This window comes from Rhodopila sp. (assembly GCF_035548235.1).
GTDB lineage: Bacteria > Pseudomonadota > Alphaproteobacteria > Acetobacterales > Acetobacteraceae > Rhodopila.
Genome location: NZ_DASZTJ010000190.1, coordinates 1 through 51,452, shown reverse-complemented (window position 1 = coordinate 51,452; position 51,452 = coordinate 1). Strand labels below are relative to the sequence as shown.

The window sequence follows — 51,452 nt, the reverse complement described above, 5'->3', positions numbered from 1 at the left end:
CATGGCCGGGACAAGCCCGGCCATGACGGGTAGGCAACGGCTGCATCGGCCAGGGAAAAATCGTTCGAGTCACGGTGACGCGGCCTATTCCGCTACTTGCGCATGCGCCATCGGATCGCCCTTGGCGGCCATCTCGGCCTTCTTCGCCGCGATCTTCTTCCGAGCGGCCTCGCGGCGCTCATCGAACTTGGCCAGGCGGCGATGCGGGTTGGGATGGACGACGTTCTCCGCCTCGCCCGGCCGCTTCTGTGCGCCGGCCCAGCCATGCGCCGCGATGTCGTAGATGATGCCTGACAGGTCCAGGTGCTTGACCTCATACCCGTCCGGGTTGTTCGGATCGCCCATGATCCAGCGGCCGCCGGCCGCGCGGGAGATCTTGCCGGACTCGACCACGTCGTCCACCCAGAACCCGATATGGTGCAGGCCGATGAAATCCTTGCCGGTGCCCTGGGCGGCCTCGTCGCTCTTGAACTTCAGGATCGCCAGGTTGCAGACGCCGTCGGTCAGGAACACGCCCTCGGCCAGCTCGCCGTCGATTTCGGCGACCTCCTCCAGGCCGGCGATTTCCTTGTAGAACTCCGCAGTCTCCCACGGATCGGCGACGCTCAGCGCGACGTGGCGCAGATAGCCTTTGCTTTTAGCCATGGAGTTTCTCCCTGCTTATATCCCGTGGCCAGTGTGACTACGGTTGCGGCATGGGAGCAAGAGGCAGCCTGTCCCGCCGTCCGCCGGCAGACCGTTACGCAACGATCCGGCGGGACGGCGGCAAGCGGCGCGTCAGTGCATCACCTCGAAGGTGGGATCGACCGTCAGAGACCGAAGCTCCAGCGTGCCTTTGACCCTGTAGAGGAGTTCGGCGTGGTCTTTCTCGGACACGTTGTCGCTGCGCATAACAAGCTGCACCAGCGGGTCGCGCAGCAGGGTCGCCAATGTCAGCGTGCTTTCCGCGATCTCATACATCGTTCGCACATCCCCTTCGAACGCAAACATATATAGGCTCTGTCGGGATGCAGGTTGGAAATGAATTGTGTCTTAAAGTTGCCCGGCAAGGGGCAAGATTTCGAGGTTCGGTCACGAATCGTCGCATGAACGCATCGTCATGGCGGCACCACAGGCCCGTAGTATTCGCCTGCGTATGACCGGCGCGCGGCGGGTTCGTTCCCACGCGTCATGGCTTGGCTTGACCGCATGGGCGCCCACCCTGAACGGGACGGACCGTTCTCCGTCGCGATCGGACCTGGGTCGACCGTCCACGACCTGCAGTCCTGGTAAAGAGAAATCCGTGGGCGCAACGCTGGCCATGTCGAGAGCGCGACCGCCATCCCGGCCGACTCACGCCCGCCCCACGATGAGGCAGGAAGGCCCCTAGGCCTGCTTCCGCTCGATCAGGCTGCGGCGGATCTTGCGGCCCCGCTCGACCTTGTCCTCGATGTAAGCTGCGTCGCCCCAGCGCACCGCGCGCGCCATCGCCTGCGCGTCCTCCATGAAGCGCTGCAGCATCTCCAGCAGCGCTTCCCGGTTGTTCAGGAAAATGTCCCGCCACATCACCGGGTCGGACGCGGCGATGCGGGTGAAGTCCCGGAAGCCGGAGGCGGCGAAGTTCACCACCTCCTGCCGCGTCTCGTCGGCCAGGTCGTCCGCCGTGCCGCAGATCGTGAAGGCGATCAGGTGCGGCAGGTGAGAAACGATCGCCAGCACCCGGTCATGATGCGCCGGCTCCATCCGCTCGACCAGGGAGCCGCAGCGGCGCCAGAGTTCGGCGATCTTCTCGACCGCGGCTTCGTCGGTACCCGGCAGGGGCGTGATCAGCGTCCAGCGGCCTTGAAACAGCTCCGGGAAACCTGAATCGGGACCGGAATGTTCCGTTCCAGCAATAGGATGCGCCGGCACGAAATGCACGGTCTCCGGCACCAGGGGCCCGATGTCGCGCACCACCGACTGCTTGGTCGACCCGACATCGGTCAGGATCGTGCCCGGCGCCAGATGCGGGGCGATCTGTGCCGCCAGTTCGGCGAACGCCCCCACCGGTGCGCACAGCATCACGCAGTCCGCCCCCTCCACCGCCTTGCCGGGATCGATCTCCACCCGGTCGGCGAAGCCAAGTTCCACGACGCGGTCCAGGGTTTTCTGCGTGCGGGCATTCACGACGACCTCCGCCGCGATGTCCCCGCGCTGGCGGGCGATCCGCGCGACCGAGGACCCGATCAGGCCGATGCCCAGCAGGGTCAGCCGCTTGAACAGCGGTTCAGCCACGCCCGGCGCTCCCTTGGGCCGACCCTTTGGCGAAGCCGGTGAACGCCTCGATCACCGCTTCGTTCTCCTCGGCCGTCCCGATGGTCACGCGCAGGCATTGCGGCAGGCCATAGCCGCCGATCTTGCGCACGATGATGCCTTTCGACCGCAGATACGCATCCGCCGCGTTCGCCCGTTCGGTCGTTTCCAGGTCGACCATCACGAAGTTGCCGACGCTGGGCCAGACCTTCAGCCCCGCCGCCTCGATCCCCGCCGTCACCTTCGGCAGCCATTCGGCATTGTGCGCGCGGCCCTTCTCCACCCAGCCCGGTTCCGCCAGGGCGGCGATGGCGGCGGCCTGCGCGGCGACCGAGACGTTGAACGGCCCGCGCACCCGGTCCAGCACGTCGACCACGGCGGCCGGCGCATAGCACCAGCCGATCCGCATCCCGCCCAGCCCGAAGATCTTGGAGAAGGTCCGCGTCATCACCGTGTTGTCGGTGGCGTCGACCAGCTTCACCCCCGGATCGTAGTCCGGCCGCGTGACATACTCGGCATAGGCCGCATCCAGCACCAGCAGCACGTTCGGCGGCAGGGCGGCACGGAACCGCGCGACGTCCTCGGCCGGGACCATGGAGCCGGTGGGGTTGTTCGGGTTGGCCAGGAACATCACGCGCGTGGCCGGCGAGACGGCGGCCAGCATGGCGTCCAGGTCGGCGGTCATGTTCCGCTCCGGCACCTTGACCACCGTGCTGCCGGCATAGGCCCCGGCGATGTGGTAGATCGAGAAGCCGTGGGCGGACATCACGATCTCCCGCCCCGGTCCGCCATAGGCGAGGCAGAACTGGTACAGCAGGTCGTCGGACCCGGCGCCGCAGACGATGCGGCCGGGATCCAGCCCCCAGCGGCGGCCCAGCGCCTCCCGCAGCCGCTTCGCGCTGCCGTCGGGATAGCGGAACACCTCCTCGGCGGCATCCTGGATCGCCCGGCGCGCGCCCGGCGGCACGCCGAACGCCCCTTCGTTGGACGACAGCTTCACGGTGCGGTTGAAGCCCGGGATGTCCGACTCACCCGCGACATAGGGGTGGATCGTCAGGATCTCGGGACGCGGCGACGGGCCCGTCATGGAGCCTTTGGTCATCACGCGCCCCCGACCGGTTCCGCGTAGCTGCCCAGCACGACCGGGCGGCGCAGGACCGATCCCAGATTGCTCAGGCGCGCGTCGTCGTCCATCAGATACCCATCCACTTCCACCAGCACATAGGCGACCGAGCTTCCGTTCGGCCGCACCAGCACCATCATCTCGGGTTTCAGCCCCGCCCCTGCCAGCTCGCTCGACAGGCGCGTGCGGCTGACGTCGCTGTCGCATTCCAGCCCCAGGTAAGACCGGTCCTGCCCGCTGGGGTCGGGCGGCGTCGGGGCGACCACCAGCGCGCGGACGTCGGACAGCCCCTCGGGCCGCGGCCGCCAGAACGGCAGCAGGCCGTTCACATACAGCCGCGGTTCGTGATGCAGCAGCGAGATCCACCAGGTCTCGTGGTCCGACGGGAACGGCAGCACGGCGGCCGCGGCATGGCCCTGGCTGGTGTCCGCCATCGCCTGCCCGGCGCTGCCGTAAAGCCGCAGCGGCGTCAGCGCGCCGAAATGCTCGCGCGCCAACTGCCCCAGCGGGGTGTTCGGGGCGGCGTCGCCCACGGCCAGCGAGAACCCGCCCTGCATCGCGGTGGTGCCTGCCAGCATCTCCCGCCACATGCGCACCAGCGTCACCGGCGGCAGCGCGCCGCTGTGGCGGCCCAGCAGCCGGCGCAGCATCGACGCCTCCCGCCCCGGCCGGAACGCGGCGGGCTTGCCGGAGCGCGCCACGTATTCGACGACGCCGGCACGCTCCATCAGCAGGTCATGGATCGTATCGTCGATCCGGTCGAGTTCGGCGCGCAGCGCCGGCAGGCCGCCGCTACGCCAACCATCTTGGGGCGCGGGTTCCTCGGATTTCGCCGAGGCAGCGTCCTGCGGGACATCGGTGCGGGAGATGGACGTTGACATTACTTTCGCCGTTGGGGCTTCACCATCCGGGCTTTCGCCGGGTGGGTTGTCACCGGGTTGGGGGGCGCAGACTTAGCGGAAGCCGGCCGGTCTGCAAACCCATGCCGGGGCAACGCAGACACGTTCCGACACGCTTTTCAACCCGCGTCGCCCCGCCGCCATTGCACGGGGCCGGTTGCTCGCCATCTGTTTGCGACCTATGCAGACGCCCGCCATGGATCACCCTGTCACACGCGCTTCGGATGGGCATACGCATGTCACGTTCGACGACGGCCTCGCGCTGGAGTGCGGGACGGTCCTGCGCCCGCATACCGTGGCCTTCCGCACCTATGGCACGCTGAACGCCGACAAATCGAACGCGGTGCTGGTGTGTCACGCGCTGACCGGCGACCAGTATGCGGCGGAGACCCACCCGCTGACCGGCAAGCCCGGCTGGTGGACCACGGTCGTCGGCCCCGGCCGGCCGCTCGACACCGACCGGTTCTTCGTCATCTGCGCCAACGTGCTGGGCGGCTGCATGGGCACGACCGGTCCGCTCAGCATCAATCCGGAAACCGGCGATCCCTGGGGCACGGATTTCCCGCCGGTCACCATCCGCGACATGGTGCGCCAGCAGAAGCGCCTGGTCGAGCACCTGGGCATCAAGCGCCTGTTCGCCGCCGTCGGCGGATCGATGGGCGGGATGCAGGTGCTGCAATGGGCGGCGCTGTATCCGGATGCCCTGTTCGCGGCGATGCCGATCGCCACCGCGTCCTATCACACCGCGCAGAACATCGCCTTCCACGAGGTCGGGCGGCAGGCCATCTTCGCCGACCCCGACTGGGCGGCCGGCCGCTACTGGCAGGATAACCGCATCCCGGCCCGCGGCCTGGCGGTCGCCCGGATGTGCGCCCACATCACCTATCTGTCCGAGGAAGCGCTGACCCGGAAGTTCGGCCGCCGCCTGCAGAACGCGCCGAAGGACCCGACCGAGGCGATCGACCTGTTCGGCGGCATGTTCCAGGTGCAGAGCTACCTGCGCCACCAGGGCAGCACCTTCGTGCAGCGCTTTGACGCCAACAGCTACCTGACGATCACGCGGGCGATGGACTATTTCGACCTCGCGGCCGATTGCGGCAGCGACCTGGCGGCGGCGTTCAAGGGGACGCGGACGCGGTTCCTGCTGGCCTCCTTCACCTCCGACTGGCTGTTCCCCACATCCCAGAGCCGAGCGATCGCTCGGGCGCTGAACCGGGCGGGGGCGAACGTGTCGTTCGTGGAGTTCCCGACCGACAAGGGGCACGACGCGTTCCTGCTGGACGAACCGGACTTCCACCGCACCCTGGCCGGCTTCCTGCGCGGCTGCGCGGTGCATGCGAGCCTGGGCGCATGAGCACGCTGGACCCTGTCCGCTTCGTCGCCAAGAACATGCGGGTCGACCTGGCGCTGATCGCCGGGATGATCGAGCCGGGATCGCGCGTCCTGGACATCGGCTGCGGCGACGGCACGCTGATCGACCACCTGTTCCAGACCAAGGGTTGCGACGCGCGCGGCATCGAGATCGACATGGCCGAGGTCACGCGCGCGGTCGCCCATGGCCTGCCGGTGATGCACGGCGACGCCGATATCGACCTGGAGCACTACCCGGACGGCGCGTTCGACTACGTCGTCCTGTCGCGGGCCTTGCAGGCCGTGGAGAGGCCGCGCGTGGTGCTGGCCCAGATGCTGCGCATCGGCACCCGCGCCGTGGTCAGCTTCCCCAATTTCGGCCACTGGCTGGTACGCTGGCAGTTGCTGGCCACCGGCCGGATGCCGATGACCGCGACCTGGGACAGGCCCTGGCACGAGACGCCGAACATCCACCCCTGCACGATCCGCGACTTCTTCGCGCTGTGCGAGGATGAGGGCTATCGCGTCGAGCGCTGGCTGGCCGCTGACGATGCGGGCCGACGCTCACCCTGGCGACGGAATTCATGGCTGGCGAACCTGTTCGGAGAGCAGGGCGTGTTCCTGCTGCGACGCCGATAAGCAAGGCGCGCCGGCCGCTTCTGGTGCGCCGGCGGTTCCGTCGCGGGCGCCTGAGCGCCTCGGCGGTCGTCTCGCTGCTGATCCACGCGGCGGTGTTCGCGTGGCTGCTGCTGGCGCTGCCGAAACCCGAGGTGCCCGAGGAACTGCCGCCGCCCTCCCCGGTGGCGATGGTGTTCCAGAGTGGACGGAAGGAGGGACCGTCCGTCCCCAACCCGACACTGTCCGCGACGCCGAACAGGCCGAAAGCCCCGTTGGGCGAAAAGCCGTCGACCCCGGGGCTGCCGACACCGGCAACGCCGCCGACACCCCAGACGCCGCCTTTGCCCCCTCCTCCACCGCCGCCGGCGCCGCTGCCGCAGACCGCGTTTCCCCCATCGGCGCCTAAGGAAACAGCGCCGCCGCAGCCTCCGCCCGCGGCGCCCAGTCCGCCCTCCACCGCGGCGGTCCCGCCGGTCGTGCCGGTTCCCGAGGCGCCGCTGCCGTTGCCGCCCCCACCCGCCCCGCCCCGGCCGCAACCCCGTCCCGTGCCTCGGCCCGCCCCGCCGCCGGCGCGGGAGGCAGCCAGGCCGAGACCCCCCGCCAACAGTTCCGAATTCCCGGCGCCGGAGAACTTCAGCTTCGGCGGCCCGGCCGCCCCGGCACCGTCCCGATCGCGTCCCGGCAGCACCGCCCGCCGCTTCGGGTCGATCGACATGACGCTGGGGCCTGCGATCCGCGGCGTGCTGAACAATGCTCCGCGCGGGTCGGACAAGGACGGCGGTCCCGACTGGGCGAACCTGCTGAGCCAATGGGTCGCGGAGCACGCCTATTACCCCGAACGGGCCCGCCGCTTCGGGGAGCAGGGCGACGCCGTGGTCCACGTGGTCGCCGACCATTTCGGGCACGTGAAAGAGGTCGAGTTGATCGGCAAATCCGGCTCCCAGTGGCTGGACCTGGCGCTGGTCGCGCTGTTCCGCGACGCGCACATCCCGCCGCTGCCGACGCCGGGGGACGACCCGATCGAGTTCAACTTCACGATGCGGTACATTTTGGTTCCGCCATAGGCGGTCGGGTTGGTTCCGCCGTAGGCAGTCGGGTTGGTTCCGCCATGGGCGGTCGGGCTGGTTCCGCCGTAGGCAGTCGGGCTGGTTCCGCCATGGGCGGCGGGGATGACAGCCACGCCTGGCGAAACCGGACGCAACGCCTTCCCGCACCGGCCGATCCGCACTACCTTACCCACGCCAACCCCCAGGAGGGCCTGCGATGAACGACCGTATCGGCAATCTCGGCGCCATGGAGCGTCTGCGGATCCGCACCGGCGGCTTTACCGGCCCGACCTCCGGCCTCGCCCCCGGCAACGTCCAGGCCAACCTGGTGATCCTGCCGAAAGACCTCGCCCACGACTTCCTGCGCTTCGCCCAGGCCAACCCCAAGCCCTGCCCCGTGCTCGCGGTCTCCGAAGCCGGGTCGCCCGCTTTCCCGACGCTGGGACAGGACCTCGACATCCGCACCGACCTGCCGCTCTACCGCGTCTGGCGCAACGGCGAGATGGTCGCCGAACCCACCGACGTCCGCGATGTCTGGCGCGACGACCTGGTCAGCTTCGCCATCGGCTGCTCCTTCTCCTTCGAGGAAGCGCTGATCGAGGACGGGATCGAGGTCCGCCACATCGCCTGCGGTTCCAACGTGCCGATGTACCGCACCAACATCGCGACCACGCCGGCCGGCCCGTTCCATGGCCCGCTGGTCGTCTCGATGCGCCCGCTGAAGCCAAAGGACGCGATCCGGGCGGTGCAGATCACCAGCCGGTTCCCTTCGGTCCACGGCGCGCCGGTGCATATCGGCCTGCCGCACATGATCGGCATCGCCGACATCAACAAGCCCGACTATGGCGACGCCGTTCCCATCGCGGCCGACGAACTGCCGGTGTTCTGGGCCTGCGGCGTCACGCCCCAGGCGGTGATCGCGCAGATGAAGCCGGACTTCTGCATCACCCACGCACCGGGCAGCATGCTGATCACCGACCTGAAGAACACGTCCCTCGCCGCGCTGTAACCGGTTGTCCGACCTGATCGACCGGATCGAGGCCGAACTCCATCGCGATGTCGGCCGCGGCATGGATGCTGTCTTCGCCGCCACCAAAGGCGGCCTGCGCGGGGCCGCCGCGGCGCTGGCGCGGGCCCGCGGCGTCGGCATCATCACCGGCTTCTTCGTCCCCGGCGCCACCCCGCCGGCCGCCGAGACCGACGGGCCGGCCGGCGCCGCCCTGTTGGCGCGCGCCTTCTTCGATGCCGGCGTGACCTGCCGGGTCGCCACCGACACGATCTGCGCCCAGGCCTGCACCGTCGCGCTGCACGCCGCGGGCGTCGGTTCGGTTCCGGTCGACGGCGTCGCCCCCGGCGGCGACGCCACGCAAGTCATCGCCGCCTGGCGGGACGCCGGGATCGACGTCGCCCTGGCGATCGAGCGTTGCGGCCCTGCCGCCGACGGGATTCCCCGCAACATGCGCGGCCGGGACCTGACGGATTACGTCGCTCCGCTGGACCGCCTGTTCACCGCCGGCCCATGGCGCACCGTCGCGATCGGCGACGGCGGCAACGAGATCGGCATGGGTGCCGTGCCGCCTGCCCTGATCGCCGAACATGTGCCCCTGGGGGAGACGGTGGGCTGCGTGGTGCCGGCGGAACACCTCGTCTCGGCCGGCGTGTCCCATTGGGGCGCGTACGGCGTGCTCGCCGCGCTGTCGGTGCTGCGGCCGGACTGGCGGCACGTGCGCGGGCTGCTCGATCCGGGGCTGGACGCGGCGATCGTCGCCGCCATGGTCGCGGACGGGCCGGCGGTGGATGGGGTGACGCTGTCCCGCGTGGCCACGATCGACTCGCGCGACATGGCGACGCACCACACGGTCCTGGCGGCGATCACCACGCTGCTGGGGTGATCAGGCGCGCGCTTGGAACGGCCGCCCCAGCATGGCAGGGCGATGCAGGCGGATGCGGCGCGCGTCGCGGGAGATCAAGACCAGCACGACCACGGTGCCGATATAGGGCATCGCCGACAGCAGCGGCGACGGGATCGAGACGCCCAACGCCTGCACATACAGGGATAGATACATCAGCGCGCCGAAGAACCATGCCCCGATCAGCAGCCAGAACGGCCGCCACGCGGCGAAGGTGACCAGCGCGAGCGCCACCCAGCCTCGGCCCGCCGTCATGTCCTGGGCCCAGAGCGGCGTATAGGCCAGCGACATATACGCGCCGGCCAGCCCCGCCAGCGCACCGCCGAACGCCACGGCTGCGTAACGGATCAGGATCACCGGATAGCCCAGCGCATGCGCCGCGTCGTGCGAATCCCCCACCGCGCGGATGATCAGGCCGAGATGCGTGGACCTTATGCACCACGCCACCAGCGCCAGCAGCACGAACGCCGCGTAGACCAGGATGTCGTGGCCGAACAGCACCGGTCCCAGCACCGGGATGTCCGACAGCACGGGGATATGGAGCTTCGGCAGCGTCGGCGCCGGGATGCCGACATACTTGGCCCCGACCAGCGCCGAGAAGCCGCGGCCGAAGATCGTCAGCGCCAGGCCCGTCGCGGTCTGGTTCGCCTGCAAGGTCAGGGAGATCACGCCGAAGACCAGCGCCAGCAGCATTCCCGCCACGATCGCGGCCAGCACGCCCAGCGAGGTGATCCCCGTCTCGTTCGCCGTGGCGAACCCGGCGATGGCGCCGGCCAGCATCATGCCTTCGACGCCCAGGTTCAGGACGCCGGTCTTCTCCACCACCAGTTCCCCGATCGCGGCGAGCAGCAAGGGCGTCGCGGCGGCGATGGTGCTGACCAGGAAAGCGACGAGCAGGGCGGTCATGTGCCAACCTTCATGGTGCAGCCTTGGCGGGCGCGACCCAGCGGATGCGGTTGCGCAACAGGATGTCGCAGCCCAGCAGGAAGAACAGCAGGATGCCCTGGAAGATCCCGGTCACCGCGTTGGGCAGGCCCAGGCTGATCTGCGCCGCGTCGCCGCCCAGGTAGGTCAGCGCCAGCAGCAGCCCCGCCGGGATGGCGCCCAGCGGGTTCAGGCGGCCCAGGAAGGCGACGATGATCGCGGTGAACCCGTAGCCGGGCGAGAGGTTGGTGGTCAGTTGGTTCAGCGTGCCCGTCGCCTCGAACAAGCCCGCCAGCCCGGCCAGGCCGCCCGAGATCAGCATCGCCACCCAGACCAGCCGGTTCTCGCTGAATCCCGCGAACTTCGCTGCCCGCGTGGCCTGGCCCAGGACGCGGAACTGGAAGCCCAGAAGCGATTTCTCCAGCATGAACCACAATCCGATCGCGACCAGCGGAGCGATCAGGATGCCGATATGGATGTTGGTCTCCGGCACCAGCAGCGGCGCCGAGGCATTGTCGGAGAACAGCGCGGTCTGCGGGAAGCCGAACCCCTGCGGATCGCGCCACGGGCCGGTGACGAGGTAGATCAGCAGGTACTGGGTGATATAGGTGAACATCAGACTGGTGAGGATTTCGTTGGCATTGAAACGGATACGCAGCCAGGCGACCAGCCCGCCGCTGGCCGCGCCGCCCAGGGCGCCCAGCAGCATCATCGCGGGGTAGAGGATGACGGCCGGCACGTCGGGAAACGCCAGCGCCAGCCCGCCGCCGCAGATCGCGCCCAAGGTGAACTGCCCGTCGGTGCCGATGTTCCAGACATTCGCCCGATACGCCAGCGACAGCCCGACCCCCATCATGATCAGCGGCGCCGCCTTGACCACCAGCGCGGCGATGCCGTCCTGCTGGACCAGGGGCACGATCAGGAACGTATAGACGGTCTGTAGCGGCGGCCGGCCCATGACGGCGAAGATGGCGCCGGTGACGATCCCGGTCAGGACCAGCGCCAGGACCGGGGACGCATAGCGCCAGACTTTCGATTCCGCGCCGCGGGGTTCGAACTTCAGCATGGGCGGCCTCCGCGGTGCGGCGGGGCGAGGGTCATGCGGCACGCGTCACGAGGCATCGGTATCGACGGGGCCGGGTCCTTACGCATCCGCAGCCTCCCTTACCGCCGTCCCGCCCATCAGCCGTCCGATCGACTCCACCGTCGCGTCCGCCGTCGGTACCGGGTCGGAGATCCGGCCTCCGGCGATCACCGCGATCCGGTCGGCCAGCACGAAGATCTCATCGAGGTCTTGGCTGATGATCATCACCGCCGCGCCCGCCTGGGCCAGCGCCATGATCGATTCGTGGATCGCCACCGCCGCGCCGGCATCCACGCCCCAGGTTGGCTGGTTGATCACCAGCACCGAGGGGTTCTGCAAGACCTCGCGCCCCACCAGGAACTTCTGCAAGTTGCCGCCGGAGAGCGAGCGCGCCTCGGCTTTCGGGCCGGTGGTCCGCACGTCGAAGCGCTTGATGATGTCATCGGCGAAGGCGTGGGTCTTCTTGCCGTCGATGATGCCGAACCGGACCAGCGCCTCCCGCGCATGGCCGGACAGGAAGGCGTTCTCCGCCAGGGTCATGGTGGTGACGGCGCCGTGGCCGTTGCGCTCCTCGGGCACGAAGCAGCCGCGGATCCTGCGCCGCTCCGACGGTCCCATGTGCCCGGCGGGCACGCCGTCGATCAGGATGTTCTCCGGCCGTCCCGCCAGGATCTCCCCCGACAACGCGTCCATCAGCTCCGACTGGCCGTTGCCCGCGATCCCGGCGATGCCCAGGATCTCTCCGCCCATCAGCGCCAGGGCGATGTCTTTCAGGTCGGTTCCAAAATGATACGGCGAACGGACGGTCAACCGATCCAGCACCAGCCTGGGCGTTTCAGACCGGGCGGAGGCGGTGTGCCGGATGGGGGCGTGGAGGTCCATGTTGATCATGATCTCCGCCAGCTCTTTCACGGACTTCTCCGCCGGCACCACCTCCCCCACGTTGCGGCCCAGCCGCATGATCGTGGCGTGCGAACAGAGCGCCCGCACCTCCTCCAGCTTGTGGCTGATATAAAGGATCGAGCAGCCCTCGGCGGCCAGGCGCCGCAGCGTGACGAACAGCGCCTGTACCTCGGACGGCGTCAGGACCGAGGTCGGTTCGTCCATGATCAGCAGCTTGGGGTTCTGCAGCAGGCAGCGCACGATCTCGATCCGCTGCCGCTCTCCCACCGACAGATCGTGCACCACCCGGTCCGGATCGAGCGGCAAACCATATTCGTTGGAAACCTTAGCGATCCGTTCCTTGAGGCCGGCGCGTTCCTTGGCCGAACCCAGGCCCAGCGCGATGTTCTCGGCCACTGTCAGTGCCTCGAACAACGAGAAGTGCTGGAACACCATGCCGATGCCCAGCCGCTGCGCGTGACCGGGATTCTGCACCGCGACCTTCCGGCCATCCCAGATCATCTCACCCGAATCCGGCTTGACCACGCCGTAGATCGTCTTCACCAGCGTCGACTTGCCGGCGCCGTTCTCGCCCAGCAGCGCATGGATCTGGTTGCGTTCGATCGTCAGGTTGACATGGTCGTTGGCCAGGCAGCCGGGATACTGCTTGGTCATGCCGGTCATGATCAGCAACGGGTCGGCGGCGGAATCGGTCATGCGTGCCTCGGATCGAGGAGACGGCGGCGCGACGCCGCCATCAGGTCAGCTTGCCGTCGATGCCCTGCACCAGCCATTGCATGGAGCCCAGCGCGGCGTCGTCCATCACGGTTCCGGCCGGAACCTTCACGGCGCCGGCCTGGTCCGAGATCGGGCCAACGAAGACCTTGTTCTTGCCGGACTTGATGTCCTCGACCGTCGCGCCCGCCAGCTTGGCGACATCGTCGGGCATGTTGGTGAAGGGCGACATCTGCAGCATGCCCTCGGCGAACCCGCCCCAGGTGTCGGTGCTCTTCCAGGTGCCGTCCATCACCGCCTGGATGCGCTTGATGTAATAGGGTGCCCAGACATCGGTGCTGGCGGAAAGCTGCGTGCCCTCGGCGAACTTGGCCATGTCGGTGGACTGGCCGAACGCCTTGATGCCGCGGGCGGCGGCGGCCTGCAGCGGCGCCGGGCTGTCGGTGTGCTGGGTGATGATGTCGCAGCCCTGGTCCATCAGCGCCTTGGCCGCGTCGCCTTCCTTCGGCGGATCGTACCAGGAGTTGATCATGACGAATTTCAGCACCGCCTTGGGGTTCACCGACCGCATGCCCAGCATGAACGCGTTCATGCCCTGCACCACTTCCGGCACCGGAATGGACCCGACATACCCGGCGATCCCGGCCTTCGACAGCTTGCCGGCGATCACGCCCTGGACGTAACGACCCTGGTAAAAGCGGATATTGTACGTCGCGACATTCGCCGCCCGCTTATAGCCGGTGGCGTGCTCATAGAACACCTTGGGGTGTTTCTTCGCCGAATTGAGCACGTAGTTCATATAGCCGAACGACGTCGCGAAGACCAGCTTGTGGCCCTGGTTCGCCAGGTCGTTCAGCACCTTCTCGGAGTCCGGGCCTTCCGGCACGTTCTCGACATAGGTCGTCTTGATCTTGCCGCCGAACTTCGCCTCGCACGCCTTGCGCGCGATGTCATGCTGATAGGTCCAGCCGAAGTCGCCCACCGGCCCGAGATAGATGAAGCCCACCTTCAGCGGCTCCTGGGCACGGGCCGGCCGGATGATCGCGGGGGCGGCCGTGACCGCCGCGCCGGCGCCCAGGAGGCGGGTGAACTGTCGTCTGTGCATGAAGAACTCCCTGGCCTTGGTAAGCGGTTGCGATCGCGTGCCAACCCGAACGAAGTCCGTGCGCGGTCTCACACATCCGTGAAGAGGACGAATGCAAGCATCACGCCAACTCCTATCGCCAAAATCCCTCATGCACGGCTCGACTTTCCTCTTCCAGCAGGGGTCCGACGACCTCGACTCTGCGCTGCCCGGCGGCCAGGACGATGCGGCAGGGCAGGTCCATCGTCAGGTTTTCCGGATGCGGGCCGATCAGGGTCTTCATCTCGCGTTCCGACAGCCCATAGACGACACGCCCGACCCCGGTCCAATACGCCGCGCCGGCGCACATCGCGCAGGGTTCGGCGTTGGCGTAGAGGGTGCAGCCGGCGAGGAACGCCGCCGGATAGGCCACGCTGGCCCTGGTCATCAGCACGCGCTCGGCATGGGCCGTGCGATCCCCGGCATCGCCATGCTCGTTGCCTGCCCGCATCAAGACGGCGCCGTCCGGTCCCACCAGGACCGCGCCGAACGGATGGTTCCCCAAGGCCCGGGATTCCCGAGCGACGTCGAGGGTCAGGCGGATGTAGTCTTCATGGGATTTCATGTGGATATTGCCTAGGATCGGGGCAGATGATGGCAATCGGAGCGCTCAGGGATTGGGCACATTTGACATCCGTCAGGCGGATACGGTCGCCGTCCTGCCCCGACCCTACTCCATCCGCGGCAGCGCCGTCCCGCGCTGGCCCATGTATTTTCCCGCCTTGTCGCGATAGCTCGTCTCGCAGGGTTCGTTGCCTTGCAAGAACAGGAACTGGCAGATGCCCTCGTTGGCATAGATCTTCGCCGGCAGCGGCGTGGTGTTGCTGATCTCGATCGTCACCTGGCCTTCCCATTCCGGCTCCAGCGGGGTCACGTTCACGATGATGCCGCAGCGGGCGTAGGTCGATTTGCCGAGACAGATCACCAGCACGTCGCGCGGGATGCGGAAGTATTCGATCGTGTGGCCCAGCGCGAAGCTGTTGGGGGGGATGATGCAGACATCGGTCTTGCGGTCGACGAAGCTGGTGGCGGCAAAGGCCTTGGGATCGATGACGGCGGAGTCGATGTTGGTGAAGATCTTGAACTCGTCGGCGATGCGCGCGTCGTAGCCATAGCTGGACAGGCCATAGCTGACGACGCCCTCGCGCTTCTGCGCCTCGACGAACGGGTCGATCATGCCCGTGGTTCGGGCCATCTCGCGGATCCAGCGGTCGGACAGGACGGCCATGGTCCGTGGGTTCCTTGCGGTTGCGTGCGGCGCCCGGGAGGGGGCCCTGGGAAGGCCCCGTCTAGCGCGTTTGCCCGGATCGGCAAACCGGGCGGCACGCCTTGGATACACGCCCAAGCATTCCAATGCTCCTGCCCATGGAGCATTGACGGACCCCGGACGCCGCGGCCGTCACGCCGCCAGGGCGGTCTCGCGATCGATCGCCAGCGCCCCCGCCTTCAGCCGCGGGATCAGTTCCTGCCCGTACTCCGCCGCGTCGTTCAGCGGGTCGAAGCCGCGCATCAGGAACGAGGTGATGCCCATCCGATAGTATTTCAGCAGGGCTTCGGCGACCTGTTCCGCCGAACCGACGAGGCAGGACGTGTTGCCCTTGCCGCCGGACAGGGCGGCAACCGGCATCCACAGCCGCTCGTCCTGGATGTCGCCCCGCGCAGCGATGTCGACCAAGCGCTTGCCGGACAGGTCCTGGCCGCGCGGATGCGGCGTGGCGGCCTTCAGGTCGGCGAGGACCTTGTTCGCCTTGTCCCAGGCCTCACCCTCCGTGCGGCCGATGATCGGGCGGAAAGACATGTTGAACTTGGGCGCAGGCCGGCCGAAGCCGGCGGCCAGTTGGCGGAATTCGGCCATGCGCTCGGCGGTTTCGGCGCGTGGCTCGCCGAACATCGCGAAGGTGTCGCAATGCTGCGCGCCCATCACCAGCGCGCCGGGCGAGGAGCCGCCGAACAGCAGTTCCGGGTAGGGCTGCTGGATCGGGCGGACGTCCGGGAACACCTTGCGGAACTGGTAGAAGCGGCCGTCGTAGTCGAACGGTTCGGTGCAGGTCCACACCCGGCGCATGACGTCCAGGTACTCCGCCGCCCGCTCGTAGCGTTCGTCCTTGGGCGTGAAATCGCCGTCGCGCTGCATGTCCTCATCGCTGTTGCCGGCGATGATGTGGACCGCGAGGCGTCCGCCCCACAGCGCGTCGAACGTGGCGATGGTGCGGGCGGCCAGCGTCGGCGCCACCAGGCCCGGACGATGGGCGACCAGATATCCCAGCGTCGTGGTCCGCGAGGCCGCATAGGACGCAACGGCGAACCCCTCGGCGGATGACGAATAGTAGCCGACCAGCACGAGGTCGAACCCGGCCTTCTCATGCGCCTGGGCGAATTCGCCCAGGAAGGACGGGGAGACACCGCCGCCGATCACATGCAGCGCGGTGCCGGCCGGCGGCGCGACACCGATCATCCCGATGACTCTCACAGGCATTTGGACGCTCCCTCGCGACGTGCGAACGGGCGGCATGGTTCGCCAACCCGTCCCAGGCGTCAATCCTGGCGTCCGTCCCGTACGCTGTCAGCCGGCCTTCCGCTTGCGCGTCGCCGCGGCCTTCTTCGCGGCGGCGGACCGAGCGGCGGCGGGACGGGAGGCGGCGGCCTTGCCGCCGATCCGGCCGCCCTTGCGGGAGGGCTGGGTGTTCGTCGCCTTCCCACGCCCGCTGCCGGACCGCTTGCCGCCGCCCGTCTCCTTGTTCACCGTCGCCCAGGCGCGGCGTTCGGCCTCCTGTTCCGAGACGCCGCGTCGTTCATAGCCTTCCTCGATGTGTTCGGCCTGGCGCTTCTGCTTGTCCGAGTAGGCGGATTTGTCTCCACGTGGCATGTCTGGTGCCTCCCTCCGGTGCAACGTGGCCGGCGGGAGGCAGTTGCCTAGATCACCCCTTCACGCTTCAGCGCCCGGATGGTGGCGCGGAAGGCGTCCACGGTGACGGTCATCTCCTCGTCCCCGTGCATCGCCGAGATCGTGCCCGACGGGCCGGAGTTCATGTCGACGCCGTTCACCAGCAGGCCCATCCGGACCTTGGGGGCGATGCCCGCGCCGCGCGACTTGCCCATCATCTGGGGAATGAACTGCACGGCGTCGAAGGTCGAGGGGGTGATGTCGGCGCCTTCGGGGTTCAGGAAGATGTGCATACCCGAGTAACTGCCGTAGACGGCCCACTTCACCTTCTCCTCCTCCAGCACCTCGTTCATCCGGGTGCGGACCTCGGCGCCGAAGGCGTTGGCGCGGTCGTTGGCGTCGGTGTCACGCAGGATCTCCAGCGTGGCGATACCGGCGGCGGCGGTGACCGGGTTCGCGTTGAACGTGCCAGGGTGGTAGATCTTCTCCATCCCCTTGGCCTGGGAGACCTGGAAGTCGAGCCAGTCCAGCAGCTCCTTCCTGCCGCCGACCGCACCGCCGGGCATGCCGCCGGCGACGATCTTCGCCATCGTGGTCATGTCGGGTATGATGCCGCAGGCCTTCTGCATGCCGCCGTTGGAGACGCGGAAGCCGGTGACGACCTCATCGAAGATCAGGATGGTGCCGGCCTGGGTGCACAGGTCGCGCAGCAGCTTCAGGAAGGACGGCAGGATGGGCATCTTGCCGAAGCTGGCGCCGGTCGGCTCCAGGATCAGCGCCGCGATGTCCTTGTGGTCGTTGAAGATGCGGGTGATGCCCTCGACGTCGTTCGGATCCGCCAGGATCACGGCATCGGACAGGCCGTGCACCACGCCGGATGTCGGCGTGCCGTCGAAATGGTTGGAATAGCCCGAGGTCATGTGGTCGTTCCAGCCATGGAAATGGCCCTTGAACCGCACGATCTTCTCGCGGCCTGTATAGGCACGTGCCAGACGCAGCGCCATCAGCGTCGCCTCGGTCCCCGAGGACGTGAACCGCACCCGTTCCGCCGACGGCACCATCTGGGTCACCAGCTCGGCCCATTTCACTTCCAGCTCGTGGCAGGCGCCGAAATGGGTGCCGTTGTCCAGCGCCGCATGCACGGCGGCGGTGACGGTGGGGTGGTTGTGGCCGAGGATCAGGGCGCCATGGCCGCCGAAATAGTCGACGTATTTGTTGTTGTCGACGTCCCACTTCACCGGACCAAGCGCACGCTTCACGTAGAGCGGATACGGATCGAAGTTGCGTCCGTCATGCGCGATGCCGCTGGGCAGCAGCTCCTTCGCCTTCGCGGACAGCGTGGCGGAGCCGGGGGTCATCGCCTTGTAGGCGTCCAGCAGCGTGGCGTTCGGCAGGGCGGTGGCAGACATGCGCGATCCTTTCAAGTTCCCGGACGATCGTTACCGCGTTTCGGCAGGCGGGTGAACGATCGTCCCCGGCATGGGTGGGTGGCGGGTGGCTTTCGGCTCCGATCAAGCGAAAACCGTGCCGTCCTTCCTGCGCCGTCCCGCCACGCGAGGCCACCGCTCGGGATTGCCCAACCACGCCCCGCGTGGAACCATGCCGGCCACCAAGAGGAACACGCCATGCAGGAAGAAATCCGAGATATCCAAACGCGCGCCGGTGCGATGGAGACGTTCATCGTCCATCCGGATCGGGGCGGTCCACATCCCGTGGTCATCATGCAGATGGACGCGCCCGGCATCCGGGAGGAGCTGTACGACATGGCCCGCCGGCTGTGCAGCGTCGGCTACTACGTGCTGCTGCCGAACCTCTATTACCGCGCGGGGAAGGACACGAAATACGGGCCGGACGTCCTGGAGAAAGGCAGCGCCGAGCAGCAGCGCATGCGCGCCGTCCGCACCAAGATGACGATCCCGCCGGTGATGGAGGACATCGCCGACATGCTGGCATTCGTCGCAACCCAGCCCGCCGCCAAGCCCGGACCGGTCGGCACGCATGGCTATTGCATGAGCGGCCCCTATGCACTGGCCGCCGCCGCGCGCTATCCGGACCGGATCGTCGCCGCTGCCTCCTTCTATGGCACATGGCTGGTGTCGGATGCGGAGGAAAGCCCGCACCTCAACCTCGGCAAGGCCAAGGGCGAGCTCTATATCGGCTGCGCGGAACACGATGAGCTGGCGCCGCTGCCGATGGTCGAGGAGCTGAAGGGCCTGTTCCAGAAGTCCGGCAATCGCGGCGAGTTGGAACTGTATCCGGCCGTCCACCATGGCTTCGCGTTCCCGCAGCGCTGGTGCTACGACAAGCCGGCGGCCGAACGACATTGGGAGCGGCTGATCGCGCTGTATCGGCGCAATCTGGGTTAGGCATCGCCGCGACGAGGTTTCCGATTGGACGACGAGGACGAAGACGGCCCGCCCCGGCTGCCGGGCGGCAAGTTCTACATGACGCCTGTCGGCGCGGAGCGGCTGCGGACGGAGTTCGCGGCGCAGAAGGCCGAACGCCATCGGGTGGTGGAGATCGTGGCCTGGGCCGCCGGCAACGGCGACCGGTCCGAGAACGCCGACTACAAGGAAGGCAAGCGCCGCCTGCGGGAGATCGACCGCCGGCTGCGCTTCCTGACCAATCGCCTCGCGCATGCCGAGATTGTCGATCCGGCCGCGCAGCCGCAGCGCGACCGGGTGTTCTTCGGCGCCACCGTCACCTATGCCACCGAACGGGACGAGGAAATCACCGTCACCATCGTCGGCGTGGATGAGGCGGACATGAACGCCGGCAAGATCTCGATCGGCTCGCCGGTGGCGCTGGCGCTGCTGAAAGCCCGCACGGGGGATGAGGTGACGGTGCGGACGCCGCGCGGGGCGGAGGTGATCGAGATCCTGTCGATCGCCTATCCGGACGCCTGATCCTCACCCGCGACGGCGGCGCGCAGGGCGGGCAGAACCGTTTCCGGCAACTTCTCCACGTCCCAGCGGATCGTGACGGCCCAGTCGGTGGTCTCCAGCGTCTCCAGCCGGCGGGCGAAACCGGGCAGGTCGGCGAAATCGAGCTGGCCCGGCGTGTCGAGGTGCAGGAACAGCTTCGGGTCCAGGTAGAAGGACGGACGGACGGCCTCGATGACTTGCGCCAGCCGGTCCTTCACCGTGTCGGGCCAGTCCTCGGGGACCGCGTGTCGCAGCATGTCGACCAGCAATCCGCCCATCTGGGCCGCCGAGTCGGCGGCGATCGCCTCCAGCTTGGTTTCCAGGTCCCTCAGCCGGCCGATCAACTGTTCGGTCAGCGCGGGTTTGCGCTGCTCGACCTCCCGTATCGCCCGCCGGTGGCCGGCGATGAAGCCTTCGTGCCAGCCTTCCAGCCGGGGATCGGAAACCGGTTCCGGCAGGGGGTCGGGTTCAGGCTCCGGTTCCGGCAGGGCGAGGTGCGGTGGCGGGTCGTTGAAATCCTCAAGCCACAGCGTTTGCGGCATCTGCTCCGGCTCCGGCGGTTCCGGCGGAGACGATAGAAGCCGGCAGTAAAGAACCGGTTAACGTGGCCTTGTCCGGCTGCCGACCCTTGTGTGTGTCACGCGCGGCCTGGCGGGCCTGGATCTCCTGCCGGCGGCGGACCTTGGCTTCCTCGCGCTCCAGCCTGCGGCGTTGCTGCCGGGACAGCAGCCCCATCGACCGAGCGAAGTCGATCAGGTCGTGGGGTTCGGTGCTCATGGGGAGAAAGGGGTTGGGTTGGGTCGTCTCCTGCGGCGCTATCTCCGGCTCCCGCCGTTCATCGGCCAGGGTTTCGTCGGCCTGGCGGGCGGACCGGTGCAAGGTGTTGGCGCTGCTTCTCAGCCGCAACACCTGGTTCAGCGTCAGGTCCTGATCCGTCGCGCGCGACAGCGCGTCCAGGGCGCCGAGGCTGAAGGCCAGCGACAGCGCGGCGAGGCGGAGTTCGCGGTTGCTGCGCGGGCCGTACTCGGCCAGCGCCTCCAGCACCGCCGCGCGGGCCCGGACGGGGTCGTGATCGTTGGTGGGGAGGAAGAGATTGAGAAGGAACGCGACGATGCAGTCAAAGATGCTCGGGCTGAAATTCTGCTGGTCCATGGAATGCCACCGCTGTATGTTCTTGTTTCATTCGTAGCATCCAGACAAGGGATAAATCAAGAACATTTGAATGGCGGGGCGCGATTGGCGGGGGGCGCGATTGGCGGGGGGCGCGTTGCGGCGACGGGCTGGACGACGATCGAAACGACAATCCTGACGGCAGGGGACATCCTGCCGGACCCACCTGGGATGTCTCCCGCCGGTCAGCGCGCCGTACGAGTGATCAAGCCCCCGCCGTCCACTCCTTGATCGACGTCCGCCAATGGATCCGGTCCTGTTCCGGCGGATAATCCCCGGCGGCCTTGTGGTAGGAGCAGCGATTGTCCCAGATCACCACGTCCCCGACGCTCCATTTATGCCGGTACTCGGCCTCCGGCTGGATCATCAGCGCGGTCAGCGCCTCGATCAGGTCATCGTTCTCGGCAGGTTCGGCGCCTTCGATATACATGATCTTGCCGGGATCGAAATAAAGCGACTTGCGCCCGGTCTCCGCATGGGTGCGGATGATCAGGTGGAAGGCCGGCGCGCGGTCGCGGTCCTCGGGGTTCAGCAGCGCCTGGTTGCGGCGGCGGCCGCCATAGGTGAAGGCGCCGCGTACCCCCTCCAGCCGCGTGCGCAGCCGTTCCGGCATGGCGTCATAGGCGGCATAGGCGCTGGCGAAATGCGTGTCCCCGCCCCGGTCCGGGATGGCCAGGCCATAAAGCTGCGTGGCCTTGAACGGGACGTCGTCATAGGCGCCATCGGTGTGCCAGCCCTCGGCGCCGCGGCGATAGACGGCCTGGTCCAGCGACCCGTCGGGCTTGAACTTGTTGATGCCCATGACGGTGACCTCGGGCACCTCGGGATGGCGGGTGCTCTTCGACGGATGCGGCGAGACGATGCCGAAACGGCGGCTGTACGCCAGGAACTCTTCCATCGTCAGGTCCTGGTCCTTGACCACCATCACGTTGTGGCCCAGCCACGCCTGGTAGATGCGATTGAAATCATCGTCGGACATGGTCCGAAGGTCGATGCCGGAGATTTCGACGCCGATACGTGGGCCGACGCGCCGGATTTGCACCATGGTACGCCCTCCTGCCTTTTCCGGCAGTGGGCGCCCGTCCGCCGCCGTCGTCAAGCCTTGGCGGCAACCGGCCGCGTGGTATGCCCCGACATCTCGGCCCCCGCGTTGCGGTCCAGCTTGGTCGCCAGGATCGGCGCGAGGAAGGAAATCGCCGACACGAACAGGAACGCGTGCGAGAAATCCATGGGCAGCGGCTGGCTATGCCCGGTGATGGCGACCGACGCCGCCAGTGCCGCCGCCGACACCGCGATCCCGGTGGTCAGGGACATCTGCTGGAACGTCGTATAGAAGCTGGTCGCCGCGCTCATCTGTTCGCGCGGCATGTCGGCATAGGCGATGGTGTTATAAGCCATGAACTGCAGCGACTGGAAAAACCCGTTGGCGATCAGCACCGTGTAGATCAGCGGCAGCGGCCAGTCGGGGCGGAACGCGGCGCTGACCGCCAGGATCGCGGTGGCCAGCGCGCCGATCCAGATCAGCACCGTCCGGAAACCGAGCCGGTTCAGGAACCACGGGGCACAGGTGCGCATCGCCAGCGAACCGATCGAACTGGCGAAGGTGATCAGGCCGCTGCGGGCCGCCGAATCGCCGAACCCGACCTGGAACATCATCGGCAACAGGAACGGCATGGCCCCCACCGCGATCCGCGACAACGAGCCGCAGAGCCAGGACAGGCGGAACGTCTCGATCCGCAGCAGGCGGAAATCCAGGATGGGCTTGGGAGTACGCCGAGCGTGCCAGATATAGAGGGCGCCGGCGGCAAGGCCGGTGATGGCGAGGGCGGCCACCACGAGTTTGGACGCGGCGCCGCGGCTGCCGACCTCCAGCCCGAACATCAGGCATGACAGCGAGGTGCCGGCCAGCGCCAGGCCCGGAAGATCGAAAGGGGTCTTCGACGTCTCCTTCATCTCGGCGATGAAGACGGTGACCAGCACGATGCCCAGGATGCCGATCGGGACGTTGATGTAGAAGATCCAGCGCCAGTCGAGATAGGTGACAATGAAACCACCCAGCGGCGGCCCGATGATCGGCCCGATCGTCGCGGGGATCATCAGCCACGCCATGGATTTCACCAGTTCCGCCTTCGATACCACGCGCAGCATCACCAGCCGCCCCACCGGCGACATCATCGCGCCGCCCGCGCCTTGCAGCATGCGCGCGGCGACCAGCGCCCAGAGGGTCGGCGCCTGGGCGCACAGGACGGACCCCAGCGTGAACAGGCCGATCGCGAAGCGGAAGGTCGAGCGGGAGCCGAACCGGTCCGCGATCCGCCCGCTGGCGGGGATGAACATCGCCAGCGTCAGCAGGTAGGACGTGAGGGCGACGTTCATCCGCAGCGGGTCGGCGTCGAAGCTGCGGGCCATGGTCGGCAAGGCGGTGGCCAGGACCGTGCCGTCCAGCTGCTCCATGAACATTGCGCTGGCGACGATCAGCAGGACGGTCTGTGGGCGGGGATTCGGGTCGGCTCTCATGGCGCCACCAGACTAGACCGGGCCGTGCGGCCGGGCGAGGGCGCCAGGGCTCCGATTATAGCCGGTAGGGTATGCGTACGCCGGGATCGTCCAAGGGAAAGCCCGTCTCGTCGCGCGTGACCAGCCGCATGGATCGCGTATCGGCCGAGGCCCAGGCGATCGCGTCCGGCCGTTTCAGGCGATATTTCTGCTGCAGGACGTTGGCGACGATGACGTCAAACATCCTTCCGGCACGCCCGTTGCACCACGCTTCCGGCTCGCAAAGGAGGCGCCGCATGCTGCAAGGACAAACCGGCATCGTCACGGGTCCCGCCAAGGGGATGGGCGCCGCCGTCAGCCTTACCCTCGCAGAGGCCGGCGCCGACCTGATCCTGCTCGGCCGCGACACCGCCGCCATCGAGCCGGTCGCCGCCGACATCCGCGCGCTCGGCCGCCGCGCGGAGATCGCGGGCTGCGACGTCACCAGCGAGACCGAGGTCGCGGCCGCCATCACCCGGCCCGTCGATTTCCTGGTCAACGTCGCCGGCGGCTCCGGTCCGCTTGGCCGGCCGATCTGGGAGAACACGCTGGCGGAATTCGAGCAGATCATGACCCTGAACGTCACCGGCTGCTTTCTGACCATGCGCGCCGTCCTGCCGGGCATGATCGCCCGCCGCCGCGGCCGCATCGTCAATATCGGCGGCACGTTCGGGCTGCGCGGCCGTGCCGGGCGGGCGGCGTACAGCGCCTCCAAATGGGGCCTGCGCGGCCTGACCAAGTCCGCGGCGCTGGAGGCCGGCCCCTATGGCGTTACCGTCAACTGCGTCTGCCCCGGCATGGTCGAAGGGGAACGCTTCGACCGCGTCCGGACCGAAATGGGCGCGCGCCTGGGAATCACGCCGGACGAGGCGCGCGACCGGATGGCTTCGGAATATGCGCTGAGGCGGATTTCCACCGATCAGGACGTTGCCGGCGCGGTCCTGTTCCTGCTGGGCGACGCCGCCCGGCAGGTCACCGGGCAGGACATCGCGGTCGACGGGGGGTGGGTGATCTGACGGACCGGCCCCTGTCCTAGCGTTCGCGGTAGGCGCGATGGCAGGCGCCGCACGCCTCACCCATCGACTTGGCGGCGGCAGCCACCGCCTCGGTATCGCCGGCCTTGGCGGCGTCCGCGAGCTTCATCGAAGCCGCCTGCAGCGCATCGGCGTCCTTCTTGAAGCCGGCGGGATCGGACCAGATTTCGGACTTTGCCTTGGTCTTGCCCTTGTCGCTGCCGGCCGGGAACATGGTCGGGATCACGGACGCCCAGCGTGCGATCGCCTTGCCCGGCGCTTCCAACTGCTTGACGTCGCCCTTTTCCTTCACCACGGCCCGGATGTAGGCGAAACTGGCATTGTTGAGGTCAAAGGCCGTCTGCCGGAGGGTGATGATGTCGGGGCCGTCTGCCCGAGCCGCCGCGATGCCAAGGACGCCGAGTCCGACCGCCGCGAACAACGCAATGCGTTTAGCCATGCTTCCGCCTTCCCATGATTGGTCGCCGATTCCGCGTTGACCACTTATGCTGCAGCGCGGAAATGAGTTGGTAGCAGATAAAAGGGCGATCGGACAGGCCGGTGTGCCCAGCTTGGAAGGATGATGATGACGCAAATCCACTCCCTGGCCGTTTTTTGCGGATCTCGTGTCGGGGTCGATCCGGTCTATGCCGCCGCCGGCCGGACCCTCGGTGCCGGGCTCGCGCGACTGGGCGTCCGCCTCGTTTACGGCGGCGGGCGGATCGGCATCATGGGGGTGGTGGCGAACGCGGTGCTGGCCGACGGCGGCACGGTCCTGGGCGTCATCCCCCGCTTCCTGACGGAGATGGAAGTCGCGCATGCCGGCGCCACCGAGATGGTGGTCACCGAGAGCATGCACGTCCGCAAGACCCGCCTGTATGAGGAGTCCGACGCCTTCCTGATCATGCCCGGCGGCCTCGGCACGTTCGACGAAACGTTCGAGATCATCACGTGGAAGCAGCTTGGCCTGCACGACAAGCCGATCCTGATCGCCAACATCGATGGCTGGGCCGAACCGCTGATCGGCCTGATCGAGCATGCGATCGCCCGCGGCTTCGCCGATCCGCGAAGCCGTGGTTTCTATGAAGTGGTCAGCAGCGCCGATGCGGTGATCGATCGCCTGCAGACACTACAGCCGGGACGCGGCGGGCCCGCCTACCGGATGTAGCGGCACCGGTCCGGCGAGCGGACCGTCAGCGGGCCGGCCCTCAGCCGGGCAGCCCTCAGCGGTATCAGCCCTCAGCGGGGGCAGCCCTCAGCGGGGCAGCCCTCAGCGGAGTCAGCCAAGCGATCAGAACGTGTCGTCGGAGCTGCCGCTGTCGCCACTGTCGCTGCCGCTATCCCAGTTGCTGTCGCCGCCGCCGCTGTTGTCCGTCCATGACGAATCGCCGCTGCCGGTGTTCTGGTCCCAGCCGCCATTGTCGACATAGTCCTGGTTGCCGCCGGCCGGCAGCCCGCCGCCGCCCCAGGCGCCGGTGTCCACATAACCCTGCCCCTGGTCGACCGGGGCGCTCCAGGGATTGCCGCCGGGCGCGAAGCCGCCGCCGCCGAAGGCGCTGTGGGGCGAGAACAGGCTCATGAGCGCGTTGCCCGCCACCATGCCGCCCGCCACGCCCGCCGCCGTCGTCAGCGCGGAGCCGAGGAAGCCCGATCCCTGCCGCTGGAACATGCCGGGCTGGTAATTCGGTGCGTATTGCGGTGGCGGCATGGCATTCGGCTGATAATAGCCCTGCTGCTGCGGCTGCCCCCATGGGCCGCCCGGCGGAGGACCGGACGGCGCGCCACCAGGCTGCTGGCGATTGCCGCCGCCGAACAGCCCGCTGAAGAAGCCGCCGCCGGAACCACCCTGCGGCGGCTGCTGGGCGGCCTGCTGGGCCTGCTGCGCTTGCTGGGCGGCCTGCTGAGCCGCTTGCTGCGCCTGTTGCAGCTCCCACTCCAGCCGCTTGATGCGGTTCTGGGCCTCGACCAGGGCATGTTCCTGGACAAAGGCGAGCTGCGTGATGCGGTACCGCGCCTCGGGGTAGCGCTGGAAATTCTGGGCGATGAACTGATCCGCTTCCGGATCGATCGGCGGCAGGGCCGGGGCCTGCGTCGCCGGCACCGACCCGGCCGAGAAGCCGGACTGCGCCTGTGCACCGCCGACTCGGGCGATGAACTGGCTGATGATGTCGCGCTCTTCGTTGGTCATCGGGTATCCCCTTGGGGTCGAGCCGCCATGGCGTCGACGCCGGGGATGTGGCGCTGCGCCCCCTCCGGGTCAATATCTGTTTCGACGGACGATCAGGCCGCGGTTCCGCGACCGCCTACATCGCCTGGAACACCTTGAACACCACCATCGCCACCGCCACCACCAGGTAGACCCGCAGCACCGACAGCCAGACCCGGGTCGAGCGGGTGATCGCCGGGGGCGGCAGCGTCTCCAGGGGCGGCATCATCCAGCGTGTCCGGTCCCCCGCCGGCCCCGGGGTCGAGGCGGCCGCGCCACGTGGCCGCAGCACCAGGAACCCCAGCGCGCCGGCCGCGGAACCGCCGGCCAGCACCGACAGCATCGCCTCGCCCGACAGGCCGGGGAACAGGGTCGCGGCCGTCAGGATCACCGACAGCAGCACCAGCAGCCAGATCACCGCGCCGGTGAACAGGTTCAGCCAGCGCCCGTTCACCCACGGCCCCAGCACCGCCTTGTCATTGCATAATAGCAACAGGAACACCGTCGCCGACGGCAGCAGCACGCCGGCCAGCGTCTGTACCGCGTTCGTCAGCAGCCCCAGCAGCGAGTCGCTGCCGAACAGCACCAGCGCCGCCGCGACCACGACCAACCCGGCGTACATCGCGTAGAAGCCCCGCGCGTCAGATGCTTTCCGATGCAACGAGTGACGCAGGGAGAGGACGTCGCCGATCGCGTACGCGGTCGACAGCGATACCGCCGACGCGCCGATGATGCTCGCATCCAGCAGCGCCAGCGCGAACATGATCCCCGCCGCTCGGCCGGCATGCGCCTCCAGCCCCGCCGCCACGGCGCCGGCATGGCTGAACTGGCCGAAGCGGGCGGTGCCCTCGAACGCCGCGGCGGTGAAGGCCATCATCGCGACGGCGCCGATCACCACGACGATGATCCCGATCCACAGATCGGCCTTTTCATAGACCATGAACCGCGGCGTGATGCGCTTGTCGATCACGTAGCTCTGCTGGAAGAACAACTGCCAGGGAGCGACGGTCGTCCCGACGATGGCGATGACGAGCAGCATGACATCCGACAGTTGCGCACCCGCGGGAAAGGACGGCCGTACCAGGTCGTGGCCCAGCTGCGCCAGCGGCGGGTGCACCATCACGAAGACCGGCACCAGCAGCAGGCTGAAGAAGCACAGTCCCAGCGAGAACCGTTCGAACCGCCTGAAACTACCCGTGCTGGCGGCGGCGATGATGATGCCGGCGGCCACCGCGATCCCGGCGATCCGCGGCACGCCCAGGTAGCCCAGCGCGAGGTTGATGCCGATGAACTCGGTGACGATCGTCAGCCCGTTCAGCAGGAACAGGTCGATGACGCTGAACGCGCCCCAGAACTTGCCGAACCGTTCCAGGATCAGCCGCGCGTGGCCGACGCGGGTGACGCAGCCCAGGCGCAGCACCATCTCCTGGTTCACATAGAGCACGGGCACCAGCAGCAGCAGCGTCCACATCAGCGCGGTGCCGTAGTTCTGCCCGGCCTGCGTATAGGTGCCGAACGCGCCTGCGTCGTTGTCGCCGACCATCACGATCAGCCCAGGGCCGATGATGGCCGCCAGCGTGCGCAGCCGCGCGCCCCAGCCCTGGCGCGCGCCCGCGTCGCCGTGGCGGATGGTGCCGAACGCACCCTCGATATCGCCGGTATGGGCGGTATCGAGGGCGGCGCCGGTGAAAGTCGTATCGGACATGACGAAAACCCTGGAAGTCAGACGGACGCGCACAGCATGGGATGGGCCGTAGCCCCGGTTGCGTGCGGACTGTCCTCTTCCCGCCAGCGGCAGATCGGCCGGCCGTGAACGCCGACCGCCCACGTCGCGATCGGCCGCGCCAGACCGGTGTCGCGGCAGACGTCCAGGGACGCTTCGTGCGTCCGGATCCATTCAAATGCGAGAAAACCGGCCATCGGCTCTCTCCTTTCTCAAGCGGTTGCCTGAGCTCGGGAGAGCCTGATCGGCCTAGACCGGAGGCATCAGGGCCTTCGGCCGGAGCGGATCATGCACTGCCCGAGCGGTGATCCAGCCTGGGGAAACGGCGGACGGCGAAAGCCGACTGTCGCTCTCCTGGGGCTGGCTGCTAGATCGGGGTTTCATTGGATCCCTGTTCCGTTTCATGGGGTTGCCTCGGCCGCGCCTGGCGTCCGGGACGGTCTGCTGATATACCGCCGACGGGCACGGGTTCAAGTCCTATGTCACTTCCATGACAAGGCACCGAGCCCTCTCAGCAAGCACTTTTTGGGAAGACGGAACCATGGACCTGGGCGTCGCCCATCTCAACGCACTGGAACTGCCGCCCGAGATGCTGGTCCCGGCCGTCGCCCGCGCCGGCTTCCGCGCCACCGGCCTGCGGATCAACCCGGTCGCCGAGGGTGGTCTGTGCTACCCGCTGCCGCCCGGTTCGGACGCCCTGCGCCGGGTGCGCGCCCTGCTGCGGGACGAAGGCGTGCGGGTGAACGAAGTGGAGTTCATCCAGGTCACGCCCGACCTCGATCCAAGCGCCTTCGCCCCGATGCTGGAGACGGGGGCGGAGCTTGGCGCCACCTGCCTGACCGTCGCCGGCGAGGACCCGGACGCCGGCCGCCTGACAGCGAATTTCGCGGCGCTGTGCGACCTCGCGGCCCCGTTCGGCATCCGCGTGGACGTCGAGTTCATGGCCTGGCGGGTCGTCGCGACGATCCGGGACGCGACCCGGCTGGTGACGGCGGCGGACCGGCCGAATGGCGGCATCCTGATGGACTCGCTGCATCTCGCCCGGTCGGGCGGGACACCGGCGGACATCGCGGCGACGCCCGCGGCGCAGGTGCGTGCCGCGCAGATCTGCGACGCACCCGCGACGCCGCCGTCCGGCGTGGCGGGCCTGATCGCCGAAGCGCGGGAGAGTCGCCTGCCGCCCGGCGAAGGGGCGCTGCCGCTGCACGATTTCCTGCGCGCCCTGCCCCCCGGCACGGCGATCAGCGCGGAGGTGCCGATGCCGGGCCTGGACGCGGCCACACGGCTTCGGCGGGCGTATGAGGCGACGGTGCGGGTGATGACCGCTGCCTCCTGGCCGGGATGAGGGCCGCCCGGTCCTCCAGGACACACTCACCTGGAATCCTCATGCGACGATTCGCCGCCCCCTAGCGGCGCGGCCGCATTCTTCGCTAAGCCTGAACGATGCATGCGAGGAACGCTGCCTGATGACCCAGAGCCCCGACGCGTCGTTGCTCACCGCATCGCCCTGGTGGCGTCCTGATCCCGGCACCAGCCTGGTGATCCAGGGCGGATGCCGGCTGACGGGCGCCTATCCGATCAGCGGGGCGAAGAACGCGGTGCTGCCGCTGATGGTCTCGGCGCTGGTGACGCCGCACCTGGTGACGCTGCACAACGTCCCCTCCAGCCTCGACGTCGCCGTGCTGGCCAACCTGCTGCAGCGCCTCGGCTGCGTGCTGAACTGGTCCAGCGGGCGCGGCGGGTTGTCGCTGACCGTCTGCGCCGACCATGTCCATCCGGCCCGCATCGATCGTGACCTGGTGGTCCGCATGCGGGCGTCGGTCCTGCTGCTGGGCGCCGTCCTCGCCCGCTGCGGCGAAGCCTGCCTGCCATTGCCGGGCGGCGACGCCATCGGCTCCCGCGGCATCGACTTCCATATCGCCGGCCTGCGCGCCATGGGCGCCGAGATCGAGGCCGGCGGCGGCATGATCCAGGCGCGGGCGCCGAACGGGCTGCACGGGGCGGAGATCGCGTTCCCCCACGTCTCGGTCGGCGCCACCGAGAACCTGATGCTCGCCGCCGTGCTGGCCGAGGGCACGACCACCATCCGCAATGCCGCGCGCGAGCCCGAGATCGCCGACCTCGCCCAGTGCCTGATCGCGATGGGCGCCGCGATCGAGGGGCTGGACACCCATGTCCTGACCATCCACGGCAACCGCCCGCTGACCGGCGCCGTCCATGCCGTCATGCCGGATCGGATCGAACTGGGAACGATGGCCTGCGCCGCCGCGGTCACCGGGGGCGAGCTGCTGCTGGAGAACGGCCGCCGGCACCTGCTGGGCGCGGCCGAGACGCTGCTGCTGAAGGCCGGCGTGGCGCTGGAGGACGTCGCCGACGGCGTGATCGCCCGCCGCCCCTCCGGCCGGCTGAACGGCATCATGGTCGAGACGCAGCCTTATCCCGGCTTCGCCACCGACCTGCAGGCGCCGGTGATGGCCATGCTGGCGGTCGCGCGCGGCCGCAGCGTCATCACCGAAACGATTTTCGAGCAGCGCTTCCGCCATGTCGAGGAACTGCGCAAGATGGGCGCCGACATCACGGTCGACGGCCGCGTCGCCAGCATCACCGGCGTCGACCAACTGCGCGGCGCGCGCGTCACCGCCACGGACGTGCGGGCCGCGGCGGCGCTGGTGCTGGCCGGCCTGGCGGCCGAGGGCGAAACGGTGCTCGACGGGCTGGATCACCTCGATCGCGGCTATGACCGGATGGCGGAAAAGCTCGAAGCCTGCGGCGCGCATATCGTCCGTTCGATCGTCTGACGACATGCCAAGCCATCGGTGGGCGGCCCGCCTGCCCGTCTATTACGGCTGGGTGATCGTCGGCGTCGCCTTCGTCACCATGGCGTTCGGCGTCACCGCGCGTACCTCGTTCTCCCTGCTCCTGCCGCCGCTGCTGAATGAGTTCGGCTGGGACAGGGCGGACGCGGCCGGGGCGTTCTCGGCTGGGTTCCTGCTGTCGGCGGCGGTCAGCCCCCTGGTTGGCCGGGTGATGGACCGGCATGGCCCGCGCATCATCATCGAATGCGGCGTCGGCCTGATCACGATCGGTCTGCTGTGCGCGCCGATGATCACCGCCCTGTGGCAGCTCTACGTGACGCTGGGCGTGCTGGTCGGGCTGGGCAGCAACCTCATGAGCTTCTCGGTGCAGTCGCTGTACCTGCCGAACTGGTTCGTGCGGCGCCGCGGATTGGCGATTTCCATTGCCTTCTCCGGCGTCGGGGTCGGTGCGATCATCCTGCTTCCGTGGTTGCAGACGATCATCATCCGCAGCGGCTGGCGGACGTCGTGCTGGGTCCTGGGCGTGATGGTCTTGGGGGTCCTGGGCCCGCTGAACCTGCTGCTGCGCCGGCGGCCCGCCGATCTGGACTTGCTGCCGGACGGCATGCGCCAGGATGGGACCTCTGATCGGCACCAGGCCGTTTCCAACATCGCCGACCCGGCCTGGGCGGCGATCGACTGGCGGCTGCGGAACGCGATCCGCACGGCCCGTTTCTGGTGGATTTCGCTGGCCTATTTCTGTGCGCTGTTCTCGTGGTACGCGGTGCAGGTCCACCAAACCAAATACCTGATGGAGATCGGCTTCCCACCGATCGAGGCCGCCTGGGCGCTGGGTCTTGTAAGCGTCGTCGCGATCCCGGGGCAAATCGCCTTCGGCGCGCTGTCGGACCGCATCGGCCGGGAATGGGTGTGGGCTGCCGGGTGCCTCGGGTTCGTCCTGACCTATGTGCTGCTGATCGCGCTGAGCCGCGTGCCGGCCCCCTCGCTGCTCTATGCCATGGTGCTGGCGCAGGGGTTCCTGGGGTATGCGCTGACCTCGGTGATGGGTGCGATCGTGGTGGAGATCTACGAGGGGCCGCATTTCGGCTCGATCTTCGGCGCGATCAACGTGGCTTCGGTATGCGGCGGCGCTGCGGGGCCGTGGATGACCGGGGTCATCCACGACGCGACCGGCGGCTATGGGCCGGCCTTCCTGCTGGCGATGGGGTGCAGCGTGGTGTCCGCCGTCGCCGTCTGGATCGCCGCCCCCCGCAAGGTGCGGCTGGTGCCGGGCCGAGCTTACGCGGCCGCTCGGCGGGCCTGATAGATGCGCAACTGGGCGGTCGCGGCGTCCAGCAGCGGCGTCGCGATCCCGGACCGCGCGCCGCGCAGGGCCATGTCGGCGAGGATCTGCTCGACCTCCACCGGCGCGTTGACCTGCAGGTCGCGGTACATCGACGGCGCCCAGGGTGATCCTTTCGCCATGAGCATCGTCCGTGTTCGGGCCAGCACCGCCTCAGGAGGCGGATAGCCGGCTGCGGCGGCAACCGCCGCCGTCTCCGCCAGGAAGCGCGGCGGCAGGTCGGCGCCGTTCGGCAGCGCCTCGATCTCGCCGACCGTGCCGCGCAGCAGGCAGGTCAGCGCGCCGGCCGTGGCGAGCATGACCCATTTCTCCCACATCTCCTGCAGGATCGTGGTCGACAGGGTGGTTTCGAACCCGGCGCCGGACAGCGCGTCGTGCAGGCGGCGCACACGGTCGGAGGTGCTGCCGTCGCGCTCGCCGTATTTCAACTCCTGCATGCCGGCAAGCTGGACGACGCGGTTCTGCGCGTCGAGCATCGTGGCGACGATGCAGACGCCGCCCAGGACCGGCGCTTCGCCGAAATCGCGGACCAGCAGGTCGACCTGGCGCATGCCGTTGAGCAGCGGGACGATCATGGTGGCCGGGCCGATCGCGGGCTTGAGGTCGGCCAGCGCCTGCTCCAGCGCATAGGCCTTGACCGCGAGGATGACGATGTCGAACGGCTGGGCGATCTCGCTGGCCAGGACGGTTTTCGGCGCCAGCGTGACGTCGCCATGGGGGCTGACGATCACCAGCCCGTCCCGCCGGATCTGTTCGGCGCGTCCTGGCCGGACCAGGAAGGTGACGTCCCGGCCGGCCTCCAGAAGGCGGCCGCCGAAATAGCCGCCGGTGGCGCCGGCGCCGACGATCAGGATCCGCATGGTGTCGCTCCGTATGGTTGCATGTGATACCGGTTTACCGTGCCCGCCTGCCGATCAGGAACAGGTTGGGGACCAGCGACGACGCCGTGATCGCGGCCATGATCCACCAGCCGGTCCGGAAGGCGGCAAGCCGCTCCGCCGGGGTCGCCGCGGAGGCGATCACCGCGACGAAGACGGCGACGCCGATGGCGATGCCGGCCTGGCGGATCATGTTGATCACGCCCGATCCGGTGGCGAAGGACGATGGCGGCAGTGAGGAGGCGCCGACGCCCATCAGGGTCGGAAAGGTCAGGCCGACGCCGACGCCGGACAGCATCATCGCGCCCAGCGCCACGGCCAGGTTCGGTTCCGCTCCGGTGAAGCTGGCCCAGGACGCCAGGCTGGCGACGAAGAAGAGGATGCCGACGGTGATGACCGGCCCGGCGCCGAAGCGGGCGATCAGGCGTCCGGCGAGCAGCAGCGACGTGATCGGCACCAGAAGCGGGCCGGGCGCGATGGCAAGGCCGGTCTTCAGCGCGGACCAGCCCCAGCCGGTCTGCTCCCACACCGCGACCGAGAACAGGATCGCGCCGAACGCGACCGAGTATGGTGCCATGACCAGCGACGCGCCGCTGAACGGGCGGACGCGGAACAGGTGCGGCTCGACGAAGGGATTGGCGGCGCGCAGGCAATGCCGGACGAAGAGGCCCAGGCAGAGGACGGCGGCGACGATGCTGGCGGCGATGCCGGGCGAGGACCAGCCCCAGTCGTTGCCTTTGACGATCGCGAAAGTCAGCGCGCCGATGCCGGCGGTGACGAGCAGGGCGGCGATCGGGCTGGGCCTCGGCGCGTCATGGCCGGGCACGGCGGGCAGCTTCCACCAGCCGACCAGCAGCGCGAGGATGCCGATCGGGACGTTGACCAGGAAGATCCAACGCCAGCTTGCAATGATCAGCACGCCGCCCACGACCGGCCCCAGCGCGGCGGCGAGCCCGCCGATGGCAGCCCAGTTGCGCACCGCGCCGCCGCGCCTGTCGGGCGGGAAGGATGCCAGCAGCAGGCCGATCGAGGTCGGCGTCATCAGCGCCGCACCGGCTGCCTGCGCCACGCGATAGACGACCAGGGCCTGGACGCTGCCGGCCGCGGCGCACGCGGCGGAGGCGAGCGTGAACAGTCCCACGCCCAGCAGGAAGCTGCGATCCCGTCTGTACCGTTCGGCGAGCCGCCCGAAAAACACCAGCAAGGCCGCGTAGGTGATGGCATAGCCGTTCAGGATCCATGACAGGTCTTCCAGCGACGCGCCGCTGAACTCCCGCGCGATGTCGGGCAGGCCGACATTGACGATGAACAGGTCCAGGTTGGCGAGGACGATGCCGATGCAGACGATCGCCAGCACCTGCCCCGGCGTCGTGGTCCGGGCGCCGGGGCGCGTCATCACGGTGGCGTGGACGGTCTGCGGCTTGACGCTCATGAGGTGCCTTTCGCGGGCGACGATAATAAGACCTGTTATGTTCTATTATCGGGCAAAAAAATTCAGGCGATTTCCTTGACCAGCGTGCCGATGGTGGTCTGGCGCAAGGTTTTCTCGACGGCGGCGTCGGTCGCGTGGAACACCGGGGCCAGCAGGTCTTTCATCCTGCGGTCGACGGGACAATTCGGGTTGCCGCGGGGCCGCAGGGCGAACACCCCAGTCCCGGCCTCCACGGCCTTGTGGATCTGGTCGAGGGTGATCTTTCCCGGATCGACACGGAGATTGACGCCCCCGTCCTTGCCGGGCCGCACGGAGACAAGGCCCTGGTGCTGCAGGTCCTTCAACAACCTGCGCACGACGACGGGGTTGGTCCGCAGGCTGCGGGAGATGACTTCCGACGTGGTTCCCTCGGGGCCCTTGTAGGCTATGACGCAGAGGATCTGCACGGCGGTCGCGAGGCGTGTGTTGGCGGCCATAAGAGAACTATGGTGGTTATGTTTTATCTGGTCAAGAGGGTCGATCCACGCCATCCGCCCCGGCGGGCCGCGCATTTTTCACCACGCGGATACGAAGCCCGTGCAGTGAACACCATCGAGCCTCGGGCAAATGCGATCGCATTTGCCCAGAATCCAGTCATGTTCAGCGTCCGTGGAGACCTCCACAGGTGGTTCGAGCGTGGCAGCCGGTGCCGTATCATCCGTAACCAGCGACAAACGCTTCCAGCACCGACTGGAATCCCGCCGGATTGTCCGCGTGCACCCAGTGCCCCGCGTTCTTCACGGCGACAAACCGGGCGGAAGGGAACAGGGCCTTGATGATCGGCCGGTCCTGCGGCTTCACATAGTGCGATTCCGCCCCCGTCACGAACAGGCTTGGCCCCTGATAGGGACCGGGCAACTCGACCCAGCCTTCCAGGTCGGGGATCGCGGCGGCGATCTCGGGCAGGCCGATGCGCCAGCCTGGATTGGGACCGAAACGGAAATTCTGCAGCAGGAAGGCGCGGATCGATGGGGCCGGCACCGCATCCCGCAGCAGGGCGTCGGCCTCGGCGCGGGTCAGGTCGGGGCGCAGCGGAATCCGCAGCATGGCGCTGGCGATCCGGTCGTTGCCGTGCTCATACGCCACCGGCGCGATGTCGGACACCAGCAGCCGCGCGACCATGTCAGGCCAGCGCAACGCCAGCGCCATGGCCGTCTTGCCGCCCATCGAGTGCCCGACGACCGCGGCCCGTTCTATTCCATGCGCCAGCAGCGTCTCCCGCACGTCGGCGGCCATCTCGGGATAGGTCATCCCCGCCTGGTGCGGACTGGAGCCATGGTTGCGCATGTCCAGCGCCAGCACCCGGAACCGAGGCGCCAGCGCCCGCTGCGCCGATCCGAAGTTGCGCGCCATGCCGAACAGGCCGTGCAGGAACACGACGGGCAGGCCTTCGCCGGTCTCGATCGCATGCAGGATCATACGGCCCTCCGCGGCCAGGCGGCGATCGCGACGCCGCTCATGATCAGTGCCGATCCGGCAAGCAGGTCGGGGGTCAGCGGTTCGTGCAGGAAGACAGTGGCGATCAGCAGGCTGACCGCCGGGGTGGTCAGGAAGCCCAGCGAGGAAACCAGCGCCGGCAGCTTCGCCGTCGCCTCCATGACGCACCAGGTCCCCAGCGGACCGGCGACCAGGCCGATATAGCCCAGCGCGATCCAGCAAATCGGCTGATGTCCGAACGTGCCGTCCGGCGCGTGCCACAGCACCAGCGGCGCCAGGACCAGCGAGGCGATCAGGAAGCACCAGGGCAGCAGCGCGAACATCGACAGGTTCGGCCGAGCGGCGCGGGTCACGATGATGGCGACGGACCAGGAGAGCGCGGCGCCCAGCAGCAGCAATTGCCCGATCAGGGTGTTCAGGTTCGCATAGTCCACGGCCGGCGGATCGATCAGCACGACCACCCCGGCGATGCCGATCCCGGCGGCGATCCAGCGCCGCACCGGCATAGCCTCCCGCAGGAAGATCAGCGACAGCGGCACGACCCAGATCGTCGTGGTGTTGGCCAGGATGGCGACGCGCCCGGCCTGGACCCAGGCCGCTGCCTCATGCGCCAAGGCGAAATAGAGACCGAGTTGAAGGGTGCCGATGGCGAACAGGGCGGGCAGGTCGGGGCGGGTGGGACGGCGGAACCCGCCGAAGGCCAGCAGCAGGATGGAGGCGATGATGCCCGACAATACCGCCCGTCCTTCGGCGAACCACAGCGGCGTGGCCCCGGCGGCGATCGCGAGCTTGGTCAGCGGCCAGGCGCTGGCGAGCAGGATGACCGAGGCGAAAAGCTGCACCAGCCCCAGCGGCGACAGGGCGCCGTGGCGTGATACGGCGGGCGCCTGGGCCGCCGGTATGACCCGCGTCATCCCCTCAACGCGCGAGCGGCCGGTACTTCATCCGGTGCGGCTCCGTCGCCTCCGCGCCCAGGCGGCGGCGCTTGTCTTCCTCATACGCCTGGAAGTTGCCCTCGAACCATTCCACGTGCGCATCGCCCTCGAACGCGAGGATGTGGGTGGCGAGGCGATCGAGGAACCAGCGGTCGTGGCTGATGATCACTGCGCAGCCGGCGAATTCGGTCAGCGCCTCCTCCAGCGCGCGCAGCGTGTCGACGTCCAGGTCGTTGGTCGGCTCGTCCAGCAGCAGGACGTTGTGTTCCTGCTTCAGCATCTTCGCCAGATGCACGCGGTTCCGCTCGCCGCCCGACAACACGCCGACCTTCTTCTGCTGGTCGGAGCCCTTGAAGTTGAACGCGGCGGTATAGGCGCGCGACTGGATCGCCCGCTTGCCCAGGTAGATCACCTCATCGCCGCCGCTGATCTCCTGCCAGACGGTCTTGTCGGCATTCAGGCTGTCGCGCGACTGGTCCACGTAGCCCAGCTTGACCGTGTCGCCGACCCGCAAACTGCCGCTGTCCGGATGCTCCTGGCCCGTGATCATGCGGAACAGCGTGGTCTTGCCGGCGCCGTTCGGGCCGATGACGCCGACGATGCCGCCCGGCGGCAGCTTGAAGTCCAGGCCATCGATCAACAGGTTGTTGCCGTAACCTTTGCGCAGGCCCTCGGCCTCGATGACGATATTGCCGAGGCGCGGACCGGACGGGATGACGATTTCCGCAACGCCCGTCTGCAGCTCCTGCGACTTCTGCAGCATCTCCTCATACTTCGCGATACGCGCTCGGCTTTTCGTCTGGCGGGCCCGCGGGGAGGCGGAAATCCATTCCGCTTCGGCAGCGAGTGCGCGCTGGCGGGCGCTTTCTTCTTTTTCTTCCTGCGCCAGGCGCTTGCGCTTCTGTTCCAGCCAGGATGAGTAGTTGCCTTCGAAAGGATAGCCGCGGCCGCGCTCCAGCTCCAGGATCCAGCCGGTGACGTTGTCCAGGAAGTAGCGGTCGTGGGTCACGATCATCACCGTGCCTTCGTAGTCGCGCAGCGTCCGCTCCAGCCAGGCGACGCTTTCGGCGTCCAGGTGGTTGGTCGGTTCGTCCAGCAACAGCAGGTCGGGCTTTTCCAGCAGCAGCTTGCACAGCGCGACGCGGCGCTTCTCGCCGCCCGACAGGTTGGTGATCGGGGCATCGGCCGGCGGGCAGCGCAGCGCGTCCAGCGCGATGTCAACACGCCGGTCCAGCTCCCACCCGTCCTGGCTGTCGATCTTCTCCTGCAATTCGCCCTGTTCGGCGAGCAGGTCGTTCATCTCCTCGTCCGACATCGGTTCGGCGAATTTGGCGGAGATCTCGTTGAACCGGTTCAGCGCGGCCTTCAGGTCGGCGAAGGCTTCCTCCACGTTCTCCCCCACCGTCTTGGTGGGGTCCAGCGGCGGCTCCTGCGCCAGGTAGCCGACGCGCACGCCGGGCGCGGCCCAGGCCTCGCCGCCGTATTCGGTCTCGATCCCCGCCATGATCTTCATCAGCGTCGACTTGCCGGCGCCGTTGACGCCCAGGACGCCGATCTTCACGCCGGGCAGGAACGACAGGGTAATGCCCTTGAAGACTTCCCGCCCGCCGGGAAAGGACTTCGTCAGGTCTTTCATCACGTAAACGTACTGGTAGCTCGCCATGATCCATCACTTCTATGCTTGCCGCGTGTTTTAGCCGCTACCGCCCCCGGATGGTAGGTGAAGATCGGAAATCCCGGGAATTCCGGTATCCGGGGCGGCCCTAAAATCCGGAGGCCGGCACCCCGTGCGCGTCGTGCGCCGCTTCGTAACCGGCGACGAGATCGCGCTGGTCCGCCGGGTAGCGATCGTCCAGCACGCTGAGCGTCCGGATCCGGTCCACCCGGAAATGCCGGTAATCGGACCGCAGCTCGCACCACGCCGCCACGACCGTCACATCGACGTAATACATCAGCGCGATCGGCCAAACGGTCCGTTCGGTCTGCCGCGCCTCGCCGTCGCCATAGCCAAGGCGCAGCTTGCGCCGGTCACGGATCGCGGCGCGCACCACCGACAGGCTGATCCCGTCGGGGACGCTGCTGCTGCCGTCCGAGACATAGAACGGCGCACTGCCCACCGACCGGCGCACGCTCTCCGGCAGCACCGCCGCGATCTTCGACAGCACCCGCTCCGCCGCCTCCCACAGCTCGGCGTCGCGCAGCCGGTGCAGCAGGCGCATGCCGACGGCGATGGCGTCGGCTTCCTCGGTCGAGAACATCAGCGGCGGCAGGTCGAAGCCGCGGCGGAGGACATAGCCGACGCCGGCGGCGCCCTCGATCGGCACGCGGCTGGCCTGCAGGCTGGCGATGTCGCGGTAGATCGTGCGCGGCGTCACTTCCAGCCGTCCGGCGATCGCGGCAGCGGTGAGCGGGCCGGACGCGGACCGCAACGCCTGGATGATGTCGAACAGCCGATCGGCCCGCCGCATGCGCCTGGCTCCAGATGCCCCCGTGAAGACTGCTGACTCAACGCTGTCAGCAGGATGTCAGTATGGTGGCGATATCCGCAACCGCAAGGGAGAACGTCGTCATGGCCACCACGCGCATCGACATCGAGGAGGCGCCCTGGACCTCCGCCGTCCCGTTCTACGGGCCGAACGCCGTGTATGACGGCAGGGACGTCATCCAGTTGAAAGTGCTGAGCGACCGGCGGGCGGAGGGTGGAGGCATCGCCTGGATCGTGCGGTTCCAGCCGCCGCCGGGGAAGATGATCAAGATCGTCGCCGTCGCCTTGTCAGACGAGCACATCTTCAATCTGCGCGGCGGCCGGTCCACCAAGAGCGGCCAGCCGGCACGGTCCGGGGGCTACAGCCTCAATCCCACCGGGCAGCCGCACAGCGCGATGCTGGCGCAGGAGACGGAAACGCTGGTGATCTACACCGGGGAGCCGGATGAGATCCGGTCGCTGGAAGTGCTGGACGTGGAGAGCGCGGCTACGTCCTTGCCCGTGTCGTGACACGGGGAGAGGCCGGGTCATCACCCGTACTGCTTCCGCAACTCCCGCTTCAGCAGCTTCCCCGCCGTGTTCCTGGGCAGCGTCTCCACGAACACCACCCGCTTGGGCAGCTTGAACGGCGCGAGGTGCTGGCGGGCGTGGGCGATCAGCACGGCCTCGTCCACGTCGTGTCCTGGCCGCAAGGTGACGAAGGCCGTAACGGCTTCGATCCATTTTTCGTCGGGCAGTCCGACGACGGCGACTTCCGAGACCGCGGCGTGGGTGAACAGCACTTCCTCCACCTCCCGGCTGGCGACCAGCACGCCGCCGGTGTTGATCACGTCGCGGATGCGGTCGACGATGTAAAGGTAGCCGTCCTCGTCGAAATAGCCGACGTCCCCGGAATGAAACCAACCGCCGGCGAAGGCTTCCTCGGTTTCCTTGGGCTTGTTCCAATAGCCGGTCAGCAGTTGCGGCGAGCGGTGTACGATCTCCCCATGCGTGCCGGGCGGGACGTCGTTCATGTCGGGATCGACGACCCGTGTCTCGACGTTCAGCACGGGCCGCCCGCAGGAAGCCGGGCGGGCGTCGTGGTCCTCGGGCGCCAAGACCGTTGCACATGGTGCGATCTCGGTCTGGCCGTACGCGTTGTACGGCCGAGCGCCGGGGAGTCGCTCGCGCAGCTCGTGCAGGACGGGGACAGGCATGATGGAAGCGCCGTAATAGATGTTCTTCAGCGACGTCAGGTCGCGCGTCGCGAAATCCGGATGGCGCAGCAGGCTGATCCAGACGGTCGGCGGCGCAAAGAAGGATGTGATCCGTTCGCTTTCCACCAGCGCCAGCACCTGGTCGGGCGCCGGCGCTTCGATCAGCGTCGTGTGCGCGCCGACCAATAGTTGCGGCATCGTAAATGCATGCGTCTGTGCCGTATGATACAATGGCAGCGCCGCCAGCGCTCGGTCTGTCCGTTTGTATTCGAAATGATGAATCACTGAATAGTATTGTGCCAGCATCGCGCCATGCGTCATCATCGCGCCCTTGGGCGCCGCCGTCGTGCCGGATGTATAGACAATCTGACCCAACGTCTCCGCGGTGATGTCGGGCATGTCGACAGGCGGGATCGAGATGTCGCGGGCGGTAGCGAGCAGGTCTTCCAGCAGCACCGTGTGCTCGATCGCGATGCCTGGGAGGTTGCCCTGCAGCGACGCAGCGACCAGCACCGCCCGCGCGCCGGATTGCTCGATGATATAGGACAGCTCCGCGCCGGTCAGGGCGTAGTTCACCGGCACATGGACGAAGCCGCCGCGCGCGCAGCCGAGCCATGCCAGGAAATAGGCGTCGGAGTTGCGGCCATAGGCGGCGATCCGGTCCCCTGGCCGCAACCCCAGGTCGGCGAAATGGCGTGCCAGCCGGCCCGCCCCCTCATCGAGCGCGCGGAACGACCATGCCCGGTCCTGGAACGTCAGCGCCGGCGCGTCCCGGTGCACCCTGGCGGCGCGGCGCAGGGCGTCTCCGACCGTGTTGCGGTGGATTGGGTCCATGGCGGCTCCGTCAGGCCACCGCCTCGGCTTCGACCTCGAACACCCAGGCCGGGTCGGCGAGGCCGGCGACGAACAGCAAGGTCGAGGCCGGGTGATGGTCCGGGAACATCGCCCCGCGCATCTGGCGGTAGGATGTCAGCAACTCCCGATCGGTCAGAAACGCGGTGGTCTTGACCACGTTCTCCACCCCCATGCCGTGTTCGGCCAGCACGGCGCGCAAATTGGCGAAGGCCTGGGCGATCTGCGCTTCCCCCGAGGACGGCACGGTGCCGTCGAGTGCGACGCCCACCTGGCCCGAGATGACGACGCGGCGATAGTCGCCGCTGATCTGCACGGCGTGGCTATAGCCAGTCGGGGCGCGAACGGTGGACGGATTGGTGCGGGTGACCTCTGCAGGCATCGATGTCTCTCTCCCCAAATGGTTGGAGGGAGTTAAGCCGCGAATGCCGTAACGCGCAACGAAAGGTTACGTGTCCAGCCAGGCCCCGACCTCCTGCCTTATGAACGCCGCGTCCTCGGGATTGACCACCGGGTTGCCGGCGCGGTGGCCCCAGATGCTGGGGATCGGCTTCAGCGCGGCGTGGCGGAGATGCGGCAGTTCCGCCTCATTGTCCGCGGTGCGGAAATAGAGGTCGGTGGCGCCGGGCATCAGCAGCACGCGCGCCCGGATCGCGGCCAGGGCGGCGGTCAGATCACCGTGATACAGGTCGTTGGCGCTGATGTCCGCGGCGTCCCAGGTGCGAAGCTGGGCATATTGGTTGGCGGCCGGGCGGGCGCCGAACCGGTCTTCCCAGTCGGTCTTCAGGAACGTCTCCAGGTCCGGCGCCCCCAGGTTCGGCGTCGGACCGTCCTTCAGATGCCGTCCCGCCCGGTAGAAGTCCTGGCTGAGCGCCCAGCCGGCGTAGATGCGGCCGAACGCGCGCTTGGCCGCCTTGGGTTCGGCGGAGAAGCGGCCATTGCCGATGTGCTGCGGCGCGGCTTCCAGCGTCGCCATCAAGGAACGCAGGAACACCTGGTTGTGGACCGCGGTGCGCGCGACGCCGCAATTGACGACGATGCGCTCGACGGCGTCGGGGAACAGGGCGGCCCAGTGATAGGCCTGCAGGGCGCCCATCGACCAGCCGTAGACGCAGGCCACGCGCTCGATCCCGAACAGCGTCCGCAGCGCCGAACGCTGGGTCTGCACGTTGTCGTGGATGGTCACCAGGGTCGGGTAGTCGTCCCGGTCGGCCGGAGAGGAGGACAGGCCGTTGCCGAACATGTCCGGAATGACGATGAACCAGCGCGTCGGGTCCAGGACCTTGCCGGGGCCGATCAACCATTCCAGGTCGGGGTGCTGCGCGCCGTAGCTGGTGGGATAGACGATGACGTTGTCACGGGCCGGCGACAACGTGCCATGGGTCTTCCAGGATAGCCGCGCGCCGGTGAGCCGAACGCCGGATTGCAGGGTGACGTCGCCGGCGTCGAAGACGCCTTGTTGGGTGGGCCAGGTCATCGGGGTCCTTCTTGCGGGCGTTGTGGCGGGGCTCGCGTTCGGATGCTTGTGCCACGATCGGCCTTGGGTGGACACCGGCCAGTCCGTTTGCGCCTGATCGGCCTTGTCCGGCCAGTCCGTGCGTTTAACCGATTGACATCACGAACGTCCCGGATGGCCGGCACAAGGCTGGCCATGATGAAGGAGGAACGGACGCAGCCAGGGCGCGCCCCTTCAACTGCTCCCGATCAGGATTCCCACGGCGAAGACCACCGCGCCGCCGAAAGCGACCTGCAGCGTCGCCGTCAACGGCGGGGTGTCCATGTATTTCCAGCGCACCCAGGAAATCACCGCCAGTTCGACGATCACCACTCCCATCGCCACGGCGACCGCGGACCAGAACGACGGGATCAGGAACGGCAGCGTATGGCCGATCCCCCCCGCCGTGGTCATCAGGCCGCAGATCGCGCCGCGGAGCAGCGGCGCACCCCGGCCCGTCAGGCTGCCGTTGTCCGACAGCGCCTCGGCGAAGCCCATGGAGATGCCGGCGCCGACCGATGCCGCGAGGCCCACCAGGAACGTGTCCCAGGTGTTCCCCGACGCGAAGGCCGCGGCGAAGACCGGCGCCAGGGTCGACACCGACCCGTCCATCAACCCGGCCAGGCCCGGTTGGATCACCTGCAGGATGAAGGACTTCCGCGCCTTCGCATCCTCGGCGGAGCGGACATTGGGGGGCAGGTTCTCCTCGACGAGCGCATCGGCGCGACGCTCGTGCTCGACCTCTGCGTCCGCCAGGTCGCCCAGCAGCTTGCGGATCGTGACATCCTCACTGCGCGCCGCGGCGCGGCGGTAGAAGGCCTGGGTCTCGATCTCCATGCTTTCCGCCAACTCGCGGACCGCTTTCAGGTTCAGCGGGAACATCTGCCAGACCGGCTTGTGCCGGATGAAACCACGCACGTCCTGACGGCGGATCAGCGGGATATGTTCGCCGAACTTGCCGCGATAGACGTCCAGCAGGCGCCGGCGGTGTTCGCCCTCCGCACCCGCCATTTCGGTGAAGACCTGGGCGCTGGCGGGGAAGTCGGTCCGCAGGCCTTCGGCGATGTCGAGATAGATCCGTCCATCCTCTTCCTCATTGGCGATCGCCAGGGCGAGGATCTCGCGTTCCGTCAGGTCCGAGAAGTTGCGCATGCCGGCACTGTGGCCAGCGCAGCGCCCAAGTCAAGTGAGTTTCGTAATGATGAGAATGAGTTGCAGCCGCTCTTATGTTTCTATTCCGTTATGTTGCAGGGGCGTGGGCCAGCCACGCCCCTGCCCGTCACAATGAAATCCGAGCGCCGGCGAGGATGGTGGGGCCCGGCGTCTGATAGCCGTTCACCGGTTCGAATTTCGAATCGAAGATGTTCCAGCCGTTCAGGTAGAGATCGACATGCGGCATGAGCTTGTAGGTGATCGCGACATTGGCGATCAGCCCGTGCTGGCCTGGTCCGTAGCCGATGCCGCCCCCGTTGCCGTCGCCGCCGATCAGGATGTCCTGTGCGCTGCCGGTGTAATAGAACGAGGTGACGATCCGCAGCTTGGGGATCGGCCGCACCGTCACGTCCACATCGGCGCTGTTCTGAGGCTGGCGCAGCAGCCGCGTCCCGACGGCGGCCGACTGACCCGAGGCGTAGGTGTTCAGGAACGTCCAGGACGCATGCACGTCCAGCCAGTCGAACGGCCGCAGCGTCGCCTCGGTCTCCACGCCATGGCTGTGGGCGGAGTTCAGGTTGACCTCGGTATCGACCGGAACGAACACCGAGGTGATCAGGTCGGTGATCCGCTGGTCGAAATAGGTGGAGCCGAAGGTCAGGAACCGGGGCCGGCCGAATGCCGCGACGTCGGTGGTGAACCCGGCCTCCCACCCTTCTGCATGCTCCGGCTTCAGGTTCGGGTTGCCCACGAAGCCGAACGTATCGACGCCATAGCGCTCGAACAGTGACGGGGCCCGGAAGGCCGTGCCGTATGCCAGTTTCAGATGAGTCGAAATCTCCTTCAGGTCGTACACGCCGCCGATGCGCCATGTCGTCGGCGCCTGCTGGTCGACCCAGTCCTGCCGAATCTGCCCGGTCAGCGTCAGGCGCTTCAGCACCGTCGTCTGCAGGCCGGCGTAGATGGCGTTGGTCACCATCGAAGCCCGTGCGGAGTCGCCATAGAAGCCGGTCAGGGAATTGGACTGGAACCGTTCGTTGATGTCGTCCCCGGTGTATTCGTAGCCGAAGGTCAGTGCGCTGCCCGACAGGGCCGGCGCCTGGAGGTAGCGGTCCAAGTGCAGCGTGTTGTTCCACTGCACGTCGGTGCGATAGCTGTGATAGCGCGAGTCCGAGGACGCGAGGTTCGGGTCGTTGAGGTTCAGCGGCTCCTGGTATCGCCGGTCGTCCTGCTCCCGCCCGACGAACGCCCCGCTCTCCAGCGCACCGTCGAACAGCGTCGTCGTCAGGCCCAGGCGGCCGAGCAAGGAGCTGGTTTTGCCGTTGGAGTTGGAATCGTCGAAGGTGGGAAGCGGATTGAAGTCCGCGTCCGTCTGCCCCAGCGTATTGTAGCCGAAATACGCGACATGCCCGCGCAGCAGCAGCGACAGCCGCGTGCCGTCGACCGGCGTATAGCCCAGGTTCATCGTCAGCAGCCGGTCGCGGTAGCCTTGCGCCACGCCCTTGTAGACGAACTCCCGCTGCGGCGTGGAATCATACCCTTGGAAGGACTGGCTCTCGGCCGTGATGGCATAATCGATCGGCCCCTCGACGCCGGTGGCCGAGACGCTGCCCCGGATCGCGGCCGGATAGCCCCCCGCGATATCGCCTTCCCAGTGCATGCCCGGCTGCGTGCCGCGGCGGGAGATGATGTTGATCACGCCGCCCACCGCACCCGATCCGTACAGCGACGCCATCGGGCCGCGGATGACCTCGATCCGCTCCACGTCGGCGAGCGTCTCGGTGCTGAAATTGGTGTAGCCGCCGTTGACGTCCGCGGCGTCGTTGATCGGCATGCCGTCGCGCAGCACCAGGACGTGCTGGCCTTCGGTGCCGCGGATGAACACGCTGGTCTGGGCGCCGGGACCGCCGCTCTGGCTGACATGCACGCCGGGGACGTCCTGCAGGGCGTCCGACAGCGTGTTGTAGCCGTGGGTCTCGATCGTCTTGCGATCGATGATCGTCACGCCGGCGGGGATCTGCTCGACCGGGGACGGCACGCGGGTGGCCGTCACCACGACGTCGGGCAGGTTGACCGGCGCTTCGTCGGCCAAAACGGGCGCCACGCACAGAGGCGTCGCCAGGATAGGAACCAAAACCGCGATAACCGCCGGCGCGCGCATGCGCATGCGGACCTCCATCGACCTGCATTGTCGATTGCCCGCCTACGGGTTTCTCCCCGCTACCCCGATCCGTCTCGCTCGGTGCGCGCGCGCAGTCTCGACGCCGGCCGGTCTCCTGGCTGGCGGGTCGCCGCCCGGGTCCGCCTTCTCGTCCGCCGGAGCGGACAATGGCATTGGGGCCGGGCTCACCGCCTACAGTTGCGAGGGCAGCCGCCTTTCGGCAGTTCCCGTTTCACCCCCCGAGAGGGGCACCGTCATCTGGGCGGCAGATTAGACAACGCCGTTACGCTTCGCAATTCGGCCGCGGAGGTGCCAATGCGGACGTTCGATCGCCTGGCCAGCACCCCGGGCTTCCTGCGGAAGCGAGGCGGGGCCGGCGTCCTGTCCGGTTGCGTATAGATTTGTCCCAGCATCTGCATAAAAAGCAGGCTGTCTGCACGAAGACCACCTGCGCAACACGCAGGCAACCTTGGGGAATTCGCGTATTCTTGACCCTCGTCAACCCAAGCCGCGGGACGAACGGGTGATGTTGCGGCGGGTTGTACGTTTGGTCGTTGCTGCTTGGCACGCCGCGTGCAAACCTATATCGCTGTTCACGTCGCAGATTTCGCCTTTGAGGGCGGCGAACCGGGCAGCCTGAACATGAATGGAGGGCCCGGGTATCCGGGCTTGATGGACATGAAGAAGATCGAAGCTGTCATCAAGCCGTTCAAACTCGATGAGGTCAAGGAAGCCCTGCACGAGGTTGGACTGCAAGGCATCACGGTGGTCGAGGCGAAAGGCTTCGGCCGTCAGAAAGGCCACACGGAGCTGTATCGCGGCGCCGAATACGTCGTCGACTTCCTGCCCAAGGTGAAGCTTGAGGTGATCTGCGACGACGCGGTCGTGGAACGCGCCGTGGAAGCGATCATCAACTCCGCCCGGACCGGACGCATCGGCGACGGCAAGATCTTCATCTCCTCGATCGAGGAGGTGATCCGGATCCGGACCGGAGAGCGAGGGGAGGACGCGATCTAGCGCCCAGGCCGAGCGGCCGGCGCGCCACCAGATTTGGTCCTTCCATTCACGATCAGCGGCCTCCCGGCGGGTGCCTGTCATGGATGTCATGATACGGGCGTTTGACACGGGGGTTCGAGCCGGGGATAGACCCGGCGTTCGACCACCGGGCCAATCCGATCGGCTGACGATCGGATCGTCGAGGGGCCGTTCCATGGTCCCGCACGGTGCGGGGCTGTAACCAGGCCTGATCCCGCCGCCCGATGCCGCGGCGGGATTGTTTGGCTTTCGTTTTGATACGGGGAAAACAGAATGGCGATTGAAAGCTCGAGTGCCGACGTCGAAAAGGTGCTCCAGATGCTGACCGACAACTCGGTTGAGTATGTCGATCTGCGCTTCACCGACCCGCGAGGCAAATGGCAGCACACGGCGCAGCACGTTTCGACCATCACCAAGGACGCCTTCTCGGAAGGCATCATGTTCGACGGCTCGTCGATCGCCGGCTGGAAGGCCATCAACGAGTCCGACATGATCCTGATGATGGACGCCAAGACCGCGGTCATGGACCCGTTCGCGGCGAAGCCCAGCGCCATCATCTTCTGCGACATCGTCGAACCGTCCACCGGTCAGTACTATTCGCGCGACCCGCGCGCGACCGCCAAGAAGGTCGAGGAATACCTGAAGTCGACCGGCATCGGCGACACCATCTTCATCGGCGCCGAAGCGGAGTTCTTCATCTTCGACAGCGTGAAGTTCGGCACCGGCGGCAACTACGGCATGTACCAGGTGGACAGCGTCGAAGGTCCGGGCTCGTCCATGAAGGACTATCCTGAAGGCAACATGGGCCATCGCCCCGCAGTGAAAGGCGGCTATTTCCCCGTTCCGCCAGTCGACGGCGACAGCGACCTGCGCGCCGAAATGCTGACGACGATGGGCGAAATGGGCCTGGCGATCGAAAAGCACCACCATGAAGTCGCGCAGTCCCAGCACGAGCTGGGCTTCAAGTTCGGCCCGCTGGTGACGCTGGCCGACCACATGCAGATCTACAAATACTGCGTGCACAACGTCGCCGCCAGCTACGGCAAGACCGCGACCTTCATGCCGAAGCCGATCTACGGCGACAACGGCTCGGGCATGCACACCCACATCTCCATCTGGAAGGAAGGCAAGCCGCTGTTCGCCGGCAATGGCTACGCCGACCTGTCGGAGACTTGCCTGTATGCCATCGGCGGCATCATCAAGCACGCCAAGGCAATCAACGCATTCTCGAACCCGCTGACCAACAGCTACAAGCGCTTGATCCCCGGCTTCGAAGCGCCGGTGCTGCTGGCTTATTCCGCGCGCAACCGTTCGGCCTCCTGCCGTATCCCCTACACGACCAGCCCGAAGGCCAAGCGCGTCGAGGTGCGGTTCCCGGACCCGGGCTGCAACCCGTACCTGTCCTACTCCGCGATCGCGATGGCCGCGCTGGACGGCATCAAGAACAAGATCCACCCCGGCGACCCGATGGACAAGGACCTGTACGATCTGCCGCCGGAAGAGCTGAAGGGCATCCCGACCGTCTGCGGGTCGCTGCGCGAGGCTCTGGTCTCCCTGGCCGCCGATCATGCGTTCCTGCTGGAGGGCGGCGTGTTCAGCGAGGAGCAGATCGAATCCTACATCGAACTGAAGTGGAGCGAGGTCTACAAGTTCGAACACACCCCGCATCCGGTCGAGTTCGAAATGTACTACTCCGTCTGATCGCGTAGCGATCCGGCCGGCCAGCCCCCGTCGCGCAAGCGGCGGGGGTTTTGTTTGGAATTATAACCACTCGCGCCGATTTTCGACGATACCGCCCGGCATTACGCGCATTGCGCGTGGAACCCCTTGTCGATACAGGCGGGATGCCCGCAATTAAGGCATAAAATCCAAAGCATTACGCCGCATTGGCGCGATCCGCCTACAAAACATGCTTGCTGCACCTGCACGCTTCTTGTGCATTCCCATTTGATCATCGAAAAAAACGCGGTACCGAGCGTGATTCTTCGCGCCGACGCGACTTGGCACGATTGTTGATTCTTGTTTTCCGCGCTCTGCCCTTGCTCCGCGATGGCGCGGCGAACGGCATGACAGGACAGGACCATGCGACACATAGTCATCAACGCCTATCGACCGGAGGACCGGCCAACATGAAACTCATCATGGCGATCATCAAGCCGTTCAAGCTGGATGACGTGCGGGAAGCGCTCACCCCGCTCGGCGTTCAAGGCCTGACCGTATCGGAAGTGAAGGGATTTGGTCGGCAGAAGGGCCAGACCGAGATTTACCGCGGCGCGGAATATCACGTGAGCTTCCTGCCGAAGATCAAGATCGAGGTCGTGGTTCCCGTTGACCTCACCGACCAGGTCATCGAGGCGATCGCGAAGGCGGCCCACACGGGCAAGATCGGCGACGGCAAGATTTTTGTTCTCGATATCGAACGAGCCATGCGGATCCGCACCGGCGAGGTCGATGCCGAAGCGCTCTAAACAAAGAGAATAGGGAAACAGGATGATGATGAAGCCCCGTTACGCCTGGGGAATGGGCGCGTTCACGCTCGCTCTTTTGGCGACATTGCCGGCCTGGGCCGATGACGCCGCGAACGCGGCGGCCGGCGCGGCCACGGCCGCCGCCGCGGCCGCGCCGAAGATCGACAGCGGCGACACCGCATGGATGCTGGCCAGCACCGCGCTGGTGCTGCTGATGACCATCCCGGGCCTGGCGCTGTTCTACGCCGGCATGGTGCGCAAGAAGAACATCCTGGCGACCATGATGCAGTCCTTCGCCATCTGCTGCATCGTAACGATCGTCTGGACTGTCGCCGGCTACTCGATCGCGTTCACGACCGGCAACGAATACATGGGCGATTTCTCCCGGATCATGCTGAACGGGATCGCCAGCCATATCGTGAAGGGCAGTGACCAGGCGTTCGTGCTGGCGTCCGGGGTCAAGGACGTTTCGGACATGACGACGACCATTCCCGAAACGGTCTACATGATGTTCCAGATGACCTTCGCGATCATCACGCCCGCGCTGATCGCCGGCGCGTTCGCCGATCGCATGAAGTTCTCGGCCATGTGCATCTTCATGACCCTCTGGTCGCTGCTGGTCTACTCGCCGATCGCGCACTGGGTCTGGGCGCCGTCCGGCTGGGCCAGCCAGATGGGCATCCTTGACTTCGCCGGCGGCACCGTCGTGCACATCAACGCCGGCGTGGCCGGCCTGGTCTGCGCCCTGGTGCTGGGCAAGCGCGTCGGTTACGGCCAGGACAACATGGCGCCGTACAACCTGTCGCTCGCGGTCATCGGCGCCTCGTTGCTCTGGGTGGGCTGGTTCGGGTTCAACGCGGGTTCCGCGGTGGGTGCGAACGGTCGCGCCGGCATGGCCATGGCGGTGACGCAGATCGCCACGGCGGCGGCGGCCCTGGGCTGGATGTTCGCCGAGTGGATCACCAAGGGCAAGCCGTCCGTCCTGGGCGCGATCTCGGGCGCCGTGGCCGGCCTGGTGGCCATCACCCCGGCCTCGGGCTTCGTGCTGCCGGGCGGCTCGATCGTCATCGGCGTGGCCGCCGGCGTGATCTGCTTCTGGGCCGCGACCAGCCTGAAGCACTTGCTGGGCTACGACGACAGCCTGGACACCTGGGGCGTGCACGGCATGGGCGGCATCGTCGGCGCGCTGCTGACCGGCGTGTTCTCCTACGGCCCGCTGTCGGCGACCGACGCCAGCCCCGACGGCTCGCCGGGCGGCCTCGCCCAGCTCAAGCTGCAGGCCATCGGCGTGTGCTCCACGCTGGTCTAT

Annotated in this window: 51 protein-coding genes and 1 riboswitch; of the genes, 17 read left to right on the top strand and 34 right to left on the bottom strand. The window is 67.6% G+C overall.

Annotated elements, in window-relative coordinates; translation table 11 throughout:
* Positions 1-84: 84 nt before the first annotated feature.
* From VHB27_RS15700 to VHB27_RS15680, 5 genes are all read right to left on the bottom strand, one after another.
* Positions 85-645 (bottom strand): VOC family protein, encoded by a 561-nt coding sequence (locus VHB27_RS15700; RefSeq protein ID WP_325602095.1) that lies wholly within the window; start codon positions 643-645, stop codon positions 85-87.
* Positions 646-777: 132 nt separating this feature from the next.
* Positions 778-960 (bottom strand): hypothetical protein, encoded by a 183-nt coding sequence (locus VHB27_RS15695; RefSeq protein ID WP_325602093.1) that lies wholly within the window; start codon positions 958-960, stop codon positions 778-780.
* A 405-nt stretch (positions 961-1,365) separates the two neighbouring features.
* Positions 1,366-2,253, bottom strand: a complete 888-nt coding sequence (locus tag VHB27_RS15690) for a prephenate/arogenate dehydrogenase family protein (RefSeq protein WP_325602091.1) — start codon at positions 2,251-2,253, stop codon at positions 1,366-1,368.
* Positions 2,246-3,358: a histidinol-phosphate transaminase gene (gene hisC, locus VHB27_RS15685; protein ID WP_325602101.1), complete on the bottom strand. Its 1,113-nt coding sequence runs from the start codon at positions 3,356-3,358 to the stop codon at positions 2,246-2,248. Before hisC ends, VHB27_RS15690 begins: the two co-directional genes overlap by 8 nt.
* Positions 3,359-3,372: 14 nt before the next feature.
* On the bottom strand, positions 3,373-4,275 hold the full coding sequence (locus VHB27_RS15680) for a chorismate mutase (protein ID WP_325602089.1): 903 nt from the start codon (positions 4,273-4,275) through the stop codon (positions 3,373-3,375).
* Positions 4,276-4,489: 214 nt separating this feature from the next.
* Between VHB27_RS15680 and metX the strand changes: the two genes are divergently transcribed.
* From metX to VHB27_RS15655, 5 genes are all read left to right on the top strand, one after another.
* Positions 4,490-5,647 (top strand): homoserine O-acetyltransferase MetX, encoded by a 1,158-nt coding sequence (gene metX, locus VHB27_RS15675; protein WP_325602087.1) that lies wholly within the window; start codon positions 4,490-4,492, stop codon positions 5,645-5,647.
* A gap of 35 nt (positions 5,648-5,682) precedes the next feature.
* The gene (gene metW, locus VHB27_RS15670) at positions 5,683-6,282 is read left to right on the top strand and encodes a methionine biosynthesis protein MetW (RefSeq protein ID WP_325602099.1); all 600 of its coding nucleotides are present in this window, start codon (positions 5,683-5,685) and stop codon (positions 6,280-6,282) included.
* 23 nt (positions 6,283-6,305) lie between these two features.
* On the top strand, positions 6,306-7,325 hold the full coding sequence (locus tag VHB27_RS15665) for a TonB family protein (protein ID WP_325602085.1): 1,020 nt from the start codon (positions 6,306-6,308) through the stop codon (positions 7,323-7,325).
* A gap of 199 nt (positions 7,326-7,524) precedes the next feature.
* Positions 7,525-8,316, top strand: coding sequence for a putative hydro-lyase (locus tag VHB27_RS15660; RefSeq protein WP_325602083.1), 792 nt, complete (start codon positions 7,525-7,527; stop codon positions 8,314-8,316).
* Between the two features lie 4 nt (positions 8,317-8,320).
* Positions 8,321-9,199, top strand: a complete 879-nt coding sequence (locus VHB27_RS15655) for a glutamate cyclase domain-containing protein (RefSeq protein ID WP_325602080.1) — start codon at positions 8,321-8,323, stop codon at positions 9,197-9,199.
* Here the strand turns inward: VHB27_RS15655 and VHB27_RS15650 are convergent, their stop codons facing one another.
* The 9 genes from VHB27_RS15650 to VHB27_RS15610 all read right to left on the bottom strand — a co-directional run bounded on the left by VHB27_RS15650 (position 9,200) and on the right by VHB27_RS15610 (position 18,258).
* On the bottom strand, positions 9,200-10,123 hold the full coding sequence (locus tag VHB27_RS15650; RefSeq protein WP_325602077.1) for an ABC transporter permease: 924 nt from the start codon (positions 10,121-10,123) through the stop codon (positions 9,200-9,202).
* 10 nt (positions 10,124-10,133) lie between these two features.
* Positions 10,134-11,207, bottom strand: a complete 1,074-nt coding sequence (locus tag VHB27_RS15645; RefSeq protein WP_325602075.1) for an ABC transporter permease — start codon at positions 11,205-11,207, stop codon at positions 10,134-10,136.
* A 78-nt stretch (positions 11,208-11,285) separates the two neighbouring features.
* Positions 11,286-12,824, bottom strand: coding sequence for an ABC transporter ATP-binding protein (locus tag VHB27_RS15640; protein ID WP_325602073.1), 1,539 nt, complete (start codon positions 12,822-12,824; stop codon positions 11,286-11,288).
* A gap of 40 nt (positions 12,825-12,864) precedes the next feature.
* On the bottom strand, positions 12,865-13,947 hold the full coding sequence (locus VHB27_RS15635) for a BMP family ABC transporter substrate-binding protein (protein WP_325602071.1): 1,083 nt from the start codon (positions 13,945-13,947) through the stop codon (positions 12,865-12,867).
* Between the two features lie 112 nt (positions 13,948-14,059).
* Complete coding sequence (locus VHB27_RS15630; protein ID WP_325602069.1) at positions 14,060-14,530, bottom strand: nucleoside deaminase; 471 nt, start codon at positions 14,528-14,530, stop codon at positions 14,060-14,062.
* A 105-nt stretch (positions 14,531-14,635) separates the two neighbouring features.
* The gene (gene dcd, locus VHB27_RS15625; RefSeq protein ID WP_325602066.1) at positions 14,636-15,193 is read right to left on the bottom strand and encodes a dCTP deaminase; all 558 of its coding nucleotides are present in this window, start codon (positions 15,191-15,193) and stop codon (positions 14,636-14,638) included.
* Positions 15,194-15,364: 171 nt separating this feature from the next.
* Complete coding sequence (locus VHB27_RS15620; protein ID WP_325602062.1) at positions 15,365-16,441, bottom strand: LLM class flavin-dependent oxidoreductase; 1,077 nt, start codon at positions 16,439-16,441, stop codon at positions 15,365-15,367.
* 87 nt (positions 16,442-16,528) lie between these two features.
* Complete coding sequence (locus VHB27_RS15615; RefSeq protein ID WP_325602060.1) at positions 16,529-16,831, bottom strand: plasmid stabilization protein; 303 nt, start codon at positions 16,829-16,831, stop codon at positions 16,529-16,531.
* 47 nt (positions 16,832-16,878) lie between these two features.
* The gene (locus tag VHB27_RS15610) at positions 16,879-18,258 is read right to left on the bottom strand and encodes an aspartate aminotransferase family protein (RefSeq protein WP_325602058.1); all 1,380 of its coding nucleotides are present in this window, start codon (positions 18,256-18,258) and stop codon (positions 16,879-16,881) included.
* A 216-nt stretch (positions 18,259-18,474) separates the two neighbouring features.
* On the opposite strand from VHB27_RS15610, the gene VHB27_RS15605 reads away from it, so the two are divergent.
* Together VHB27_RS15605 and greB are read left to right on the top strand one after the other, a co-directional pair.
* Positions 18,475-19,215 (top strand): dienelactone hydrolase family protein, encoded by a 741-nt coding sequence (locus VHB27_RS15605; RefSeq protein ID WP_325602056.1) that lies wholly within the window; start codon positions 18,475-18,477, stop codon positions 19,213-19,215.
* 78 nt (positions 19,216-19,293) lie between these two features.
* Positions 19,294-19,755 (top strand): transcription elongation factor GreB, encoded by a 462-nt coding sequence (gene greB, locus VHB27_RS15600; RefSeq protein ID WP_325602097.1) that lies wholly within the window; start codon positions 19,294-19,296, stop codon positions 19,753-19,755.
* Here greB and VHB27_RS15595 read toward each other — a convergent pair.
* The 5 genes from VHB27_RS15595 to VHB27_RS15575 form a co-directional block, all read right to left on the bottom strand.
* Positions 19,740-20,315, bottom strand: a complete 576-nt coding sequence (locus tag VHB27_RS15595; protein ID WP_325602054.1) for a hypothetical protein — start codon at positions 20,313-20,315, stop codon at positions 19,740-19,742. The genes greB and VHB27_RS15595 overlap by 16 nt on opposite strands.
* Entirely contained in the window at positions 20,293-20,925 is a 633-nt protein-coding gene (locus VHB27_RS15590) for a hypothetical protein (protein WP_325602052.1), read from the bottom strand. Before VHB27_RS15590 ends, VHB27_RS15595 begins: the two co-directional genes overlap by 23 nt.
* A gap of 223 nt (positions 20,926-21,148) precedes the next feature.
* Positions 21,149-21,988 (bottom strand): TauD/TfdA dioxygenase family protein, encoded by an 840-nt coding sequence (locus VHB27_RS15585; protein WP_325602048.1) that lies wholly within the window; start codon positions 21,986-21,988, stop codon positions 21,149-21,151.
* A gap of 50 nt (positions 21,989-22,038) precedes the next feature.
* Positions 22,039-23,460 carry an MFS transporter gene (locus VHB27_RS15580; RefSeq protein ID WP_325602045.1) on the bottom strand — a complete coding sequence of 474 codons (1,422 nt, stop codon included), beginning with the start codon at positions 23,458-23,460 and terminating at the stop codon, positions 22,039-22,041.
* A 55-nt stretch (positions 23,461-23,515) separates the two neighbouring features.
* On the bottom strand, positions 23,516-23,683 hold the full coding sequence (locus VHB27_RS15575; RefSeq protein WP_325602043.1) for a hypothetical protein: 168 nt from the start codon (positions 23,681-23,683) through the stop codon (positions 23,516-23,518).
* 52 nt (positions 23,684-23,735) lie between these two features.
* Between VHB27_RS15575 and VHB27_RS15570 the strand changes: the two genes are divergently transcribed.
* The gene (locus VHB27_RS15570; protein WP_325602041.1) at positions 23,736-24,494 is read left to right on the top strand and encodes an SDR family NAD(P)-dependent oxidoreductase; all 759 of its coding nucleotides are present in this window, start codon (positions 23,736-23,738) and stop codon (positions 24,492-24,494) included.
* 16 nt (positions 24,495-24,510) lie between these two features.
* Here the strand turns inward: VHB27_RS15570 and VHB27_RS15565 are convergent, their stop codons facing one another.
* Positions 24,511-24,951 carry a c-type cytochrome gene (locus VHB27_RS15565; RefSeq protein ID WP_325602039.1) on the bottom strand — a complete coding sequence of 147 codons (441 nt, stop codon included), beginning with the start codon at positions 24,949-24,951 and terminating at the stop codon, positions 24,511-24,513.
* 126 nt (positions 24,952-25,077) lie between these two features.
* Here VHB27_RS15565 and VHB27_RS15560 point away from each other — a divergent pair, with 126 nt between their 5' ends.
* Positions 25,078-25,659 (top strand): TIGR00730 family Rossman fold protein, encoded by a 582-nt coding sequence (locus VHB27_RS15560; RefSeq protein ID WP_325602037.1) that lies wholly within the window; start codon positions 25,078-25,080, stop codon positions 25,657-25,659.
* Between the two features lie 123 nt (positions 25,660-25,782).
* Here VHB27_RS15560 and VHB27_RS15555 read toward each other — a convergent pair whose 3' ends face one another.
* Together VHB27_RS15555 and VHB27_RS15550 are read right to left on the bottom strand one after the other, a co-directional pair.
* Positions 25,783-26,679: a DUF2076 domain-containing protein gene (locus VHB27_RS15555; RefSeq protein WP_325602035.1), complete on the bottom strand. Its 897-nt coding sequence runs from the start codon at positions 26,677-26,679 to the stop codon at positions 25,783-25,785.
* Between the two features lie 115 nt (positions 26,680-26,794).
* Positions 26,795-28,402, bottom strand: coding sequence for an NRAMP family divalent metal transporter (locus VHB27_RS15550; RefSeq protein ID WP_325602032.1), 1,608 nt, complete (start codon positions 28,400-28,402; stop codon positions 26,795-26,797).
* Between the two features lie 559 nt (positions 28,403-28,961).
* On the opposite strand from VHB27_RS15550, the gene VHB27_RS15545 reads away from it, so the two are divergent.
* The 3 genes from VHB27_RS15545 (at position 28,962) to VHB27_RS15535 (ending at position 32,539) form a co-directional block, all read left to right on the top strand.
* Positions 28,962-29,765, top strand: coding sequence for a sugar phosphate isomerase/epimerase family protein (locus tag VHB27_RS15545; protein ID WP_325602030.1), 804 nt, complete (start codon positions 28,962-28,964; stop codon positions 29,763-29,765).
* A gap of 121 nt (positions 29,766-29,886) precedes the next feature.
* A complete protein-coding gene (gene murA, locus VHB27_RS15540) occupies positions 29,887-31,218 on the top strand; it encodes a UDP-N-acetylglucosamine 1-carboxyvinyltransferase (RefSeq protein WP_325602028.1) in 1,332 nt (443 codons plus the stop codon).
* 4 nt (positions 31,219-31,222) lie between these two features.
* Entirely contained in the window at positions 31,223-32,539 is a 1,317-nt protein-coding gene (locus tag VHB27_RS15535) for an MFS transporter (RefSeq protein WP_325602024.1), read from the top strand.
* Here VHB27_RS15535 and VHB27_RS15530 read toward each other — a convergent pair.
* From VHB27_RS15530 to VHB27_RS15500, 7 genes are all read right to left on the bottom strand, one after another.
* Positions 32,515-33,438: a ketopantoate reductase family protein gene (locus VHB27_RS15530; protein ID WP_325602022.1), complete on the bottom strand. Its 924-nt coding sequence runs from the start codon at positions 33,436-33,438 to the stop codon at positions 32,515-32,517. The two genes, VHB27_RS15535 and VHB27_RS15530, sit on opposite strands and share 25 nt — an antisense overlap.
* A 34-nt stretch (positions 33,439-33,472) precedes the next feature.
* Positions 33,473-34,888, bottom strand: coding sequence for an MFS transporter (locus tag VHB27_RS15525; protein WP_325602020.1), 1,416 nt, complete (start codon positions 34,886-34,888; stop codon positions 33,473-33,475).
* Positions 34,889-34,950: 62 nt separating this feature from the next.
* Complete coding sequence (locus VHB27_RS15520) at positions 34,951-35,364, bottom strand: Rrf2 family transcriptional regulator (protein WP_325602017.1); 414 nt, start codon at positions 35,362-35,364, stop codon at positions 34,951-34,953.
* A gap of 217 nt (positions 35,365-35,581) precedes the next feature.
* Complete coding sequence (locus tag VHB27_RS15515; RefSeq protein ID WP_325602016.1) at positions 35,582-36,346, bottom strand: alpha/beta fold hydrolase; 765 nt, start codon at positions 36,344-36,346, stop codon at positions 35,582-35,584.
* A complete protein-coding gene (locus tag VHB27_RS15510; RefSeq protein ID WP_325602014.1) occupies positions 36,343-37,278 on the bottom strand; it encodes a DMT family transporter in 936 nt (311 codons plus the stop codon). Before VHB27_RS15510 ends, VHB27_RS15515 begins: the two co-directional genes overlap by 4 nt.
* A gap of 4 nt (positions 37,279-37,282) precedes the next feature.
* Positions 37,283-38,962: an energy-dependent translational throttle protein EttA gene (gene ettA, locus VHB27_RS15505; protein ID WP_325602012.1), complete on the bottom strand. Its 1,680-nt coding sequence runs from the start codon at positions 38,960-38,962 to the stop codon at positions 37,283-37,285.
* Between the two features lie 100 nt (positions 38,963-39,062).
* Positions 39,063-39,767: a helix-turn-helix transcriptional regulator gene (locus VHB27_RS15500; RefSeq protein ID WP_325602011.1), complete on the bottom strand. Its 705-nt coding sequence runs from the start codon at positions 39,765-39,767 to the stop codon at positions 39,063-39,065.
* A 101-nt stretch (positions 39,768-39,868) separates the two neighbouring features.
* On the opposite strand from VHB27_RS15500, the gene VHB27_RS15495 reads away from it, so the two are divergent.
* Positions 39,869-40,294, top strand: a complete 426-nt coding sequence (locus VHB27_RS15495) for a hypothetical protein (protein WP_325602009.1) — start codon at positions 39,869-39,871, stop codon at positions 40,292-40,294.
* Between the two features lie 20 nt (positions 40,295-40,314).
* Here VHB27_RS15495 and VHB27_RS15490 read toward each other — a convergent pair whose 3' ends face one another.
* The 5 genes from VHB27_RS15490 to VHB27_RS15470 form a co-directional block, all read right to left on the bottom strand.
* A complete protein-coding gene (locus VHB27_RS15490) occupies positions 40,315-41,814 on the bottom strand; it encodes a fatty acyl-CoA synthetase (protein WP_325602007.1) in 1,500 nt (499 codons plus the stop codon).
* 10 nt (positions 41,815-41,824) lie between these two features.
* A complete protein-coding gene (locus VHB27_RS15485; protein WP_325602005.1) occupies positions 41,825-42,214 on the bottom strand; it encodes a RidA family protein in 390 nt (129 codons plus the stop codon).
* A gap of 66 nt (positions 42,215-42,280) precedes the next feature.
* On the bottom strand, positions 42,281-43,309 hold the full coding sequence (locus tag VHB27_RS15480) for an alpha/beta fold hydrolase (RefSeq protein WP_325602003.1): 1,029 nt from the start codon (positions 43,307-43,309) through the stop codon (positions 42,281-42,283).
* A gap of 213 nt (positions 43,310-43,522) precedes the next feature.
* Positions 43,523-44,479, bottom strand: a complete 957-nt coding sequence (mbfA, locus tag VHB27_RS15475; protein WP_325602001.1) for an iron exporter MbfA — start codon at positions 44,477-44,479, stop codon at positions 43,523-43,525.
* Between the two features lie 127 nt (positions 44,480-44,606).
* The gene (locus tag VHB27_RS15470; RefSeq protein ID WP_325601999.1) at positions 44,607-46,583 is read right to left on the bottom strand and encodes a TonB-dependent receptor plug domain-containing protein; all 1,977 of its coding nucleotides are present in this window, start codon (positions 46,581-46,583) and stop codon (positions 44,607-44,609) included.
* A 145-nt stretch (positions 46,584-46,728) separates the two neighbouring features.
* Positions 46,729-46,911, bottom strand: a riboswitch (cobalamin riboswitch).
* Between the two features lie 407 nt (positions 46,912-47,318).
* Here VHB27_RS15470 and VHB27_RS15465 point away from each other — a divergent pair.
* The 4 genes from VHB27_RS15465 to VHB27_RS15450 form a co-directional block, all read left to right on the top strand.
* Complete coding sequence (locus VHB27_RS15465; RefSeq protein ID WP_325601997.1) at positions 47,319-47,657, top strand: P-II family nitrogen regulator; 339 nt, start codon at positions 47,319-47,321, stop codon at positions 47,655-47,657.
* Positions 47,658-47,948: 291 nt separating this feature from the next.
* On the top strand, positions 47,949-49,376 hold the full coding sequence (gene glnA, locus VHB27_RS15460; RefSeq protein ID WP_325601995.1) for a type I glutamate--ammonia ligase: 1,428 nt from the start codon (positions 47,949-47,951) through the stop codon (positions 49,374-49,376).
* 428 nt (positions 49,377-49,804) lie between these two features.
* Entirely contained in the window at positions 49,805-50,143 is a 339-nt protein-coding gene (locus VHB27_RS15455; RefSeq protein ID WP_325601993.1) for a P-II family nitrogen regulator, read from the top strand.
* A 22-nt stretch (positions 50,144-50,165) separates the two neighbouring features.
* The coding region (locus VHB27_RS15450; RefSeq protein ID WP_325601991.1) for an ammonium transporter at positions 50,166-51,452 on the top strand (1,287 nt) is incomplete at its 3' end.

Excerpts from the sequence above, each read along its gene's own strand:
- VHB27_RS15700 (WP_325602095.1), bottom strand. The coding sequence starts at position 645 with ATGGCTAAAAGCAAAGGCTATCTGCGCCACGTCGCGCTGAGCGTCGCC.
- VHB27_RS15695 (WP_325602093.1), bottom strand. The coding sequence starts at position 960 with ATGTATGAGATCGCGGAAAGCACGCTGACATTGGCGACCCTGCTGCGC.
- hisC (WP_325602101.1), bottom strand. The coding sequence starts at position 3,358 with ATGACGGGCCCGTCGCCGCGTCCCGAGATCCTGACGATCCACCCCTAT.
- VHB27_RS15680 (WP_325602089.1), bottom strand. The coding sequence starts at position 4,275 with ATGTCAACGTCCATCTCCCGCACCGATGTCCCGCAGGACGCTGCCTCG.
- metX (WP_325602087.1), top strand. The coding sequence starts at position 4,490 with ATGGATCACCCTGTCACACGCGCTTCGGATGGGCATACGCATGTCACG.
- metW (WP_325602099.1), top strand. The coding sequence starts at position 5,683 with ATGCGGGTCGACCTGGCGCTGATCGCCGGGATGATCGAGCCGGGATCG.
- VHB27_RS15660 (WP_325602083.1), top strand. The coding sequence starts at position 7,525 with ATGAACGACCGTATCGGCAATCTCGGCGCCATGGAGCGTCTGCGGATC.
- VHB27_RS15650 (WP_325602077.1), bottom strand. The coding sequence starts at position 10,123 with ATGACCGCCCTGCTCGTCGCTTTCCTGGTCAGCACCATCGCCGCCGCG.
- VHB27_RS15645 (WP_325602075.1), bottom strand. The coding sequence starts at position 11,207 with ATGCTGAAGTTCGAACCCCGCGGCGCGGAATCGAAAGTCTGGCGCTAT.
- VHB27_RS15640 (WP_325602073.1), bottom strand. The coding sequence starts at position 12,824 with ATGACCGATTCCGCCGCCGACCCGTTGCTGATCATGACCGGCATGACC.
- VHB27_RS15635 (WP_325602071.1), bottom strand. The coding sequence starts at position 13,947 with ATGCACAGACGACAGTTCACCCGCCTCCTGGGCGCCGGCGCGGCGGTC.
- VHB27_RS15630 (WP_325602069.1), bottom strand. The coding sequence starts at position 14,530 with ATGAAATCCCATGAAGACTACATCCGCCTGACCCTCGACGTCGCTCGG.
- dcd (WP_325602066.1), bottom strand. The coding sequence starts at position 15,193 with ATGGCCGTCCTGTCCGACCGCTGGATCCGCGAGATGGCCCGAACCACG.
- VHB27_RS15620 (WP_325602062.1), bottom strand. The coding sequence starts at position 16,441 with ATGCCTGTGAGAGTCATCGGGATGATCGGTGTCGCGCCGCCGGCCGGC.
- VHB27_RS15615 (WP_325602060.1), bottom strand. The coding sequence starts at position 16,831 with ATGCCACGTGGAGACAAATCCGCCTACTCGGACAAGCAGAAGCGCCAG.
- VHB27_RS15610 (WP_325602058.1), bottom strand. The coding sequence starts at position 18,258 with ATGTCTGCCACCGCCCTGCCGAACGCCACGCTGCTGGACGCCTACAAG.
- VHB27_RS15605 (WP_325602056.1), top strand. The coding sequence starts at position 18,475 with ATGCAGGAAGAAATCCGAGATATCCAAACGCGCGCCGGTGCGATGGAG.
- greB (WP_325602097.1), top strand. The coding sequence starts at position 19,294 with ATGACGCCTGTCGGCGCGGAGCGGCTGCGGACGGAGTTCGCGGCGCAG.
- VHB27_RS15595 (WP_325602054.1), bottom strand. The coding sequence starts at position 20,315 with ATGCCGCAAACGCTGTGGCTTGAGGATTTCAACGACCCGCCACCGCAC.
- VHB27_RS15590 (WP_325602052.1), bottom strand. The coding sequence starts at position 20,925 with ATGGACCAGCAGAATTTCAGCCCGAGCATCTTTGACTGCATCGTCGCG.
- VHB27_RS15585 (WP_325602048.1), bottom strand. The coding sequence starts at position 21,988 with ATGGTGCAAATCCGGCGCGTCGGCCCACGTATCGGCGTCGAAATCTCC.
- VHB27_RS15580 (WP_325602045.1), bottom strand. The coding sequence starts at position 23,460 with ATGAGAGCCGACCCGAATCCCCGCCCACAGACCGTCCTGCTGATCGTC.
- VHB27_RS15575 (WP_325602043.1), bottom strand. The coding sequence starts at position 23,683 with ATGTTTGACGTCATCGTCGCCAACGTCCTGCAGCAGAAATATCGCCTG.
- VHB27_RS15570 (WP_325602041.1), top strand. The coding sequence starts at position 23,736 with ATGCTGCAAGGACAAACCGGCATCGTCACGGGTCCCGCCAAGGGGATG.
- VHB27_RS15565 (WP_325602039.1), bottom strand. The coding sequence starts at position 24,951 with ATGGCTAAACGCATTGCGTTGTTCGCGGCGGTCGGACTCGGCGTCCTT.
- VHB27_RS15560 (WP_325602037.1), top strand. The coding sequence starts at position 25,078 with ATGACGCAAATCCACTCCCTGGCCGTTTTTTGCGGATCTCGTGTCGGG.
- VHB27_RS15555 (WP_325602035.1), bottom strand. The coding sequence starts at position 26,679 with ATGACCAACGAAGAGCGCGACATCATCAGCCAGTTCATCGCCCGAGTC.
- VHB27_RS15550 (WP_325602032.1), bottom strand. The coding sequence starts at position 28,402 with ATGTCCGATACGACTTTCACCGGCGCCGCCCTCGATACCGCCCATACC.
- VHB27_RS15545 (WP_325602030.1), top strand. The coding sequence starts at position 28,962 with ATGGACCTGGGCGTCGCCCATCTCAACGCACTGGAACTGCCGCCCGAG.
- murA (WP_325602028.1), top strand. The coding sequence starts at position 29,887 with ATGACCCAGAGCCCCGACGCGTCGTTGCTCACCGCATCGCCCTGGTGG.
- VHB27_RS15535 (WP_325602024.1), top strand. The coding sequence starts at position 31,223 with ATGCCAAGCCATCGGTGGGCGGCCCGCCTGCCCGTCTATTACGGCTGG.
- VHB27_RS15530 (WP_325602022.1), bottom strand. The coding sequence starts at position 33,438 with ATGCGGATCCTGATCGTCGGCGCCGGCGCCACCGGCGGCTATTTCGGC.
- VHB27_RS15525 (WP_325602020.1), bottom strand. The coding sequence starts at position 34,888 with ATGAGCGTCAAGCCGCAGACCGTCCACGCCACCGTGATGACGCGCCCC.
- VHB27_RS15520 (WP_325602017.1), bottom strand. The coding sequence starts at position 35,364 with ATGGCCGCCAACACACGCCTCGCGACCGCCGTGCAGATCCTCTGCGTC.
- VHB27_RS15515 (WP_325602016.1), bottom strand. The coding sequence starts at position 36,346 with ATGATCCTGCATGCGATCGAGACCGGCGAAGGCCTGCCCGTCGTGTTC.
- VHB27_RS15510 (WP_325602014.1), bottom strand. The coding sequence starts at position 37,278 with ATGACGCGGGTCATACCGGCGGCCCAGGCGCCCGCCGTATCACGCCAC.
- ettA (WP_325602012.1), bottom strand. The coding sequence starts at position 38,962 with ATGGCGAGCTACCAGTACGTTTACGTGATGAAAGACCTGACGAAGTCC.
- VHB27_RS15500 (WP_325602011.1), bottom strand. The coding sequence starts at position 39,767 with ATGCGGCGGGCCGATCGGCTGTTCGACATCATCCAGGCGTTGCGGTCC.
- VHB27_RS15495 (WP_325602009.1), top strand. The coding sequence starts at position 39,869 with ATGGCCACCACGCGCATCGACATCGAGGAGGCGCCCTGGACCTCCGCC.
- VHB27_RS15490 (WP_325602007.1), bottom strand. The coding sequence starts at position 41,814 with ATGGACCCAATCCACCGCAACACGGTCGGAGACGCCCTGCGCCGCGCC.
- VHB27_RS15485 (WP_325602005.1), bottom strand. The coding sequence starts at position 42,214 with ATGCCTGCAGAGGTCACCCGCACCAATCCGTCCACCGTTCGCGCCCCG.
- VHB27_RS15480 (WP_325602003.1), bottom strand. The coding sequence starts at position 43,309 with ATGACCTGGCCCACCCAACAAGGCGTCTTCGACGCCGGCGACGTCACC.
- mbfA (WP_325602001.1), bottom strand. The coding sequence starts at position 44,479 with ATGCGCAACTTCTCGGACCTGACGGAACGCGAGATCCTCGCCCTGGCG.
- VHB27_RS15465 (WP_325601997.1), top strand. The coding sequence starts at position 47,319 with ATGAAGAAGATCGAAGCTGTCATCAAGCCGTTCAAACTCGATGAGGTC.
- glnA (WP_325601995.1), top strand. The coding sequence starts at position 47,949 with ATGGCGATTGAAAGCTCGAGTGCCGACGTCGAAAAGGTGCTCCAGATG.
- VHB27_RS15455 (WP_325601993.1), top strand. The coding sequence starts at position 49,805 with ATGAAACTCATCATGGCGATCATCAAGCCGTTCAAGCTGGATGACGTG.